This is a genomic window from Edwardsiella hoshinae NBRC 105699 = ATCC 33379, from assembly GCF_000474215.1.
GTDB classification, from domain to species: Bacteria; Pseudomonadota; Gammaproteobacteria; order Enterobacterales; family Enterobacteriaceae; genus Edwardsiella; species Edwardsiella hoshinae.
In genome coordinates this window covers 1-57,671 of record NZ_BAUC01000011.1, presented here as the reverse complement: position 1 = coordinate 57,671, position 57,671 = coordinate 1, and the positions used below count along the sequence as shown (strand labels likewise).

Genomic DNA, 57,671 nt, shown 5'->3' with positions numbered 1-57,671 from the left:
TGGCATGGCGGCCAGGGAAAGCGTGCCGAACTGGTACCCGATCAGGCCGGCCATACCGCTATCAAGGCCATGCCGACCATTCGCCGTACCTCTATGTTCCCGGAGGTCTGGCGCACTAACCCGTTTGTACGGTTGTGGGAACGTCTGTTAGGGCGCACCCCGGCGCCGAAACACAGTTTCCAGAGTCACCAGGAGGCCGAAGCGGATAAGCGCTGGCGTCGGGTCGGGTCGCTACGCCGCTGGGCGTTGCTGCTGCTGACCCTGGGACAGACGACGGTGGCGACCTGGTACATGAAGACCATTCTGCCCTATCAGGGCTGGGCCTTCATCGATCCGATGTCGATTTTCCACGGTAAGCCGTTGATGCAATACACCCTGGAGCTGCTGCCCTATGTGTTGCAGTTCGGGATTCTGATCCTGTTCGCCATCTTGTTCTGTTGGGTGTCGGCCGGTTTCTGGACCGCACTGATGGGCTTCCTGCAACTGCTGATCGGGCGCGATCGTTATAGTATCTCCGCCAGTACCGTTGGCGATGAACCGATCGATCCGGCGCACCGCACTGCGTTGATTATGCCTATTTGTAATGAGGACGTGTCGCGTGTCTTCGCCGGTCTGCGCGCCACCTACGAATCGGTGGCGGCGACCGGGCAATTGGCGCACTTCGACGTATTTATCCTCAGTGATAGCAGCGATCCCGACATTTGTGTCGCCGAGCAGAAGGCGTGGATGGAGCTGTGTCAAGAGGTTGACGGCGCCGGACACATCTTCTACCGCCGCCGCCGTCGTCGCGTGAAGCGTAAATCTGGCAATATCGATGACTTCTGTCGTCGCTGGGGTGGAAACTACAGCTACATGGTGATCCTGGATGCCGACAGCGTGATGAGCGGCGAGTGCCTGACCGGTCTGGTGCGCCTGATGGAGGCGAACCCTACCGCCGGTATCATCCAGACCGCGCCGAAGGCGACGGGGATGGATACGCTGTATGCGCGCATTCAGCAGTTCGCCACCCGCGTGTATGGCCCGCTGTTTACCGCCGGCCTACACTTCTGGCAGCTCGGCGAATCGCACTACTGGGGACATAACGCGATCATTCGCGTGAAGCCGTTTATCGATCACTGCGCCTTGGCGCCGTTGCCGGGCAGCGGCACCTTCGCCGGCTCGATCCTTTCCCATGACTTCGTCGAGGCCGCCTTGATGCGTCGCGCCGGTTGGGGGGTGTGGATCGCCTACGATCTGCCAGGCTCCTATGAGGAGTTGCCGCCTAACCTGTTGGATGAGCTGAAACGCGATCGCCGATGGTGCCAAGGCAACCTGATGAACTTCCGCCTGTTCTTTGTTAAGGGGATGCATCCGGTTCATCGCGCCGTGTTCCTCACCGGGGTGATGTCCTACCTGTCGGCGCCGCTCTGGTTCCTGTTCTTGATGCTCTCGACCGCCTTACAGGTGGTACATACGCTGATGGAGCCGCAATACTTCTTGCAGCCACGTCAGTTGTTTCCAGTCTGGCCGCAATGGCGGCCGGAGTTGGCCATCGCCCTGTTCTCGACCACCTTGGTATTGCTGTTCTTGCCGAAGTTGTTGAGCGTGGTGTTGATCTGGGCCAAGGGGGCGCGCCAGTTTGGTGGCCCGTTACGCCTGTTGATCTCGATGCTGCTGGAGATGCTGTTCTCGGTGCTGCTGGCACCGGTACGGATGATCTTCCATACGGTGTTCGTCGTTAGCGCCTTCCTCGGTTGGTCGATCACTTGGCAATCGCCGCAGCGTGACGATGACGCTACGCCGTGGGGCGAGGCGTTCCGCCGTCATGGCTCACAGATGCTGTTGGGGTTGGTCTGGGCTGGTGGGATGGCGGTATTGGATCTGCGCTTCCTGTGGTGGTTGTCGCCGATCGTAGTGTCATTGATCCTTTCACCGTTCGTCTCGGTGATCACCAGTCGGCGTACGCTGGGGCTGCTGTGTAAGCGCGCCAAGCTGTTCCTGATCCCGGAGGAGTACCAGCCACCGGTCGAGATGGCCGCCACCGAGCGTTATGTGGCGTTGAACCATCAACGTCTGTTGGCGGAGGGCTTCATGCATGCCTTGCTCGACCCGCTATACAACGCGCTGGCCTGTGGCATGGCGACGGCACGCCATCGCAACCATCCGCTGATCGAACGTGAGCGTGAGCGGCGCGTCGCGGAGACGTTGGCCGAATCGCCGCGGACCTTGAGTAAGGCTGCCCGTCTGGCGTTATTGAGCGATCCGGTAGTGATGGCGCGTTTGCATCAGACGTTATGGTCGGACACGCAGCGCTATGCGCAGTGGCATAGCGCCTATCAGGTGTTGCCGGCACCCTATCGTGCGCCGCGCTGAGCGCTGGTGTAACGATAAGTCAAGGCCCCGCCCCGTGCGGGGCTTTTTTCTGGTCGATGGTCATCGCGCTGTCGAGTGCTTTCTTGCCGCCTTTGGTATTCAGGCTCATTAGACGGCGCTGTCGTGTGCAGTCCTGGTGTGCCGGACGTCCTTTCCACGGGCCATTATCGTCGCTGTCGTCGCTGTCGTCGCTGTCGTCGTTGTCGTCGCGCGGGGAGCGAGAGGCGCGCCGGGAGCGAGAACTAAGGCGTTCGGTAACGGATCGTTTGATGCAACAGGTAACGGGTGGTCACGGTCTGCGGCTGTCCGTTCGTCGCGCTGGCGTGGATCTGCTCTTGTTTCTCCATCTGGCTACAGTTGCCGCGCGGATCCCAGCTTAGGCAGGTCATCTGGTCGGTGACCTGTGCCGTCTCGGTGCGGCTGCTCAGATCATGTCCGGCGCGGGTAAATGTGGCGAGGGTGAGGCTATCGTGGCGGATCACCTGGCGCAGTCGGCCATCAGAACGATAGACGTAGAGGCCGTAGCCTGGCGATTTACCCAGCGCCAGATAGAAGCGTACGCGCCCGTCTGGCGTATAGACATAGTAGTAGCGGGTGATGCCGATGAACCCGACGCCGGTTTCGACCCGCGTGGCTCGGGTGATGCGCCCGCGCGCGTCGCTCTTGTAGACACAGACTTGCTGTTCGAGCGACAGCGTCTCACCCAGTTGCAGGGCGACCAGGCTACGGCTGATCCACCCGCCCCAGTCATCGCGTTGCAACAGACTCTGCCAGAGTGGGTTGGGGCCAACCTGTTGTTCGGCACGGACGATCTGCCCCTGGGCATCGAAGCTGATATGCAGATCGCGAATCAATGGCTGCTCCGCCTGGATCACGCGCTGGCGTACCTCACTTACCGGCCCCAACAGATCGCCTTCGAGCAGGATAATGCTGTTCGATTGTGCCAGGGTTACCTCCATGCGCGGCGCTGCGGCCTGAGCAAACGGTACCAACAGTAGCAGACAACAACCGTGGAGAAGACGGGACATGACGGCTCCGAAGCGGTTCACTGTTCCGCGAACAAGGAGAAAGGCCTACCATCAGCCGGCCATCAGCGCGAATCGAGCGCGGAGATGGCCGGCATGATCACGCGGCGCAGATCTCACAGGCGGGGCTGGCGGTCAGCGCCATGCTACGCCATTGCGAGGTCATGGCGTCGTACAGCATCAGCCGTCCGCGCGGTAATTCGCCGAAATGACTCAACAGCTTGATGCACTCCATCGCCTGGGTCGCCCCGATGATCCCTACCAGGGGAGACATGACGCCCGCCTCGACGCAGGTGAGAGCGTTGGCCGCGAATAGGCGACTGAGGCAGCGGTAGCAGGGCTCTCCCGGTTGATAGGTGAAGACGCATAGCTGCCCCTCCATGCGAATTGCGGCACCCGAGATCAGCGGCGTCGCGGTGGCATGGCATAAGCGGTTAAGACGCTCGCGCGTCTCGACGTTATCGGTACAGTCTAGCACCGCATCCGCCAGAGCTATCTGCGCCGCCAGCGCCGTATCATCGAGATTGGCGGCTAGTGCACTCAGTTGTAGATGGGGGTTGATCTCGGCTAACCGTAGGCGGGCAGACTCCACCTTAGCCATGCCGATACGGGCATCGCTATGTAGGATTTGCCGTTGCAGGTTTGACAGCGTTACCGTGTCGAAGTCGAGCAAGGTCAAATGTCCGACCCCGGCCGCCGCCAGGTATTGGCTGGCGGCGCAACCCAGACCGCCCAGACCGACGATCAAGACGCGGCTGGCCTTGAGGCGTTCTTGACCATCGAAGTCGAAGCCACGCAGGACGATCTGACGGTTATAGCGCAGCGTTTCCGCATCGCTCAGCGGCGGCAAGGGAGAGGTGGCTTTCATTTCAGCTCCTCAACAGCGGATTGAACAGTTCAACCTCGACCCACTCGCCGGCGGCGACAGCTCCCCGTTCGCGCTCCAGTACGATAAAGGCGTTAGCGGCGGCGAAGGAGCTGAAAACATGCGAACCTTGATGACCCGTGCTACGTACCGTTAACTCGCCTTGAGCATTACTGCTGACGATGCCGCGCTGAAAGTCGAGTCGCCCTGGCGCTTTCTTTAGATCGTTCAGGGTGCGCGCCCTCAGACGCGTAGGCGCTTGCCAATGGGTATGGCCGGCAAGGCGCGCCAGCAGTGGTTGCACCAATTGATAGAAGGTGACACAGGCAGAGACGGGATTACCCGGCAGCCCGCAGAACCAGGCCTGACGCAGGCGACCGAAAGCGAAGGGTTTGCCCGGTTTCATCGCCAGCCGCCAGAAGTTGATGCTACCGACCTCGTCGAGGATCTGCTTGGTAAAGTCTGCCTCACCGACAGAGACGCCGCCGCTGCTGATCACCAGATCGGCCTGTTGGTCGGCTTGCTGGAAGGCGGCGCGCAAGGCCTGAGGATCGTCTCGTACGATCCCCAGATCGATGATTTCGCACCCCATTTGCGCCAGCATGAGGCTGACGGCAAAGCGGTTAGTATCGTAGATTTGACCGGCGCTCAACGGGGTGCCGATCGGCTGGAGCTCATCACCAGTAGAAAACAGGGCGACGCGTAGCCGGCGCATCACCGGGACGCGGGCGATCCCGAGTGAGGCCAATAGCGGCAGCTCAGCACCACCCAGACGCACACCGCGATCCAACACCACGCTACCCTGACGGATATCCTCGCCCGGCAAACGAATATTTTGCCCTGCCTGCACGGGATGGGTGAAACGAACGCCCTGTGCGTCCACCTGCGCCTGTTCTTGCATGATCACTGCATCGCAACCTGCCGGCACGGCGGCACCGGTCATGATGCGAATGACGCTCTGCGCCGGCCATGTCCCCTGGAACGGCTGGCCGGCGAAGGCCTTACCGGCGATAGGCAGCGGCTGGGTGCTGCGCACTTCGGCCAGGCGTACGGCATAACCATCCATCGCCGAATTGGCGAAAGGCGGCACGTTGAGCGGTGAGACGATCGGCTGTGCGCTGATACGCCCGACGGCGTCGCTTAAGGCGACCTCTTCACTTTCGCTGATCGGTTGGGCGGCGCTTAGCAGTCGCTCCAGCGCCTGTTGCAGGGAAAGCAGATCCGGGGGGGTTGAACAATCCATCGTAATCTCCGAAGTGACCACCCGCGCGCACGCGAGTGATGAAAGAAGCGGTGCCGGCCATTATGGCAGATTATCGCCAGGGGGAGAATGCGACGGCGCGCGTTTGGCGCCGTGAGGCACAGGCGTGGCAATGTACAGGCTGATTTCTGCGATAGGCCGCATCAACCATCAGGCGTGGGGCGTCATCGGTAAAGCCCGTACGGTGCGGTCTGGTGGATAGGCATGAAAAAAGTAGGGAATTACTGACGCACCCTTGCGCACTAACCTGTGCGGCGCAGTACTGGATTAAGCGCCCGCACTCCACTACAGTGAGAGACAAATCACTGCCGTGATCTGTATCATATCCACGGCGGATATAAGGGGTACAGGGGAGAGAAGGAATGTCATCGCTGAGTAAAGAAGCTGCATTGGTACATGAGGCGTTAGTGGCGCGTGGCTTGGAGACGCCGCTGCGCGGTGAGCTGTTGGCTCGCGATACGCGCAAGACACAGATCGAGGCTCACATGACCGAGGTGATGAAGCTGTTGAATCTGGATCTATCGGATGACAGTCTGGCGGAGACGCCGCAGCGCATCGCCAAGATGTATGTGGATGAAATTTTTTCCGGGTTGGACTATGCCAACTTTCCCAAAATCACCATCATCGAGAACAAGATGCATGTAGATGAGATGGTGACGGTGCGTGATATTACACTGACCAGCACCTGCGAGCACCATTTCGTCACCATCGATGGCAAGGCCACAGTCGCCTATATCCCGAAGGATGGCGTGATAGGTCTGTCGAAGATCAACCGCATTGTGCGTTTCTTCGCGCAACGTCCACAGGTGCAGGAGCGGCTGACCCAACAGATCCTGGTGGCGTTGCAGACCTTGCTGGGTACCAAAAACGTCGCTGTTTCCATCGACGCCGTGCATTATTGCGTCAAGGCGCGCGGTGTGCGTGACGCGACCAGTGCCACCACCACCACCTCGCTTGGCGGCCTGTTTAAAACCAGTCAGAATACCCGCCAAGAGTTTTTGCGGGCGGTACGCCATCACGCCTAAATGCGGCTATACGCTGTACACACCGCAAACGCCGGCCATTCGCCGGCGTTTTTGTCTGTAACGAATGAGGAATCGCCATGAGCGACACCGTGAACGCCGCCGGGCGGGCGGCGGCCCCCCGTATCGCCACCCTCGATGCCTTACGTGGCTTGGCGTTGTTGGGGATCTTGCTGATGAACATTGTGGGTTTTGCTTTGCCGAAGGCGGCTTATCTCAATCCGGCCTATCAGGGAATACCCTCAGCCTGGGATCAGGGCGCCTGGTTGCTGAGCAGCTTGTGGGTACAAGGAAAATTCCTCGCCTTGTTCGCTCTGCTATTTGGTGCCGGTTTGGAGATGCTGCTGCCGCGTGGTGCCGCTTGGATCCAGACTCGATTAAGTTGGCTGGTGCTGTTTGGCCTACTGCATAGCCTCTTACTGTGGGATGGCGATATCCTGTTGGCTTATGGACTGATCGGTTTGCTGAGCTGGCGAATGATCCGCGACGCGGGGTCGGTGCGCACGCTCTTTAACAGTGGGGTGACGCTGTACGCCATTGGCTTAGGCATGCTGTTGTTGTTGGCGTTACAAGCCGGGAGTGAACCCCACGGCTTCTGGCAACTCAACGACGCCGAGATCCAGTACGAGACCTACTGGAAACTGAACGGCGGTTGGGCGGCCTGGCGTAACCGTAGTGAACTGCTGGCGAATAATCTGCTGGCGTTGGCGGTGCAATATGGCTGGCAGTTGGCGGGCCTGATGGCACTTGGTGCGGCATTGATGCGCAGCGGCTGGTTGAGGGGGCGCTTCTCCCTGACCCACTATCGTCGTGTCGGCCTGGGATTGCTGTTACTCGGCGTCGCGATTCAGGCTCCGGCTAGCCTGTTACAGTGGCATCTCCAATGGGCATACCGCTGGTGTGGCTACCTGTTACAACTGCCCGGTGAGCTGGCGGCCCCCTTGATGATGTTGGGGTATGTGGCGTTAATCTATGCCTACTGGCCACGCTTAGCGCGCTGGCGCGTGACGCGGGCATTGGAACGAGTAGGGCGCATGGCGTTAAGTAACTATCTACTCCAGACGCTAATCTGTACCACGCTATTCTATCGCGTAGGCTTATTTAATCAGGCTGGGCGCGCCGCGCTGTTGTGGTGGGTACCGGGCGTGTGGGGAGGCTGCTTTCTGTTCTCTTGGTTTTGGTTACGGCGCTTCCGCCAAGGTCCGCTGGAGTGGTTGTGGCGTCATTTGACGCGCCTCTGTGCGTGGGGGTAAGACGCCGTCGCGCGCTAGGGCTCGCGTCCAGGGGCGCGACGCCCGTCTAGGGTTAGGCTCGGATAGTCGAGGTATCAGGGCGTGTCATCGAGTATATTCTCAAAGCTGCAATTATCAATTTCACTATTGCGCTTGACCTATTCGTGCATCACTATTAAAAAAGATGGGTTTAGTTTCATCTATCCATAGGATCTATCTGACGATTTTAATTTTTTAATTAGTCGTTTCATTCATCGATATGATGGGATTCATTCGCTTGTCGGAATAATCATTCTGCCGTGCGTTGCTGCGTGTATCAAATTGATTTTAAAGACTAAAAATAATTTATTTTCGGGGTGAGATTACCCTTGTTGTTATTTTAATAAGAATAGTCCTATTTCTGGTCATTGGCAGGCGCGTGCGCTGCACCGATGCTGGGTACTTTCCGGGGCTCCCGTGCCTTGTGGATAGCGCCAGCGCAGCTGGTGTCCTGGTTGATGGCGTGCGATCTTGGGCGTGTAGGCGGCAGTAGACGTGGCAACAGCAGTAGAAATGGCGTGATGTCGCCAGATGTCATCGCAAGAAAATAGAAAATGCGCCAGGGAGAGACAAGATAAATCGGGATGATTACCGCGGCGGATGCGGCGTTATCCGTCTGAGTCGGTTTTTTGGGGTATCGGTCTAGGTGATGAAAAGAATCGCCCTCTCTGGGGGAAAATATGCGCTGCCTGGCTTGTTAAGCATGCTGTTGCTGCCATTGGCCGAGGGGCTTTCGCCTTTAGCGTCGGTGAATGGCGAGCCGTGCTACCTGCTCTATTTACCGCTAGCCCTGAATGCGGCGTTATTGCTGCTGTTTGCTCAGCGGGCATTACTGACGTTGGCGTTATCGTTACCGCTCTATTCCTGGTTGTTTTCCTCGCTTCCTGTGGGCGATATCCTGATTCAGAGTCTGGCTCTCTTGCTGCCGTTATGGGTATTCCTGGTGCTGAGTCAGCGTTGGCAAGGTGTGCGCTGGCGTTGCGATATTCACCGCATGTCTGCCCGAGGGATCGCGCTTCGTCTGCTGGGGCTCGGCTTGCTTTACCCCTTGCTCAGCGGCGCATTGATGCTGAGTGCCGGCGTCTTGCCTGCCTTGATGCCGGCAGAGCCGCTGCAACTGCCCACGATCTTGCTCTCTCTAGCGGGGATGGTGTTGAGCGGTCTGGTGCTGACGCCGGCTGGGTATATCCTGTTACGCGTGTTATTGAGTCAAGGTTACCGGCGCGCCTTCGTCGAGGAGTGTCGGCGTGCGCTGCATTTGCGCCACGGTCGACGCATTGTTCTGGTATTGCTGCTATCTTACCTGACGCTGATGGGGGCGCTTTGCTTACCGAGCGCGGTTCACGTCAACGTGAGCTACCTGACACCGTTGCTGTTTATTCTGTTTACCTTGGCGGCGTTTCATGTCAGCGATCGCCTGCTGTGGCTGCTCTGGGCATTGAGCATCATGTTGCTGTTGGCCAGCAGTCAGCATTTTATCTGGCATAGCAACCGTCACTATCAGTTGGCTTTTCTGTCTTCGTCCTTGATTGCCTTTAGTATTTCATTGCTTTTCACGCTGTTGGTGATCAAAAAGAATAGGCTGATGCGGCGTTTTCCGCTGCGTTTGCTGGGCAGTGATTTTCCTCCTGCGTTGCCTACGCTTTGCGCCTTGAATCGCCATCTACAACGGCGTCCGCGCGGTACGCTGTGTCTGTTACATCTTGGCAACCTGGAGATCCTCGGCCGTTGCCACGGTATGACGATGCGTACGCTGACTAAGAATCAACTGGCGACCTTGTTGGCACCGTCGCTGTTGCCGGGGGAGCGGGTTTATCAATTGCAGGGGGCGGAACTGTTGGTTTATCTGCAACCCGGTGCCGAGTGGGCACGCATCGATGCGTTGCACGCCTTGCTGTTGCATCAGCCGCTACACTGGCAACGGCAACCTGTAGCGATCCAGTATGGCGTGGCCTATGCTGCCTTCGATGCTCACCGCCACGCGCTGAACGCGCGTATCGGACAGTTGAGCTACCTGGCCGAGCGCTCTTGCCAGGAGCACCGTATTATGCCGCTGCTTGGCTTGGAGAATGAGGTGAGCTTGGCCGTGAACGAGCAAGTTTTCTGGTTGCAAAAGATCACTCGCGCGCTACAGGAGAATACCCTGCTACTGTATGCCCAGCCGATCGTGCATCGTGGCGGCAAATGTTATTATGAGATCCTGACCCGCTTGCAGGACGGCGGGCAATTGATCTTGCCGGGGAAATTCATTCCTTTCATCACCGCCTTCAATCTGTGTGCGCAATTCGATCTGCTGATCATCGAGAATGTCCTGCGCCATATTTGCCGTGCCAAGCTAGACAGTACCTCGACCTGTTTTTCGGTGAATCTGATGCCGTCGACCCTGATGCAACATGGCGTAGCGGCACAGATCATCGCGCTCTTCGAGCGCTATCAAGTACGGCCAGAGGCGGTGATCTTCGAGATCACCGAGCAGCAATATCTACTGGATGAGAATCGGGAGTCGGAGACGGTGCGCGCTTTGCGGGCCTATAACTTCAAGATCGCCATCGATGACTTCGGTACCGGGCTGTCCAACTATCAGCGCTTGAAGCATCTGCATGCGGACGTGGTGAAGATCGACGGCATGTTTGTCAAAGATATCGTCAGTAACTCGCTGGATCGGCTGATCATCAAATCGATCTGTGATATTGCGCGGGAGAAACAGCTACAGGTCGTGGCTGAGTATGTGGAGTCGCGCGAGCAGATGGAGGTGCTATGCAGCCTGGGGGTTCAATACCTACAGGGATTCCTGTTGGGTAAGCCGCGTCCGCTGGCGAGTTAGCGTGTGGCGCCCGGCGTAGCGCCGGGCAGTATTGTTACATGCCGGGGTGAGCTTAAGGCGACGGAGAGCGCTGGACTTGCGGTTTTCCCTTCTCCTTCTCCTTCTCTTTGTCCCGTTTCGCCCGTTCATCGGCGCGTTCCCGCCGCTCCAAGGCTTGCAGCTGCGCGGGTAATACCGCCGGGTAGCTCTGCGCATCGGCCGCGACTTTATGCACCGCCGGGATCGGGATCTGCGGACCGAGGAAACGCGGTTGACGTTGTAGCAGATAGAGGTCGGTCAGTGCCCCGATACGGGCTCCGATCTCGCGTAGACGCACCAGGAGTATGTCTTTAGGGGAGGGAACCGCCAGGCACTGGGCCTGAATACCGAGATGTCTGGCGATAAACAGCGCCCGCTCGCAATGAAAACGCTGGGTGATGATGGTGAAGTCATTCGTATCGAAGACTCGGCGAGTGCGTACGATAGAGTCCAGGGTACGGAAACCGGCGTAATCCAGCACGATATCACCGCTTGGCACGCCGGCGGCGATCAGATCGCGTCGCATGGTGACCGGCTCGTTGTAGCTCTGTAGGGCGTTGTCGCCGCTGAGCAATAGGTAACTGACCTTACCACTGTTATAGGCGTTTAGCGCACCCTGAATACGGTAGCGGTAGTACTGGTTGATGACACCGGGGGCGACATACTTGGCGGTACCGAGCACGACGCCGACCTCGCGGCGCGGCAGATCCTGCACATCGTCATAGATATAGGGGGCGGTAACCCAACTGATCCAGCGGTCAAGCGCCAACGCCGCCAGCAGCAGTATGATGCCGACGCCGACCAGACCATATATCCATCGCTTCCACCTCATGGCGTGCTTCCTGTAGTTCTCACTTTTTCGAGGCTACTGTACACCTTGGCAGGACGCAAGCCATATGGCGCGCCCGGTGGGCGGATGACGCTTATTTGCTCAGCAAGCTGCCGCCGGACCAGTACGGCCCGGCGTTGGACGGTGACACTAGAAGGAAGTGCGTTTGTAGCTACGGTACTGCGGTAGCCAGAAGTTTTGCTCGATGGCCTGGAGCAGCGCCTCATCGGAGGTGAGTACGGCGACGCCGTGTAACTGAGCCGCTTTGGCTACCTGGAAGGCGATGTCGCGCGAAACCTGCTGGATATCCTTGAGATCCGGTAACAGCGCCCCCTGGCCGTCGCGCACCAGTGGCGAGCTGTCCGCCAGAGCCCGGCTCGCCGCCATCAACATGCCATCGGTCACGCGCTGCGCTCCACTGGCCAAGACGCCCAGGCCGATACCGGGGAAGATATAGGCGTTGTTGCATTGGGCGATAGGATAGTGCTGTCCCTGGTAATTGACCGGCTCGAAGGGGCTACCGGTGGCGACCAGTGCGGCACCATCGGTCCAGGTAATAATATCTTCGGGACGCGCCTCAACACGTGATGTCGGGTTAGAGAGCGGCATGATGATCGGGCGTGCGCAGTGGCGGTGCATTTCGCGAATGATCGCTTCGCTGAAGAGCCCCGGCTGGCCGGAGACGCCGATCAATACCGTTGGATGAGCATTGCGCACCACATCCAGCAGGGAGATGCTCTCGTTTTCCGTCTGCCATGTCGCTAGGGTCTGCTGTTTCTGCACCAGGCGACTCTGGAAGTCGAGCAGGTTCGGCAGACGATCGGTCAACAGTCCGAAGCGATCGATCATGAAGATGCGCGCCCGCGCTTCTTCATCGCTTAACCCCTCCGCCACCATCTGGGCGATGATCTGCTCGGCGATGCCGCACCCGGCGGAGCCGGCACCGAGGAAGGTGATGGTCTGATCGCGCAGACGGCTGCCCGCGGCGTGGCTGGCGGCGATCAGACTGCCGAGGGTCACGGCGGCGGTACCTTGGATATCATCATTAAAGCAACACAGTTGGTCGCGGTAGCGGCTGAGCAGCGGCATGGCATTCTTCTGCGCGAAGTCCTCAAATTGGAGGAGAACGTCTGGCCAACGGCGTTTGACCGCTTGAATAAACGCCTCGACAAACGCGTTGTACTCATCGCCGGTGATGCGTGGGTGGCGCCAGCCCATATACAGCGGATCGTTAAGACGCTGGGGGTTGTTGGTTCCGACATCCAGCACTACGGGCAGTGTATAGGCCGGGCTGATGCCGCCACAGGCGGTATACAGCGACAGTTTACCGATGGGGATCCCCATGCCGCCGATCCCCTGGTCGCCCAAGCCGAGAATGCGCTCGCCATCGGTAACGACGATCACCTTGACGTTTTGTTTGGTGGCATTTTGCAGCATGTCATCGATGCGATCGCGGTTCGGGTAGGCGATAAACAGCCCGCGTGCGCGGCGATAGATATCGGAGAAGTGTTCGCAGGCTTCGCCCACCGTTGGCGTGTAGATGATAGGCATCATCTCGCTGAGGTGTGCCCGCAGCAGACGATAGAAGAGGGTTTCGTTGGTGTCTTGGATGTTGCGTAGATAGATGTGTTTGGCGGTGTCGCTTTGGATATCACAGAATTGGCGATAGGCGCGCGCTACCTGCTCCTCGATGGTTTCGATGGCCTCGGGCAGTAGGCCGTTTAAGTTAAAGTTGTTACGTTCTTCTTCGCTAAAGGCGCTGCCCTTATTCAACAAGGGAAACTCAAGCAGGATGGGGCCAGCATAGGGGATATACAGCGGACGTTTACTCTCGTGTTCCAGATCCATAAGTACGCTCTTATGTTAACGGGATTGAATGCTACCGTCTCGATCCTAAAAGAGAGTTAATCACTGTTCAATGTTTGTTATCAAAAGTATTCATAAATTATATGTTTTGTAACAATCGGGTTGGCGAGCAGATAGCCGAGCGTGGATGAACGGCATCCCCATTCAGGGCGATGCCGTGATCGCGATTAGATCGCCTGGTAGCTCAGGCGATCACATCCCAATGCCTGTAGCGTGGCGCGAGTGGCTGCCAGTTGTGAGAGTACGTGGCTTTGGCTTTCAACCAGGGCGGCGCGTTGGATAGCCGAACAGGGCTCACCGGCCATATTCAACAGGATCAATGCCGCCTGTAAGGGGGGCAGACTCGGGTTAAAGGCCGCATTCTCCGCATAGCGCCCGCTATAGACGGCGCGCGCTGTCTCAAGCGCGACGCCGCTGTAGGCTTGGCTATAGGGCGCATGGCTGGCGTTTGCCGCCGCCAAGGCCACGCTCACCAGGGCGTCATCGTCGCCGCTGGCGAGTGTCAGACCGTGATGGATCTGATCGAGCAGCAACGTCTTGATCTGCAAGTCGCGTGGGCCAAAAGCGTCCGGCAGATAATCGCCCAGGGTGGCGGCTTGACGTCCCGGGAGGTGGATCGGCAACTGTGTGCCGCTGTTCAGTTCATTCATAAACTGACGGCAATGGCCGCATGGAGTGCAGTTAACGGTGATTGAGGCCAGCGCGCGTTCACCGCGCAACCAAGCGTGGGTGATGGCGCACTGTTCGGCGTGGATGGTTTGCTGCATCGGGACGCCGGCGAACTCCATATTGGCACCGAAGTAGAGGTTACCGCTGGCCCCGTGGACGATGGCACCCACCTGAAAATGGGAGATCGGCGTCAGGGCACAGGCCGCCGACAAGGGCAACAGCGCAAAACTCAACGCCTGACGATCCAACTGGCAGGCATGGCAAATGGCATCCACCTGAGCGGCGGTGATCATGGCGGCGAAATCGTCTGACGCCATAATGGGGGTGAGTGCCGCTTGGAGTTCGCCAGGCAACTGGCTAAATGCAGCGGCAAAGCGTGCGTGCATGGGAAGGCCTCTTGTGAGTTACGGGAGGCTATTGTAGGTAAGCATTAGAGTTATATTTGTGATAATTATCACTTTTTGAGTGTAATCTTTGTAATTCAAATGGTGAATGAGCGAGTTGTTTCACTATTTTGCTTTGATTTGAGCCGCGTAATCACACGGCGTGCCCCATTTGGGGCACGCCACTGTGAAAATTCTATCAGAAGATCCGTAGTAGGAGCGGGAAGAGAAACGGTGCCAACAGCGAGGTGATGATGCCGCAGATCACCAACGCCAGGGAGCTGAAGGCCCCCTCTTGGTAATCGACTTCGGCACAGCGCGCGGTCCCCAAGGCGTGGGAGGCGGTCCCCATCGCGAGGCCGCGTGATGCCTTGGTGCGGATCTTCATGGCGTTTAGCAGAGTATGGCCGAACACGGCCCCCAAGATCCCAACGAAGATGACACAGACGGCGCTGATGGCCGGAATACCGTGGATCGATTGGGAGACCGCCATGGCGATCGGCGTCGTGACCGATTTCGGTAGCACCGAGGCGGCGATTTCCGGTGTCGCCCCTAACCACAGCGCGATGGCGGTTCCGGTGGTCATTGCTGTGGCGCTGCCGATGAAACAGATGGTGATGATGGACTTCCAGCGCGCCCGGATCTGGTGCAACTGCTCATACAGCGGGAAGGCGAGCGCCACCACGGCCGGTTGCAGCAGGCTGTTCAGCACGCTACTGCCGGCGAAGTAATTGTGATACGGAATATGTAGCAGCAACAGCACGGGGATGATCACCGCCATAGAAACCAACAGCGGGTTGAGCAACGGCATATTCAGGCGTTGAGCTAGGCGACGGGCGCCGAAGAAGACCGCCAGCGTTAACGGCAACGACCACCAGATATTGATCATTGTTTACTCTCCTGCGGGCGGATGACGGGTTGCTTGCCATCGTTAGGACGCTCGCGATGTACCAGATGAGAACAGTAGGCCACGACCACCATGATGATCAGGGTGCTGACCACACAGGAGACGACGATAGGGCCGAACTGACGGCATAACACGTTGTAGTACTGCATCACCCCGACACCGATCGGTACGAACAGCAGTGCCATATAGCGAATAAATAGGCTACAGCCAGGTTTAACCCACTTGGCGGGCATGATCTGTGAGGCCAGCAAGGCGAAGAGGATCAACATGCCGATGATGCTACCAGGAATGGTGATCGGCAGCAGAGTGGACAGAGCATTACCGGCAAACAAACACAGGTAGATCAATACAAAGGCGCGTGCGTATTGCCAGCAAACAGAAAGCGGTTTTGACATCGTAGTGTACCTAAAAACGAAAACGCAATTATCATACAATTAATGGGTAAAATGTGCTACTGATCACACCATGAATTCGCTCTATGGTAGCCATGCCAATTTGGCAGGGTAGGCGGATGGGGGCGAGAGAAGGCCCGCGCGTCGGGGCGGGCCGCAGAGGATTAACGCTTATGATGACCGACGGGTAGGCGAGTCCCCGCTTTCGCTGGCGAAGCGGCGGGAGCGGTGGACGGATCAGGACGGCGCATGATGATAAAGATCTCGTAGATGCAGAACGCCAAACCTAGCCAAATCAGGGAGAAACTAACCATCTTCGCCACGTTGATCGGCTCGCCGAAGAGCAGCACCGCCAACAGAAATTGGAGTGAGGGTTCGACATACTGGGCCAGCCCGACTACCGTCAGCGAGGTACGCTTAATCGCGGCAGCGAACAGCAGTAGCGGGGCATAGGTGACTGGCGCGGTCAGGATATAGAGTAGGTAGTGCGTCGAGCTGATGCCTGTCAGGCCGCTCTCTCCATTCAGTTGCAGCCAGAAGGTGATGCCGATCGCCAGCGGTAGCATCCACAGGGTCTCCAGCGTCAACGAGGTCATAATATCGTAGCGAATATACTTACGCACCAGACCGTAAAAGGCGAAGGTGATGCCCATCACCAGCGCCAGTACCGGCACCCGTCCCAACAGGATGATTTGATAACCGAGACCGATGACCGCCAGCAGCACGGCGAGGCGTTGGAAAGGGGTCAGACGATCGTGCAGAAAGATCACCCCCAGCGCGATGGCGAACAGCGGGTTAGTGAAGTAGCCCAAGCTGGCATCCAGCACCAGGTGATGGGTGAGGGCATAGATGAAGGTGGTCCAGGAGATGCTCATGATGGCGCCGCCGAGGAGACAGCAGTAGAGAGAGCGCTTATCTTGCCAAACGGCGCGCCAGGCGGTGCGCTGTTTGAACAGCAGGCGTAGCAACAGCAGCAAGGGAACCGACCAGAACAGGCGTTGGGCGAGCAGCTCGAACGCATTGGCTTCGTTCAGCAGTTTGTAATACAGCGGTGTGATTCCCCACAGAATAAATGACAGCACCGCCAGTAGCGGTCCATTAGTCAGCCACATAGACTCTCGCCTTGATGAAGGCCTCATGCCGAGGCACCGTTGTCGTCCACGCCAGCGTCGCTGGCGTGGGAGAAGACGCGCATTGGCCGGGGAGGGCGGGATTGACGATGATGGTGGGGAACATGCCCCGCTGTAACCTGCCGCATCCTTTTGGCTTAAGTATATTATCCAACTAATTCACGGGCATAATCAAATAGCGCGCGTAATAGTGTTAGGCGCTGAGGCTGATCTTCGTAACGGTTGTACAACATCTCCAGCGTTTGGAGATAATCTTGGACGCGCTCTGGCGTGAGCATCGCCCGGCGATGTTGTTGCCAGCGTTGCATCTCGGCGTCGTCCAGTGTGGTCGGATAATTACGGGCGCGGTAGCGGAACAGTAATGGCGTGATGCGCTCATCGTTGAAGCGCAGATCCAAGGCGGGGAGATTCTGCGGTAAGGTCGCGCGGATGATCTGCATCGCTTGGCGATCGGCGTCGCTAAAGAAACCGTCGTACAGTTGGCTATCCACATCACTGGCGCGCGGAAAGGGCGGCGCATCGGCAAACAGGGAGACCACCTTATCGCGTACCGCATGATGGCCGCGCAGTAGGGTCAGGTTATCCAGGCAGCGTTGGCGATCGATGCCTAAGCGCTCGGCATTTTCCGCCAGCAGTGTCTTTTCGGGAGCCAACACTGGGCATTTGTTGATGTGCACCAGCTTGATGGGCACCGGCGGGGTGTCGCCCAACGCACTGCGTGGCGTGTACAGTCGCTCGCGTAGGGCTGCGCTATCCAAGGTCAACAGCGGCGTGATGTCGCCCGCCAGATCGCAGACGATCACCGCATTCTTGTTGTCGGGATGCCAGGCTAGCGGCGCCACCAGGCTGGTATTGCCGCGCAGCGCACCAAACATGCCGGAGACATGCACCAGCGGCGTCATCGCGGCGATATCGATCAGTTGCGCCACCCGATTTTTATTGCGCAGTTGGAACAGGTAATCAAACAGCCGTGGCTGCGCCTGCTTGGCGCGCTTGGCCATCTCGATGGTGGCGTAGACGTCGGCCATCGCGTCGTGGGCGTTGCTGTGCTCGATACCGTTGGCCTGAGAGAGATGTTCCAGTTTGAAGCTCGGCAGGCCTTGTTCATTTTCCGGCCAGACGATCCCCTGTGGCCGCAGGGCGTAGCAGCTCCGCAGAACATCCAGCAGATCCCAGCGCGAATTACCATTTTGCCAGCTGTAGGCGTAAGGATCGAAGAAGTTACGATAGAACAGGTTACGGCTGACCTCGTCGTCAAAACGAATATTGTTATAGCCAACGACACAGGTGCCCGGCACGCTAAATAGCTGGTGGATGCGTTCGGCAAACTCCGCTTCACAGATCCCCTGAGCCAGCGCCGTCTGTGGGGTGATCCCGGTGATCATCACCGCCTCGGGTTGGGGAAGGTAGTCATCGGCCGGACGGCAGTAAAACACCTGGGGTTCTTCGATGATGTTGAAGTCGGCATCGGTACGCACCCCGGCGAATTGGGCGGGGCGATCCAACGCCGGATGCTGACCGAAGGTCTCATAATCGTGGAACAAGAAAGAGGGCGCAGCCTGGCTCAAAATAGGATCTCTATAGCAAAAAAATATAGCCTAGTGTAACCGTGCCGCAGGGGAAACCCAATCCTGGAATGAGGTCACTGTGAGGCTGTCCGGGAGAAATAATGAGCAGACTGGGCATTTATTTATGACGTTAATATCCGTTACACTGAATGCTCATCTCGGTTGAGAGTGTGATCCAAGGTCGTTTCTGTGCGTTTAAATAAAAGTATCACCCCGTTTGACTCCTTCATCTATGGGCACTATCGCGCTGTACACGGTGTGCGTATGGCGATCTCTTTCGTATTAACCTTTCTGTTGATCCGCTTGTTAACCGTGCCCGAGGGAGCTTGGGCGTTAATCACCATGGTGGTGGTGATCGGGCCGATCTCTTTTTGGGGTAACGTGACCGTACGGGCGTTGCAGCGTTGTCTGGGGACGGTCTTTGGCGCGGCATCGGGATTGATCGCGCTCTATCTGGAACTTTATTCGATGAGCCTGATGCTGGCTTGGTGTGCCGTCGTCATGTTCGTCTGTGGTGTCGCCGCATTGGGTAAACGCCCCTATATGGGATTGCTGATCGGCATCACCTTGGGCGTGGTCTGTGCCGCGGGCCCCGGCGATATCGATACGGCATTGCTGCGTAGCGCCAACGTGATCATCGGCTCGCTGTTGGCGTTGTTATTCGCCAGCATCTATCCGCAGCGTGCCTTTACCCACTGGCGTCTCAAGATGAGTCATGGCCTGAACTGCATGAGCAATATTTATAGCGCTTATGTGTCACCCAACATGGTCGAGCGGCCGCAGCTTACGGATCGCCAACAGCGCATTCTTTCTGATCTCGGTACGGTGCGTGGCTTACTGGCGCCCAGCGCCCGCGAGACTAAGGTGGATAAGGCGGTGTTCGATGCTATACAAGTGATCACCCGTAATCTGGTCGCCACCTTGGAGATGATGACCGACGCTTACTGGGCTAGTCGGGAGAGTCATTTCATCATGCTGAATGCGACTCGTCTGCGTACGTTCCAGAAGTTGACCATTAGCGCACTGAATGGCTTGTCGGCAATGTTGCTCAGTGGTCGAGTCGAGGAGTTGGAGCGTCTGCCGGAGATGGTGCCGATGGCGGCCGAGTTGAAGGCGTTGATCGAAGAGGCGCAAGCACGTTGCGACGAGGAGGCGCCGATCTACGGTTATCTGTGGCTGAATATGCAGTTGGCGACGCAGCTGGATGAGTTGCGCGATCTGCTGGCGAGCGTGCTACGTCGTTAGGGTGGCGCCATCTTCCGTGTACCGGTGTCTGGGCGGCTGATTTTATCCGCCCGCTGTGCGACAATAGCGGCTTATCTTCCCGCAGCGAGCATCAATGGCACTTTCCAGCGCACTCAAGACGCAAATTTCCCAGTGGTATAAGTCCCTGGCGCAGCAGATTCCCAATTTTGTGACGCGACCGCAGCAACGGCAAATGATTGCCGAGGTGGCGCGTGCCCTCAGCGGGGATGCGGGGCGTCATTTGGTGATCGAGGCGCCGACGGGAGTTGGTAAGACGCTGTCCTATCTCTTACCTGGTATCGCCATCAGCCGAGAGCAACAAAAGCCTCTGGTGGTCAGCACCGCGAACGTGGCGCTGCAAGATCAGATCTATAGCCAGGATCTACCGTTGCTGCGCCGTCTCATCCCTGACTTGACCTTCACCGCCGCCTTTGGCCGCCGGCGTTATGTCTGCCCGCGTAATCTGGCGGCGTTGGCGCAGACTCAGGGAGAGCAGGGGGAGCTGTTGCTTTTCATCGATGACACCATGCCGCCGAGCAGCGAGGCCGAGCGCGAGCAGTGCCGCCAGTTACAGCAGGCATGGGCGCGTCGCCGGTGGGATGGCTTGCGCGATCATCTCCAGGAGAATGTGGCAGAGGGATTGTGGGCGAGGCTAAGTACCGATCGGGCCAGTTGTCTCAATCGTAGCTGTGCTTATTTTCGTGATTGTCCCTTCTTTCTAGCGCGGCGTGAGATCGAAAGTGCCGATGTGGTGGTCGCGAATCATGCCTTGGTGATGGCGGCGTTAGAGAGTGAGTCGGTGTTGCCGCCGCCGAAGGATTTGCTACTGGTGTTGGATGAAGGGCATCATCTGCCGGATGTGGCGCGTGATGCCTGGGAGATGGAGGGCGAGATCAGCGCCCTGTTTGTCCAAGGGCAGATCGAGATGATCGTGCGCCATATTGAACAGTGTCACACACAGTATCAACCGAAGAATCCCCCGCGTTTGCTAAACAGCACGCGCCTGCAAGAGCATTGCACCGAGTTACGCCAACTGAATGCTGACTTCGACCGTGCCGCGCAGGCGTTGTTAGGCGACGAGACGCAGTACCGTTTCGTTCTGGGCCAACTGCCGGAGGCGCTGGCAAGCTTGGCACAGCGCCTGTATAAGTTGTGTGATGGTTTGCGCGGTCTGTGCGAGTTTATGATGAATGACTTGCAGGAGAAGAGTGGGACGCACGACGCAGTGCGAGTACAGCGTGCGTTATTGCAGATGAGCCGCGCCTTTGGTTACCTGGAAGGGTTAACCAAATTGTGGCGCTTGGCGGCGCTGGAACAGGCCTCCAATGCACCGATCTCCAAATGGCTGACACAGGAGGTGACGGAAGGGGTGCACCACCGCCAGCTACACTGTGTCGGGATCCGGGTATGTGATCAGCTGGATCGTCTGTTATGGCGCCGCATTCCTCATGCGGTGGTGACCTCGGCGACCCTACGCTCGCTGAACCGGTTCGATCGTCTCAGTGAACTCTCTGGCCTCAACGCCGAGGCCGGTGATCGTTTCGTGGTGCTGGACTCCCCTTTCGATCATGTCCACCAAGGGCGACTGGTGATCCCACAACTGACACTGGAGCCCTCGTTAGCCAACGAGGGCGAGCACCTGCGCCAGATGGCACACTATTTTCGTCATGCCTGGCAGCAAGGGGCGCATCGTGGCATGTTAGTGCTGTTTGCCAGCCAGCGGGCGATGCAGACTTTCATCGGTTTTTTACCGGATTTGCGTCTCGGTCTGTTGGTCCAGGGTGAGCGGCCACGTTATCGCCTGGTCGAAGAGCATTGCCGACGGGTGCGAGCCGGAACGCAGAGCGCATTGGTGGGGCTGCAATCCTTTGCCGAGGGGTTGGATCTCAAGGGCGAATTGTTGACTCAGGTTCATATCCATAAGGTGGCGTTTCCGCCGGTGGACAGTCCGGTGATCGTGACGGAGGGGGAATGGTTGCAAGCGCGTAAGCGCTATCCGTTCGAGGTCCAGAGTCTACCCGGCGCCTCCTTTACCCTGATCCAACAGGTGGGACGCCTGATCCGCAGCCATGGTTGCCATGGCGAAATCGTTATTTATGATCGACGTCTGCTGAGTAAGCGCTATGGCAGCCGCCTCTTAGCGGCCTTGCCGGTATTCCCGATCGTACAGCCCGCGTTACCGGCGGGGGCGTTGCCTGCCTGGCCACAGTCAGCGGCAGCGCGACGCGCAACACCGCGTTTATCGTCTCGCCGTCATCGCTAGCGGGTTGATAATTATATAATTTCTAAACAGTTAATCGTAATACAATAGTTATTGCCCAGGCTGAGAATATTCTGTATCCTAGCGATTGAATATCATTTTAATTAATTAATAAATCACTATTATTACCGGTACGCAATGATGTGTAACACATTTGTGTTATCGTTAGTTAGTTTAGGTACGGCGTATCGGTAAACCATAGTTTTATTATTGGGTTTACTATTTGTCACGATTTCATCTCGGGAGGTCTCCCAGCGTGGGGGAGAAACGTGTTGCCTCATAAAGCTCATCAATCGAATCAACTGACGACCTCTAGCAGGGTGCTGTCACCGACACCCTTATCACCAGCGGACGAGATCGATTTGTTAGATCTATTGTTGGTACTGTTCAAGGCCAAGTGGGTGATCATCGGGGCGGTATTCGCCTGTGCGCTGTTGGGGCTGGTGGCCAACACGCTATTGCCACAGAAGTGGACCAGTAATGCTGAGTTGGTGCCAGCGCAGGCGCGGGAGCTCTCCACGATGCATAAGGCGCTCAACCAATTGGCGCTGTTGGATATTCATGTGGATGCCTCCCCCGCGTGGTTGATCGCGCATTTTATACAGACGTATGACTCGCAGATCGTGCGGCGCGAGTTTATCGCCCAGTCGGATTACTATCGCCAATTGACGGCGCAGATGCGCGATGCGCAAGAGAAGGCGCGGGTTCTGAGCGCCTTGGCCGAGCAGGCGTTTAGCCTGAGTACGCCCAAGGATAAGGGGATGGAGGATAAAGCCTTCGCTTATTATCGTCTGGGCGTCACGGCGCGCAGCGCGCAGGAGGCGCATGCCTTGCTGCAAGGTTACATCGACTTCGTCGCCAGACGGGTCGAGGATGACTTACGCTACCGCATTCAGGATCAGGTGGATCAGATCCTGACCCAGAAGAAGGCACAGTACCAGTTGAATCTCGAGCGTTGGAAGAATCAGCAGCAGGTGAATATTCGCCGACTGAATTATTCGCTGGCCTTGGCGCAGGCTGCGGGTATCAATAAGCCGATGTACGGCAATGGGGCGACCTTTAAAGATGATGGCGACTTCCCCATTGCGCTTGGAGTGAATGCGTTGCGCCAGAAGCTGGATATCGAGCGTGCGCAGACCGATCCGAGCGACCTGAGCGCTGATCTGAAGAATGCCCAGTTGTATATCGAGCGTCTCAGCCAGGTGCAAGTGGCCGACTTGCAAATCCAGCCGTTCAAGTATCTGATGCTGCCTAGCATGCCGTTGCAGAAAGCGTCGCCGAAGGGGACATTGATCGTGCTGCTGGCGGCGATCGCCGGACTCCTGCTGTCCAGTGCGCTGGTACTGATGCGTCATGCCTTGGCCAGTCGACATGCGTGCTCCGGCGCGTCGGCCGAGGGCAAGTAACCTTCTCCCCGCTGGTCTGCGCGTGCGGCCAGATACCTCTTGTCTGCCCCAAACGCAGCTTGCGCGCGGCGTTTGGGGCAGCGCTGCGAGCTTGGCCGCGAGCTGCGATTAGCGCGTTATTTGTTGCGCCTTTAACCAGGCAATCTCATCTAACCAGCGATCGGGATCGGTGGTTTCCAGGATCAACGGAATACCATCGAAACGCGGGTCGCGCATGATCCAACGGAACGCTGCCGTCCCGATGTTGCCTGCGCCGAGGCACTGATGACGATCGACGCGGCTATTGAAGTCGCTTTTGGCATCATTGAGATGCATGCCGCGCAGATAGCGGAAGCCGACGCAGCGTTCAAACTGGGCGAAGGTCTCCTCACAAGCCTCCTCGTCGCGCAGATCGTAGCCGGCGGCGAAGGCGTGGCAGGTATCGATGCACACCCCGACGCGTGACTTATCATCGACCTGCTCGATGATTTCCGCTAATTGCTCAAAGCGAAATCCCAGATTACTTCCTTGCCCGGCGGTGTTTTCGATCACCGCGCATACCCCTTGGGTTTGACTCAGGGCTAGATTGATCGATTCGGCGATACGCGCCAGACAAGTGCGTTCATCGATTTGCAGCAGGTGGCTACCGGGATGAAAATTAAGTAGCGTCAGGCCGAGGTCGGCACAGCGCTGCATCTCGTCGATAAATGCACTGCGCGACTTTTCCAGCGCCTCGGCGACCGGGTGCCCCAGATTGATCAGGTAGCTGTCGTGCGGCAGGATCTGCTGTGGCAGATAGCCATACTGGGCGCAGGCCGTGCGAAACTTGGCGATGCTCTCTGCCGTCAGCGGGGCCGCTTTCCATTGACGTTGATTTTTGGTGAACAGTGCGAACGCCGTCGCCTCTAGCGCATGGGCGCGCAGGACGGCTTGATCCAGTCCCCCGGCGGCGCTGACATGGGCTCCGATATATTTCATACAGTTATCTCCTGATTCGAGGCGTTATTATGGCATCGAATATGCGTGCCGCGTAGTCTTTTAGTCGCCATAAGACAACACCCTGCTAACCGTGGGTTAACAGGGTGTGGCAAACGTCTGGTCGGGTATTTAGAGGCAGCGTTCGATAAACAGGTTGATGGCGGCTCCGCCGGCGATCAGCCAAGCGAACAGCAGGCTGGCCAGGATGATGGGGCGGATGCCGGCCTGGCGAATGGCACTGATATGGGTGGTCAGGCCGAGCGCGGCCATCGCCATCGCCAATAGGATGGTGTCCAGGGTGATCAGGGCGTGCACCAGTGCCGCGGGCAGCAGGTCGAAGGAGTTAAACCCAGCGACCAGGATGAAGATCACCGCGAACCAGGGAATGGTAATCGGTGCTTTCTTGCCCCCGCTCGCTTGCTGACCACGGCTGAGAACGCTGGAGAGAATCAACAGGAAGGGAGCCAGCATCATGACGCGGATCATCTTGGTGATCACGGCAGCATTGCCTACGTCATCGCTGATGGCGCGCCCGGCAGCCACCACTTGGGCCACTTCATGGACCGTCGAGCCGATATAGATGCCAAAGGTTTCCTGGCTCATCGCGATCCACTGGTAGTGCGCATTGAGCTGATATAACCAAGGGTAGAGGAAGATGGCGATGGTTCCGAAGATGACCACGGTAGAGACGGCGACGGAGACTTTACTGGCGTCAGCCTTGACAACCGGTTCGGTGGCCATCACGGCCGCCGCGCCGCAGATGCTGCTGCCAGCGCCGATCAGCATCACTGTCTGGCTGTCCATCCGGAAAACTTTACGCCCTAACCACATTGCCAGCAGGAAGGTGGAGGTGAGCGTCAGCGCATCGGTGATGATGCCAGTTAGCCCAACATCGGCGATCTGTTGGAAGGTCAGTCGGAAACCATACAGGATGATCCCCAGGCGCAAGAATTTCTGCTTGGCCAGATGTACCCCGACGGAGCAGGGGATGCTGAGTGCCGGATAGACACTGTTACCGATGAGAATCCCGAGGATGATGGCCAGTGTCAGCGCCCCGAACCCCAGTTGCTCTACCCAAGGGAGCGCGCCGGCCCACATGGCGATGGCGGTGATCGCGCCGGTCAAGAACAAGCCGGGCAACAGGCGCAGCAAGGCGTGCGTATAGTGCGGTGCAGGAGAATGCGATTGATGAGTTGTCATTGTTACGTCGAGTTAGCTTCGTTTTTATAAAAGGAGAACAAGCTTAAAGAGGTCGCGGGCAAATTCAAAATAGATAATATGATTATGATTAATAGAGATATCTGTTATGCCATCTCGGTGTAGCGCATCAGCGCTGTGACGTATTGACGCGGCCGAGGGTGATGATGATTAAGAGGACGCAGAGCGGGGAGAGTAATGCCGCCAGAGCGGCGGTAACGGCGTTTCCCTGGGAGAGCAGCCAGGCGCCTTGGTAGAAGAGGCCTGCTAGCACCAGCTGCAAGATGAACGCGAATAGCCCGGTGCGCCAACCGCGCCGTGTCGCGGCGAAGATGGCGATCGCCACGACGACCAGGATAGCGATCAGATAGCCATAACGTGTTTCCATGCGCTCCTCCTCGGCACTCTATTCTTGAGTATAGTGTAAGCGCTGGGCATATGTCGGGAAGGGGTGCGATCTGTTGGCATCAAGTGTCTGCCGGGAAGTGTGTTCCAGGCTGGCGAATCTTTCACCCGCCTGTGCTATAACCAACAAGCGTGTTGAACCAAACATCTATTCCAAACATCAATGCAGGAGGTCCATCATGGATTGTGCCTATCGGGTGATTTTGGTACCGGTCGATTTGGCGGAGCCGCAGTTGACGCAGGAGGCGTTACGCCACGCCCTGTTTTTAGCCAACCAGAGCAACGCCACGCTGTATCTGTTACACGTACACCCCGCGCTGCCCACTGTGTTTTTAAGCGAATACCCTGAGCAGATCGCCGAACTGCGGGAGGCAGCGTTGCAACAGGCGGAGGAGCGCTTAGCGGCTTTGGCTGCCTCGTTGCCGCTAGCGGCACAGCGCGTCGCGGTCAAGGTGAGTTGGGGGTCCATCTACGATGAGATCCTGAAAGAGGCCGAGGGATGCGGTGCGGATCTGATCATCATTGGCTCGCGTCGTCCCAGCATGTCGACCTATCTGCTGGGCTCGAATGCCGCCCGCGTCGTGCGCCACGCCAGTATGTCGGTATTAGTGGTACGTTAACCCTCCATTACACGCACCTTCCTCGTCATGCGAGCGGGGAAGGAGAGCGAGATCAGAGATAAATCACTTTAAGTAGTAAATTACCCCTGATTTATCTATATTAACCGAGCGTAAGAATACACTGGCGCAGAGCATGGCTTTGTCGTCGCTGGCGTGGCGGGAGCTGCGCTCTCTTTAGGCCGGGCGGCGGTCGATTGAAACGGTTTGGATCTGTCTATGCACATTACCTTGCGACAACTGGAAGTTTTTACCGAAGTATTGAAAAGCGGCTCGACGACGCAGGCCTCCATGGTGCTGGCGCTCTCACAATCGGCGGTGAGCGCGGCGCTCTCCGATCTGGAGACACAATTGTCGGTACGGCTGTTCGATCGCGTAGGCAAGCGACTGGTGGTTAACGAACATGGTCGCCTGCTTTATCCCAAGGCGATGTCGTTACTGGAGCAGGCCAGCGAGATCGAGCAACTGTTCAAGGGGGAGAGCGGTGCCTTGCGTATCGCGGCCAGTAGCACCATCGGTAACTATATCCTGCCGCCGATGATGGCCGCCTACCGGCGCGATTTCCCCGTGACGCCGCTGGAGTTACATGTCGGCAACAGTCACGATGTTATCAGCGCAGTGGCCGAGTTTAACGCTGATCTGGGATTGATCGAAGGGCCATGCCATATGCCGGATCTGACGACGCAAAGCTGGTTGGAGGATGAGTTGGTGGTGTTCGCCGCGCCGGATCATCCATTACTGCGCGAACCGGTAACCTTGGCCCGCTTGGCTGAGGCACCGTGGATCTTGCGTGAGACCGGCTCGGGTACCCGTGAGGTGGTGGAGCATTTGCTGCTCTCACACCTGCCACATTTCGATTTGGTCATGGAGCTGGGCAATTCAGAGGCGATCAAGCATGCGGTGCGTTACGGTATCGGCATCAGTTGCCTGTCGCGGCGGGTGATCGAGGAGCAACTGAGCAATGGAACCTTGGTCGAGGTACCCTTGCCGGGGATCAATCTGCATCGCTCTCTGTATCTGATCCATCATCGCCAGAAGCATATCTCGAAGGCGTTAGCGCGTTTTCTCAGTTATTGTCAGGCTTAACGCCAGCGACGGCAGCAGTATAGACTGCTGCCGTAGCGTCTTGTCATTATTGTGTATTTTTCTTGTACGCTCTCCCTGCCGCTCGCTAATAATCCTCCTGCCATCATGAAGCTCTCTTATTATCGTTAGATTGTTACTTCCCGCCGCAGATGGATTTGTTACAATCGCGCCGGGTTTTATGATTTAACGCGAAACAACGATAGGGTTCTAATGGCTCAGACAAAAACTACCGTCTCTGACACGGGACAAGGACCGGCGCTGCGCCGGGAGTTAAAAGCGCGGCATTTGTCGATGATTGCTATCGGCGGGTCCATCGGTACTGGGCTGTTTGTCGCATCGGGCGCGACGGTATCTCAGGCGGGCCCGGGCGGGGCATTGTTGTCCTACATCATCATCGGCATGATGGTGTACTTCCTGATGACCAGCTTAGGTGAGCTGGCGGCCTTTATGCCGGTTTCCGGTTCGTTCTCTACTTATGGCTCTCGCTACGTCGAAGAGGGATTCGGCTTTGCCTTGGGCTGGAACTACTGGTACAACTGGGCCGTAACCATCGCCGTCGATCTGGTGGCCGCGCAATTGGTAATGGGCTACTGGTTCCCCGATCTTCCCGGTTGGATCTGGAGTGCGTTATTCCTGGGGCTGATCTTCCTGCTGAACTATATCTCGGTGAAAGGATTCGGTGAGGCGGAGTATTGGTTCTCGCTGATTAAGGTCAGCACGGTGATCATCTTCATCGCAGTCGGTTTGATGATGATTGTCGGTATTTTCAAGGGCGGCGAGCATGCCGGCTTCCATAACTGGGTGGTGGGTGATGCGCCGTTCGCCGGGGGCTTTGCCTCAATGATCGGGGTCGCGATGATCGTCGGCTTCTCTTTCCAAGGCACCGAGCTTATCGGTATCGCCGCCGGTGAGTCGAAAGATCCGGGTAAAAACATTCCGATGGCGGTGCGTCAGGTGTTCTGGCGTATCCTGTTGTTCTATGTGTTCGCCATCCTGATCATCAGCCTGTTGATCCCCTATACCGATCCCAGCCTGTTGCGTAACGATGTGAAGGATATCTCCGTTAGTCCGTTCACCCTGGTCTTTAAGAACGCCGGTCTGCTGTCGGCGGCGGCGGTGATGAATGCGGTGATCCTGACGGCGGTGTTGTCTGCTGGTAACTCCGGAATGTATGCTTCGACGCGGATGTTGTACACCCTAGCGACGGAAGGCAAGGCACCGCGTATTTTTGCTCGCTTGTCGAAAGGTGGGGTACCGCGTAATGCGCTGTACGCCACTACCGTGGTCGCCGGGCTGTGCTTCTTAACTTCGATGTTTGGTAATCAAGAAGTGTATCTGTGGCTGTTGAACACCTCGGGGATGACCGGATTTATCGCCTGGTTGGGCATCGCCATCAGCCACTACCGTTTCCGCCGCGGCTATGTCAAGGCGGGGCTGGATCTGAATGCCTTGCCCTATAAGTCCGGCTTCTTCCCGCTTGGACCGATCTTCGCTTTCGTACTGTGCCTGATCATTACCCTGGGGCAGAACTATGAGGCGTTCCTGGAAGATCGCATCGACTGGTACGGTGTCACGGCGACCTATATCGGCCTACCGCTGTTCCTGATTATTTGGTTCGGTTACAAGCTGACGCAAGGCACGCATTTCGTGCGCTACAGCGAGATGACCTTCCCGAAGACCAAGATTGACTAAGCGTACGCGCCGAGTGGTAAAGCAACGCCCCGTGAGCCTGATGGCACGGGGCGTTGTGCTATGGGAGCTATATTTAGCTTTCGCGGCTTCAGCGCAGTAACCCTTTCCGTTTTGGAGAGAGCGTGCATGTAATAAAAAAACCCGCCATAGCGGGTTTTTTATTTTGTTTAGGTCTGAATTACTTCACCTGTTGACCCGGCAGTGCGCCGCAATCCGGACTGAGCAGGAAGATATCCTTCCCACCAGGGCCGGCGGCCATCACCATCCCCTCGGAGATACCGAAGCGCATCTTACGCGGCGCCAGGTTGGCGACCATCACCGTCAGACGACCGACCAGCGCTTGCGGATCCGGGTAGGCGCTACGGATGCCGGAGAAGACTTGGCGCATTTCGCCGCCGAGATCCAATTGAAGCTTCAGCAGCTTATCCGACCCGTCGACCAGTTCGGCGCTGACGATCTGGGCGATACGCATATCCACCTTGGCGAAGTCATCAAAAGTGATGGTGTCCTGGATCGGATCGTCAGCCAGCGGGCCGCTGAGGGCGGGTTTAGCCGCGGCGGCCTGTTTCCCCTCTTCGATCATCGCTTCAACTTTTGCCATTTCGATGCGGTTAAACAGAGCCTTGAACGGCTTAACCTGGTGGCCGAGCAGCGGGGTGGCGATGGTATCCCACTGCAACTCGCTATTGAGGAACGCCTCGCTGCGAGCGCTCAACGCCGGTAATACCGGTTTGAGGTAGGTCATTAGGACGCGGAACAGGTTCAGCCCCATGGTACAAATCGCCTGTAGATCGGCATCACGCCCCTCCTGCTTGGCAACCACCCAAGGCGCCTGCTCATCGACATAGCGGTTAGCCAGATCGGCCAGTGCCATGATTTCGCGGATGGCCTTACCCGACTCGCGCGCCTCATAGGCTTGGGCAATCTCCGCCGCGGCGTCGACGAAGGTTTGGTACAACGCTGGATCGGCCAGGGTGTCGGACAGCTGACCGGCGAAACGCTTGTTGATAAAGCCGGCGTTGCGCGAGGCGAGGTTAACCACCTTGTTGACGATGTCGGCGTTGACGCGCTGGACGAAGTCCTCCAGGTTGAGGTCGATATCGTCGATACGGGCGGAGAGCTTGGCGGCGTAGTAGTAACGCAGGCAATCCGGGTCCAGGTGATTCAGATAGGTACGGGCCTGAATAAAGGTGCCGCGTGATTTGGACATTTTAGCCCCGTTCACGGTGACATAGCCGTGGACGAAGATATTGCTCGGCTTACGGAAACCGCTGCCTTCCAGCATCGCCGGCCAGAACAGGCTATGGAAGTAGACGATATCCTTACCGATAAAGTGATACAGCTCGGCGTCGCTCTCTTTATTCCAGTAGGCGTCGAAGCTCAGGTCGCCACGCTTGTCGCACAGGTTCTTGAACGAGCCCATGTAGCCTATCGGCGCATCCAGCCAGACGTAGAAGTATTTACCCGGCGCGTCGGGGATCTCAAAGCCGAAGTAGGGGGCGTCACGGGTGATGTCCCATTGTTGTAGACCGGACTCGAACCACTCCTGCATCTTGTTGGCCACCTGCTCTTGCAGAGCACCGGAGCGGGTCCAGGCCTGCAACATGGCGCCGAAGGCCGGTAGGTCGAAGAAGAAGTGTTCGGATTCGCGCAGGATCGGCGTCGCACCGGAGACCACGGATTTGGGGTTGATCAGTTCAGTCGGGCTGTAGGTGGCGCCGCACACTTCGCAGTTATCGCCGTATTGATCGGCCGATTGACACTTCGGACAGGTTCCCTTGACGAAGCGATCCGGCAGGAACATGCCTTTTTCCGGGTCATAGAGCTGAGAGATGGTGCGGTTCTTAATGAAGCCGTTCTCTTTCAGTCGGCTGTAGATCAGGCTTGCCAGTTGGCGGTTCTCTTCGCTGTGCGTCGAGTGATAGTTGTCGTAGCTGATCTGGAAGTCGGCGAAATCATGCTGATGTTCGCGACTGACGTCGGCGATCATCTGCTCCGGCGCGATCCCCATCTGCTGGGCCTTCAGCATGATCGGCGTCCCATGCGCATCATCGGCGCAGATGAAATGCACCTGGTTGCCGCGCATTCGCTGGTAACGTACCCACACGTCCGCCTGGATGTGCTCAAGCATGTGGCCGAGGTGAATGGAGCCGTTAGCGTAAGGGAGCGCACAGGTCACCAGAATCTTGCGTGAACCTGTTGTATCAGTGACTGAAGCCATAGTGGATTTCGTATCTCTCGGTTAAATATAGAAGGTAACCGCTGATGTTACCCGATTGCGCCGCGAGTCGCTAGGCCACGGTCGGTGATTCTGGCGTAGGCCTGGATGAGGCTAGCGCTAGGAGTAAGGTAGACAAAATTCGCAGCCGTAACCCTGCGCGATCGGCAGTCAGTTCTGGTAGACTGGCGGCGTTGTTTATAATAACGAATAAAGGAGTCGGGATGAGCAATAAATCCCATGAGCAGTCCATGCCTGAGGCGCTGAGCAAGCAGGTCGGCGCGATCCTCGATGGTTTTACCCACCCTACCTTGAACCACCCGTTAAGCGCGCTCAAGGCGTTGCACCATTGTGCCTTGTTAGACGGTGCGTTACACATCGAGTTGATGATGCCCTTCGCCTGGCAGAGTGGGTTTGACGCTTTGCAGGCGGCCGTCACACCGGCGTTGTTGCAGCTGGCAGGCGTGCGCAGCGTCGTCTGGCGTCTGGCGCACAATATCGCCACGCTGAAACGGGCCAACGATCAGCCCGGCGTGAAAGGGGTGCGTAATATTCTCGCCGTCAGCTCCGGCAAGGGCGGGGTAGGTAAATCGAGTACCGCCGTCAACTTAGCGTTGGCGCTGGCTGCTGAGGGGGCACGGGTCGGCATTCTGGATGCCGATGTCTATGGTCCCTCCATCCCGACGATGCTGGGCACCGCCCATGAACGCCCGACCTCGCCGGACGGCCAGCATATGGCGCCGATCATGGCACACGGTCTGGCGACCAACTCCATCGGTTATCTGGTAACAGACGATAACGCCATGGTGTGGCGCGGCCCGATGGCCAGCAAGGCGCTGCTGCAATTGTTGCAGGATACCCTCTGGCCGGATCTGGATTATCTGGTATTGGATATGCCGCCGGGCACCGGTGACATCCAATTGACGCTGGCGCAGAGTATCCCGGTGACCGGCGCGGTGGTGGTGACAACGCCGCAAGACATCGCCCTGCTGGATGCGATGAAAGGCATCGTGATGTTCGAGAAGGTTCACGTCCCGGTATTGGGGATCGTGGAGAACATGAGCATGCATATCTGTAGCCAGTGCGGCTTCCATGAGCCGATCTTCGGCACCGGTGGGGCACAGAAGCTGGCGGAGAAGTACCATACCCGCCTGCTGGGGCAGTTGCCGCTGCATATTTCGCTGCGAGAGGATCTGGATCGCGGCGAACCGACGGTCAGCAGCCGACCGGAAAGCGAGTTCAGTGCTATCTATCGCCGTCTGGCCGCCGATGTAGCCGCCCAGTTGTACTGGGGGGGCGAGGCTATCCCGACCGAGATCGCCTTCCGCGCCCTCTAATCGGGAAAATGTGGCATGAGGACGGGACCCATACGGGGGCCCGTCCTTTTTTCCTGGTACAGCGGCGCGATTGGGCTGGCGTCGGCCGGGCAGACTCCCTATAATTGCCGCGTCTCAGGCACCGGTCATCCCGATCCTTTCGTGCCTTGCCCCGTCGAACCTATACATACCAGGTCTTATACACATGACTGACAACACCCACCAGTGCGTCATTATTGGCATCACAGGCGCATCCGCCTCAGGAAAAAGTCTGATTGCCAGTACCCTTTACCGTGAGCTGCGCGAGCAGGTCGGTGAGGCGCATATCGGTGTCATCCCGGAAGATAGCTACTATAAAGACCAGAGTCACCTGACCATGGAGGAGCGCGTCAAGACCAATTATGACCATCCGAGCGCCATGGATCATAACCTGCTGTTCCAGCATCTACAGATGCTCAAAGCCGGCCAGGCCATCGAATTGCCGCAATACAGTTATGTCGAACACACACGCGTTAAAGAGACTATTCACCTGGAGCCGAAGAAGGTGATCATTTTGGAGGGGATCCTGTTACTGACCGATGCCCGTCTGCGTAACGAACTGAACTTCTCCATCTTCGTCGATACCCCGCTGGATATCTGCCTGATGCGTCGCATGAAGCGTGACGTGAATGAGCGAGGGCGCTCCATGGAGTCGGTAATGGCCCAGTACCAGAAGACCGTACGCCCAATGTTCCTCCAGTTTATCGAACCCTCTAAGCAGTATGCGGACATCATCGTACCGCGTGGCGGTAAGAACCGTATCGCCATTGATATCCTCAAGGCGAAGATCAGTCAGTTCTTCGAATAAGGCCGGATGACGGCGTACTCGCGCGGCCCGGTGCCGTCAGCGGGCGCCGTCCTGCGCTGAGAGTGATTCCAGTTTCCCTTCCCGCAGGCGGGCATCGCGCGAAATCAGCAATACGGAGGCGATGATCAGCAGTGATCCCAGCCAATCCATGATGCCGAAGGTGATCCCCAGCAGCAACAACGAGAGTAGCGCGCTACACAGCGGCTCGGCACAGCTCAGTATGCCGGCCTTGGCGCCGCCGATGATCTGCGCCCCTTTCAGATAGAGGCTGAAGGTAAGCGCCGTCCCGATGATGATCAGGTAAAACGCCGCCAACAGGGTGGCGCTATCCATGCGCACTTGGGCGGTTTCACCGGCAAAGAAAGGCATCAGCATCAGGCCGCCTAACAGCATGCTCCAGCCGACGATCGGCAGGGTACCGAAACGGGCGATCAGACCAGCCGGGTAGGTGGTATAGAAGGCGGAGGCGAAGGCCGAGGCGATCCCCCAAAACAGGGCGGCGCGCGAGATGGAGAGGGAGGTGGGATCGCCGTGGGTAACCAACAGGAAGGTGCCGGCCAACGAGGTGGCGATGGCCAGCGTCACCGCTAAGCTAGGGCGTTGCCGCCGGGCGAAGGCGAACCAGGCCACGATGATGGTTGGCGAGAGAAATTGCAGTACGGTAGCCGTGGCGGCGTTGGCGCGTTCGATGGTCATCAGGAAGGTTAGCTGCACCATGATGGCGCCCAGCAGCGTAAACCACAGCAGGCTGAGTATATCCCGGCGCCGCGCTAGCGGGGCGAACAGCTTGTCGCCGTTGAGAAAGGAGACCAGCAACAAGATCCCGCCGGAGAAAGTGAGGCGGAACATGGTCAGCCATTGGGCCGATAAGCCGGTTTTTTGCAGGATATATTGCGCACAGACGCCAGAGCTCCCCCAGAGCGCGGCGGCGACCAATACATACCCCATTCCTTGCCGTAAATTGCCCATCGCGCTCTCCCTGTACGCACACTGGTTACGTCACGATGTTAATGGTTTATTCTGACGGCGGCAAAGCCTACGGCGTTTTTTTTCTGTGCGCCGTACCGCCGGAGAAAATAGCGTCAATGTTACTGAATCATTTCGGAAAAAATCGGTAATCGGGTAAGATGAACCGATGGGCAGCCGTGCTGCATAGCGATGAGACGGAGAGGAGCGATTATGAGACTGTGTGACCGCGATATTGAAGCATGGCTGGATGAGGGGCGCCTGAGCATCACACCGCGCCCGCCGCAAGAGCGCATCAGCGGTGCGACGGTCGATGTCCGTCTGGGAAACCGCTTTCGTGTCTTCCAGGGGCATACCGCGCCCTATATCGATCTGAGCGGCCCCAAGCAAGAGGTCGCCGAGGCGCTAGAGCGGGTGATGAGCGATGAGATCTTGCTGGGCGAGGATGAGGCATTCTTCCTGCATCCCGGTGAACTGGCGTTGGCGGTGACCTATGAGTCGGTGACGCTACCGGATGATCTGGTCGGCTGGTTAGATGGCCGCTCCTCGCTGGCGCGTTTAGGACTGATGGTGCATGTGACGGCCCACCGCATCGATCCCGGCTGGCAGGGTTGCATTGTCCTGGAGTTCTTCAACTCCGGCAAGCTGCCGTTGGCGTTGCGTCCCGGGATGCCGATTGGCGCATTGAGCTTTGAACCGCTCTCCGGCCCGGCGGCACGGCCCTATAATCGGCGCGAAGATGCCAAGTACAAAGGGCAGCAGGGTGCGGTAGCCAGCCGGATCGATAAGGACTGAGCCGCAGGGCTGTAACGGACGAGTCAGACTGAGGATGGCATGAGACGACTTCTTACCACGTTGATGATCCTGCTGGTGGTGGTGACGGCGGGGCTCAGTGCGTTGCTGCTGTTGATCGACCCCAACGATTTCCGCGCCTATATGGTTAAGCAGGTGCAACAGCGTACCGGCTACACCCTGACACTGGATGGCGATTTACGCTGGCGTGTCTGGCCGCAGTTGAGCATCCTCAGCGATCATATGTCGCTACGCGCCGACGGGGCGTTACAGCCGGTGATCAGCGCGGATAACATGCGTCTGGATGTGCGCCTCTGGCCGCTGCTCTCCCATCAATTGGACGTGCGTCAGGTGATGCTGAAAGGGGCGGTGATCCGCCTTACTCCCGATAGCGAACCGCAACAGGTCATTAGTGCGCCCAGCTCACCGGTGGCGCGCGGCGAGGCCATCAGCGACATGGCTTGGCGTTTGAACATCCAGAAGGTCAAGGTGGAGGATAGTCTGGTCATCTGGCAGCCTGCCGACAGTGAGCCGATTAACCTGCGTGATATCCAGCTATACCTCGATCAAAACGCTCAACGTCAAGTGCAACTGAGTTTTTCCAGCCGCATTAACCGCGATCAGCGCGATCTCCTGGTCAATCTGGAGGCTAATGTCGATTTGCGCCATTACCCGCAACAGTATCGGGCGCAGATCAGCCATTTCGACTATCACTATAGTGGCGCCGGTTTGCCGGCGGCGGGGATCGCTGGGCAGGGGAGTACCATTCTGAGTTACCAAGCGGCGCCAGCAACGGTCACACTGAGCGGACTGACGCTGAGCGCTAATGAGAGCCAACTGCACGGCGAAATCCAGGGGACGCTGGGAGCCAATCCTGACTACCGGGTGACGTTGCGCGCCGATAAGCTCAATTGGGATATGTTGAGTGGCTGGCAGGGGGGGAGCACAACATCCGGTCAAGATGAGGCGGTGACGCCACCGCCATCGCCGGTGGTATCGCAGGTTTCGGCCCCGATGCAGAATGATAACCTGGCTTTCCTGCGTGACTTCAGCGCGGCGTTGAGCATTCAGGCTAACCAGCTGACTTATCATGGTCTGACGATTGACGGTTTCGATTTGCAGGCCAGTAACCGGCGGGGCCAAGGAGAGCTGACGCGCCTAAATGGGCACATCGGTAAGGGGAGCTTCGCCGTTAGCGGTACGTTGCAGAGCCAGGCCGACCAAGCGCCGCGCGTGACATTACAACCGCGTCTGCAACAGATCGCTCTACAGCCTGTGCTGAAGGCGTTCGCCTTGCCGGAATTTATCTCCGGCCGTTTGTCGCTGGAGGCTAGCCTGCGCGGTAGCGGTTTGGCCCCCGCCTCGCTGCTGCGCCAGTGGCAGGGGGACGGCATGCTCACCCTCGACGATGCACGCCTAGAGGGGTTAAATATCGCGCAACTGGTGCAGCAGGCGGTGACGCGCAGCCAACGCGGCGTGCAGGCTGACGAGCGGCTAGATACCTTCACCACCTTCCATTCCCTGCGCGCCGAGGCGGCGCTCCGCGATGGCCGATTGACGTTGAACCGCTTGAGCGGACAATCAGCGCTGTTGGATCTGAACGGCAACGGTAGCGTCGATCTGGCGAATCAGCGCTGCGATATCAACTTGGGGGTACGCGTATTGCAAGGCTGGAGCGGGCACAACGAGCTGGTGACGCTGTTGCAACAGGTACGCATTCCGCTGCATATCTACGGCGATTGGCAGCAACTCAATTACCAACTGAATGTCGAGCAGGCATTGCGTGGTTCGCTGGAGCAAGAGGCGCGCGATGCGCTGAAAAATTGGTTGAAACGGCGTTAGTCTTGCCGCTGAAAGACACGTGTGTCTGCGCCTCCCCGTGCCTCATGGTGCGGGGAGTATTCAGTATAAAAATATATCCTGGCTCACACTCTCCCCGCCGCTGCTCATTTCACTTCGGAAAAACTTGACCGATATCAGTAAAATAATCTTACCGTTTGGGCACAGTGCTGGAGTTTCACGCTATCAAAGGGAATGGATGACCAATAAAGACAGAAAGAATGTCAGCTTACCAGGCGTAACGCCTGCGTATACCTACTGAGGAACACTATGCTTGAGTTATTGATTGGGATTGTGGTCGCCGTTGGTGTCGGCCGTTATATTATCAAAGGCTACTCCGCGACCGGAGTGCTGATGACCGGTGGCTTACTGTTGCTGATCATCAGCGCGCTGATGGGGCACGATGTCTTGCCGGCCGGTGACAAGTCAACGGGCTGGCGCGCGACCGACATCGTCGAATATGTCAAGGTATTGCTGATGAGCCGCGGCGGTAACCTTGGCATGATGATCATGATGCTGTGTGGTTTTGCCGCCTATATGACCCATATAGGGGCCAATGATGTCGTGGTCAAACTGGCCTCACGGCCACTGCGTTATATTAACTCTCCTTATATTTTGATGATCGCGGCTTACTTTGTCGCTTGCCTGATGTCGTTAGCGGTCTCCTCTGCCACCGGGCTCGGGGTACTGCTGATGGCGACGCTGTTCCCGGTGATGGTCAACGTCGGCATCAGCCGTGGCGCGGCGGCGGCGATCTGCGCCTCACCGGCAGCGATTATTCTGGCACCGACCTCCGGTGACGTGATTCTGGCAGCCAAGGCTTCTGAGATGCCGTTGATCGACTTCGCCTTCAAGACTACATTGCCGATCTCGCTGATCGCCATCGTTTGTATGGCCATCGCCCACTACTTCTGGCAACGCTATCTGGATAGCAAAGAACAGGTACAGCACGAGATGCTGGATGTGAGTGAGATCACGACTAAATCCCCCGCGTTTTACGCCATTTTGCCGTTTACTCCGATCATTGGGGTGTTGGTATTCGACGGTAAGTGGGGGCCACATCTGCACATTATCAGTGTGCTGGTGATTTGTATCCTGTTGGGCGCTATCCTCGAGTTTTTGCGCAGTTTCGATGCCAAAAAGGTGTATGGCGGGCTGGAGGTTGCCTACCGTGGCATGGCGGACGCCTTCGCCAACGTGGTGATGCTGTTGGTGGCTGCCGGCGTCTTCGCCCAAGGGTTAAGCACCGTCGGCTTTATCAGCAGCCTGATCGAGCTGGCACAATCCTTCGGCACCGGCGGCATCATCATGATGCTGGTACTGGTGGTGATCACCATGCTGGCGGCGATGACCACTGGCTCCGGCAACGCGCCGTTCTACGCCTTTGTCGAACTGATTCCGAAGCTGTCCGGCCAGATGGGCATCAACCCGGCCTACTTGACCATTCCGATGTTGCAAGCCTCCAATTTGGGTCGTACCTTATCACCGGTCTCCGGCGTGGTGGTCGCGGTCTCCGGGATGGCGAAGATCTCGCCCTTCGAGGTGGTGAAGCGTACCTCGGTGCCGGTGCTGGTCGGCCTGGTGGTAGTGATCGTCGCCACCGAGTTTATGGTGCCGCTACACCGCTAAGCGCATATGCGATGGGAAAGGGCAGGCCAATGGCCTGCCTTTTTTGTTTCATAGTATGAGCGTCAGTAGGAGGGGCTGCGGACGCCGATACCAGCGCATATTTAAGAGAGAATATTCAGTTTTCCTATATTTCATCTGATATATTAAGCCATTAATCTATTGTCTGTTGAGCGGTAAGCAGAAAAATCATGTGGTATGAAGATTAATTGAGCAGGCTTTTGGAGTCAAAAAACAATCGATTCTGGAAAATTTAGTAAGATTTAGCTTTTCATCTTGCCTCGCACAGGCGAGAAGGATAAAAATCTGGCACTGTACTTTTGGCTAGGTTGGCGTGTGGGGCGTTGTGTTAACCCTACTGGATAATGAGGGAGCGAACAGTCACTAACATGACGTTATGATAAACATTATTATGTGGCGCGACTCAGGTATGAGCCAGGTAAGCGGGATGATGGGTGAGCGGTCAGTGCATTGGTAGCTGTAGAGCCAAGGGCGGTAGCGTATCTAAAATAAAAGCATAATAATATTGTGTTATTTGAGTGGTTCAGTTTTAGATTTAATGAAAGATATATTAACATAGCTTAATTTACCATTAATTATGTTGTTTAGCGTTAAATAATATATTGTTTGTTGGTGTATTGTGTGACTATAGATGCATACCATTTAAAAGAACTGGTTATATGAGGGTAAATATATATAATATGGATTGACATGATAATGTTATTGATTGTTTTTTCACTTTAAGTGAAATTTACTACCTATCACATTTTTATGGAATTTAATGTTGGATATAAGGTTTGTGTAATGACAAAAAAACGTATACTGACTGTTTTTGGAACTCGTCCAGAAGCTATTAAGATGGCACCTCTCGTTCATGCATTAAATATTGATGGGCGTTTTGATGCAAGAGTTTGTGTTACAGCGCAGCATCGTGAGATGCTTGATCAGGTTTTAGAGGTTTTTAATATTACACCAGATTATGATTTAAATATTATGAAATCTGGCCAGACTCTTAATGATGTTACAGCTTCAATTGTTCTTAATTTAAAACCTATACTCCAAGATTTTAAACCTGATGTTATGCTTGTCCATGGTGATACAGCAACAACATTTGCAGCAAGTCTTGCTGCATATTATGAGAAAATAGCAATCGGACATGTCGAGGCAGGTTTACGGACTGGAAATATTTATTCACCATGGCCAGAGGAAGGTAATAGGAAATTAACAACTGCTTTAGCTAAGTACCATTTTGCTCCTACAGAAATATCTAAAAAAAATCTTTTGAATGAGGGTGTTTCTAGCTCCGCAATAACAGTTACTGGGAACACAGTAATTGATGCATTATTAATAATAAAAAACAAAATAGAAAAAAATAATAATCTAAAGAAAGAGTTAGATTCAAAGTTTTCATTTCTTGAATCAGATAAGAAAATGATATTAGTAACAGGCCATCGTAGAGAAAATTTCGGTGACGGTTTCGAGAATATTTGTCAGGCATTAGCTCTAACAGCACAAAAAAACCCTAACATACAAATAGTCTATCCTGTTCATTTAAATCCAAATGTACGTGAGCCGGTCAGCCGAATTCTTACTGGATATGATAATATTTATCTTATTGACCCACAGCAGTATCTCCCATTCGTTTATTTAATGAGTCGGTCAAATATAATTTTGACAGACTCTGGTGGCATACAAGAAGAGGCTCCTTCATTTGGTAAACCTATTCTTGTTATGCGAGATACAACAGAGCGTCCAGAGGCAGTCGCTGCAGGCACTGTGAGATTAGTCGGTACAGAGGTATCTTCTATTACTCGTAATATTGATGAATTACTTACTAGTAAGTCAGCATATGATGCAATGAGTTTCTCTCATAATCCTTATGGTGATGGAAAATCTTGCGCTCGAATTATTAATAAACTATTACATGAAGAAGGATGTTAAAAATGTCTTTTAAGACTATTTCAGTTATTGGCCTTGGTTATATAGGCTTGCCGACTGCAGCGATGTTTGCATCAAAAAAGAAAAAAGTAATTGGTGTCGATGTCAATAAGCATGCTATAGAGACAATTAATCAAGGTAAAATACATATTGTAGAGCCTGAATTAGATGTGGTTGTTCAAACAGCTGTCGAGGAAGGTTATCTGAAAGCTGTTATAAAACCAGAGCCTGCAGATGCATTTTTGATTGCAGTTCCAACGCCATTTCTTCCCTGCAGTAAAAATGAAATTCCTGCGCCAGATCTTTCTTTTATAGCAGAGGCTACTAAAGCGATTTCCCCAATTTTAAAGAAGGGCGATCTTGTTATCTTAGAGTCAACATCGCCTGTTGGTACAACAGAGCAAATGGCTATATGGATGAAAGAGTTGCGTCCAGATCTTTCTTTCCCTCAAGATGCTGGAGATAAATCAGATATCAATATTGCCTATTGTCCAGAGCGAGTTTTACCTGGTAAGGTTGTCCAGGAACTTGTAACAAATGACCGCGTTATTGGTGGTATGTCTGAGCGTTGTTCCTTACGTGCAGTAGAACTCTATAAAACTTTTGTAGAGGGTGATTGCGTAATTACTAATACTCGTACTGCTGAGATGGCTAAATTAACAGAGAATAGTTTTCGCGATGTTCAAATAGCATTTGCTAATGAACTTTCTATGATCTGTTCAGAGTTAGATATCAATGTATGGGAACTAATATCTCTCTCTAATCGCCATCCCCGTGTGAATATCCTACAGCCAGGACCCGGTGTTGGCGGTCATTGCATTGCTGTAGATCCTTGGTTCATCGTATCTAAAACACCTAATGAAGCCAAAATTATCCATACAGCTCGAATGGTTAATGATAGTAAGCCTGACTGGGTGATAAGTAAAGTTAAACAGGCTTTAGCTGATTTTTTACTTGTGAATAAAAATAAAAAGATAGATGAAGTGACTATCGCTTGTTATGGATTAGCGTTTAAAGCTGATATTGATGATTTGCGTGAAAGCCCCGCTATGCAAGTTACAAAAGCGATTTCTGAATTTCATCCGGGTAGAGTCATTGCTGTTGAACCAAATATTCATACTGTACCACCTAAGTTAAATAATATAGAATTGGTAGACCTTAACTTTGCAATGCAACATGCTGATATTCATTTGCTATTAGTTGATCATAAAGAGTTTAAAGGTAAGAGTGTGAATAACGGCATCGTTATTGATACGAAAGGTATTTGGGTGTAGAAGAGGAGGTTTGGCACATTATGTGCCATTCCCTATTATGAAACAATTGATTTATTATACATTAATTATTATTCCTATAATATATGGATTGATCCATTTTTTAGAATATTCTAGTTTTTTAAGTCGGGTGGCAGGGATAGTCACGGGAAGTAAAGTTATAAGTTATACATTACAACAGAGTACGTTTGTTTTGACGCGATTTGGTTTTGTTGCAATGATGCCAATGATTGGATTGATTGTCGACTATCAAGTAACAAAATATCAATATTTATTTATGGTTCACTCGTCTCTTCTGGTAGCTACATTACTTTGTTTATTATCCTATTTTTGTAGGAAGTATATAATTTCTTATTTTATCAATGTGATAGATTTATATTCCAATAATGGCTCGCTAATCAAATCTATTTTAGTTGGGTTTATTAAAAGAGAAAAAACATACTGTGAAGTTTATAGTATGTATAAGTATATCAGAGGAGAGAAAGAAGCTAGAAAATTGATTTTAATATCAAGCGTTGTATTTGGGACTTATGCAATTGGTGTTTATCTTTCTTTTTTTGCAGCGTTGAACTTCTATGAACATAGGTCATCAATTGGACAGCTTTCAGGTCTAATAAATGCCTTTGCTACTGTATTGTTAACATTTTATATTGAACCAAAAATATCAATTTCAATTGATAGGAATGATTCTGATGCGGAAAAAAAAGTACTATGTTTATTGATAGGGCGACTATTGGGAGTTGGATTGTTGGCTCAGATAATAGTTGCACTCATGTGGTTCATATGATTGATAAACTACAAGGATTTAATCTTTGATGATTTTTGCTCTGATGCTTCCACTATTATTGGTAAATTTTATATCTATATATATAGATTATAAAATAAAAAGTCCGTTTTTTTCATTCTCTTCTGCTACATTATTGGTTTTTACATTGCCTAATATAGGTTATTCTTTATTAGGTAAAGAATATTCGACTGACACTATATTAATAGTTACTCTGTGTGGAACATTGTTTTTATTGTCTTATTCAATTTCAAGACTGGCCTTTACATATCTTATAAATAAAAGAATATCTCAGATTAATATAAATAATTCGGATAATGATATATCAATACAAATAAAAATATCTACAGTATGCCTGGTTATTTTTCTGCTTATATCTATGTATGGATTCAATTTTAGTATTAAGTCAATGATGATTTCTTCATGGTCTGAATGGCGAGAGCAAGCAAGTTATATTGATTTGCTTGGAGGGTTTTTATTTTTTATAAGTTCATCATTGACGCTGATGATCATAAAATATGATAGAAAAAAATATATACCCTTGATAGTGATTATAACACTCTATGTTGTTTTTGTGTTGAAGACAAGAAACTATTTAGTTACATTATTTGGGCCTGCTATAATATATTATATTCTTCATAAGAAAATAAATTGTAGATTTGTTTTGACTGGCTTGTTGTTAATTGGCGTTTTTTTTATGCTATACTCAGCAGCAAGAGATATTCGACATATAGGTTCTATAGAGAAAATTAGTCACTCTAATGTTGAGTTTGAATTTGACCGTGGTGAATTTGAACTAGTAAAAACATTGTACTTTTTTGTTGGAAAGGGAGGAGTTGACGATGAAACTCCATTTCCAACTATTCTTCGGCTTAGTTTATTACCTATACCGTCAGTAATATTGCCATTTGAAAAACCTAAAGAATTATCGCATATACTCTGGAATGAAAAAACGGGTGTTATGGGAGTGTCTGGCTCTCTACATGTAACAGCTATTGGTGATAGTATATTAAATCAAAAATATGTAGGGTGGCTATTTTTCTCACTGTTATACGCAATGTTATTTACATGTCTTGATTTACTTTTGCGAAAATTCAGGTTTGGATTTATTTTGTTTGGTGTTTTTTCAGTAGTTGGCTTTTATATAGCTAGAGGTGCAGTATATAACGGCTTCATTATTCTTCTCATTACAGGCTTCATTTTTACTTTATTTTCATTAATTTTTAGGATGAAAATCATTAGGAGATAAGTTGAATATTTTAGTTTTAATGAGTGGTTATCCATCAGAAAATAATCTGTATAATTGTTCTTGGGCACATACAAGAAATAAATATTATATTAAAAACAATATTAATGTTGATGTTTTAGTCTTTGGTAATGAAGAAGACTATGTGTTTGAGGGGGTAAGTGTAATAAATCGAGCAAAAGCTATATCTCGGTTGAATAAAAAATATTACTTTAAGGTGGTTAGCCATTCCCCTAATATTAGGAACCATATTCCATTTTTGAGTAAATACTGTTTGAATGTACAGAAGATACTTTTTATGCATGGTTCTGAATCAATGTGGATAAATTTTGATTATCCCAAGCCATATGATTTTATGAAGGGGAGTTTTTGGAAAAGATGGGTTAGAAATATTTATGACTTATTTAAGTTTAAGGTGATGAGGAACTTCTTAGAGAAAAATAAAAATATTGATATTGTTTTTGTTAGTGATTGGATGAGAGCAATGTTTGAAAAAAACGTAATCTCATTAAAAAAACTAAAAGTTAACTTTCATATCATCAATAATCCATTGAACTATGTATTTTTTGAGCGAGGTTTTTCTGGAAAAACGGAAAAGGTTGCTGATTTTATTACAATCAGAAGTTTTGACTTGTCAAAATATGCAATTGATTTAGTACTGAAAATGGCAAGAAATAACCCGGCTAATACTTTTCATTTATACGGGAAAGGTGACTATTTTAATTATTATGACCTTCCTAAAAATGTAACTGTAATTAATTCTTATCTTAGACAAGATGATATTCCTGATGTTTTGAATAAATATCGGGCAGCTATTATGCCTACGCGATGTGATGCGCAAGGTGTTATGGTTTGTGAAATGGCAACATTTGGTATACCTGTAATCACTAGTGATATAACTGTTAATTTAGAAATGTTTTCAGATTTTGATAATGTTTTCTTATTAGATAACTCTAAAGAATGGGATGTTATTAATACAAAGGTTTTATTGGACAACTTTCCTTCTTTTATGAGAAATACGTCTAGGTTTTCTAATAGTAAAACTTTAGATAAAGAAATTGAGTTATTAACTAAGTAAAACCATGTCAATAATTATTATTATTTTCATAGCATTTCATGTAAGATATTTTATTTGAATGGTTCAATATGGAAGCGTTTTTATTTAAACTCTCTCTATGAAGAGAATTGCTTAAATTATTCATCTAAAGTTAATGTGTATTTATGAATATATTTTTATTGTATTATCATACTTTGAAGTATTTGAAGATTTCTCAGGTAGTTGGTAGGATTAAAAAAAAATTTAAGAGGGTTAAATTATGCAAAGACGAAATTTCTCTAAGAGAGAGCTCAGGGAGGTTAATAAGATATGAGATAAATAAACCTGGTTATCTAGGGAGTAGGTGTTTTTTTTTCCTCAATGTAAGACACGAAATAGCATCATGGAATGATGAGTGTTTAGATAAACTCTGGTTATATAACTTACATTACTTTAATGATTTAAATTCTACTGGTTCGTTATTAAAAACAAGTCAGCTTAATTCTTTAATAGAATCTTGGATACAAGAAAATCCACCCTTTTATGGTAATGGCTGGGAGCCCTATCCAATATCATTAAGAGTAGTTAATTGGATTAAGTATTTTTTACACTTAAAAACATACCCCTATTATTATTTAGAGAGCCTTTATCAACAAGCTAATGCATTGGAACAGCAATTGGAATATCATTTGTTAGGTAATCATTTATTTTCCAATGCCAAGGCTTTATTATTTGCTGGTTTGTTTTTTGATGGGGAACGAGCAAATTTTTGGATAAAAAAAGGATTATCTATCCTTGATAAGGAAATTACAGAGCAAATACTTCCTGATGGTGGCTATTTTGAATTGAGTCCAATGTATCATAACATTATTCTTTCCGATCTTCTTGATTTGTATAATTTATCAAGTGTGTATCCATATGACTTTATGGTAAAGCGGAGAAGAAAATGGCTAAACATAATTAATAGTATGATTCAATGGGGTAAGCATATGAGTCATCCTGATGGGGAGATTTCATTTTTTAATGATTCGGCTATGAAAGTCGCACCGTCTATGGATGATATTTACGCATATGCTAAAGCTCTTGGGATTAACATCTCTGATGTGGGGATGGTACCAACAACTCAATTTACATATAAGCATCTTTACGATTCCGGATATGTTTCTGTAGTGAGTCAAAATGTTAAGGCTATTTTAGATTTGGCAAAGGTTGGCCCAGATTATATTCCTGGTCATGCGCATGCTGATACTCTTTCATTTGAAATGAGTTTTTTTGGGTTGCGAGTGTTTGTAAATAGTGGAACTAGTGTTTATGGTTTGGGGCAAGAAAGGCTTAGACAAAGAAAAACACAAAGTCATAATACTGTGGAGGTGGATGGTAAAGATTCATCTGAAGTCTGGGGAGGGTTTAGAGTAGCTCGTCGTGCCTATCCAAGTAACCCAATTATTAGTTATGATGATTGTTTAACTATTTCATGTGGTCATGATGGATATAAAAGGCTTCCTGGTCGAGTAGATCATTTGAGAGAGTGGAGTTTTTTTGATAATAAAATAATAATTACTGATAATCTAGTCGGTCAGTTTTCTTATGCGACTGCTTATTATCATCTTCATCCAGACGTTCATGTAGAGCAGTTAGAGAATGTGGTGCAGTTGACGTTATCATCAGGTCAAAAAATTCAGGTTGAATCTAATATTAAAATAGAGATACAGTCAAGCACATGGCATCCTGAGTTTGGTATAAGCATATCAAATAAAAAATTAGTAATAAAAACTGAAGGTTCCATTATCAATTTAATAGTGAGGTACTAGTTTTGCATATTCTGTTTTTAACTGATAACTTTCCTCCAGAAGGAAACGCACCGGCTACTAGGACATATGAGCATGCCATTAGATGGATAAGAAGTGGTCACCAAGTAACTATTATTACTTGTGTTCCAAATTTTCCAGAGGGAAAAATTTTTGATGGTTATAAAAATTGCTGGTATCAGAGTGAGGTTATTGATGGAATTAATGTGATAAGAGTAAAAACATATATTACTGCAAATGAAGGCTTTACTAAGCGCATTATGGATTATATGTCATTTATGGTGACTGGTTTCATTGCTGGGCTTTTTCAAAAGAAACCTGATGTTATTGTCGCAACATCCCCGCAGTTTTTTTGTGCTTGTGCCGGATGGGCATTGTCAGCCATCCGTAGAAAACCATTTGTTTTTGAACTTCGTGATATTTGGCCTGCATCTATAACTGCTGTTGGAGCAATGAAGGATGGTTTTGCAATTCGTTTTCTAGAGAAAGTAGAACTTTTTTTATATCGTAGAGCTAGTGCTATTATTTCTGTTACACATGCTTTTAAAAGAGAGTTAATAGCACGAGGAGTTGATGGGGATAAAATAGATGTTATTTTAAATGGTGTTGATCTTGACAAATATGAACCTCAAGCAAAGAAAGATATTCATTTTTTGAAAGAGTATGCTTTAGAGAGGAAGTTTGTTGCTGGTTATATTGGTACTCATGGAATGGCTCAAGGCTTAGAATGTATTATTGATGTTGCGGAAATTCTACAGGAGTATGATGATATACGTATTGTATTTGCGGGAGGGGGGGCAGAAAGAAAAAAAATTGTCGAACTCGTTGAAAAAAGAAAATTAAAAAATATAGTTTTAATTGAACGTCAGCCTAAAGAGATGATGCCAAAACTGTGGTCGTTGTGTGATGTGTCATTAGTCCCATTAGTTAATAATGATTTGTTTAAAACTGTTATCCCATCAAAGATATTTGAATGTATGGCTATGGGAATACCAACTATAATGAGTGTCCCTGAGGGTGAGGCAACTTCAATTATACGTGATACAAACTCTGGGATTGTTGTTGAAAGTGAGAATCCTAAGCAGATTGCTGAAGCCATATTAAAACTATATTCAAATGAAGATCTTTATCAGGATGTTAGAGTTTGTGGCATAAATGCTGCTTCGAATTATAGTCGAGAGCATTTGGCTGCAGATATGATACGTACTTTTAAACGTGTCTGTAGCTAGTAATTAATTGTTATAGTTTGTTGGCATGATTGATTTCTATATTTCATATATGCGTGACAATTGTTTGATAAAATTTCAGCCCGAAGCATCAACAATTGAATTAAAATGTGCTATTTTATTCAATAAGTATTTAATATGGCATTTACCCCGATTATATATTAATTGTATATGTATTGAGGCTATTATATGACCACACTTAAAGCCGTAATCCCCGTCGCCGGGCTGGGGATGAAGATGTTGCCGGCCACCAAGGCCATCCCGAAAGAGATGTTGCCGATCGTCGATAATCCGCTGATTCAGAAAGTGGTACACGAGTGTGTCCAGGCGGGGGTAAAAGAGATTATCCTGGTAACCCACTCCTCTAAGAATGCCATCGAGAACCACTTCGACACCTCCTTCGAGTTGGAGGCGTTGCTCGAGGCGCGCGTCAAGCGCCAACTGCTGGATGAGGTGCGCTCTATCTGCCCGCCGGGGGTGACCATCAACAGTGTACGCCAGCATAAGCCGCTGGGATTGGGGCATGCTATCCTCTGCGCTCGTCCTCTGGTGGGGGAGCATCCCTTTATTGTGGCGTTGCCGGATATCTGGTTAGATACCAGCACCTTCGATCCCGCTACCCAGAACCTGGCGGCGATGGTCAAGCGTTTCGAGGAGAGTGGTCGTAGCCAGGTCTTGGTGCAGCCGATGCCGTTAGAGGTGCTGCCGGAATACTCGGTGATCAACTGTGCTGATGAGGTGTTGGAGCCGGGGCAGCGTGCCCGTATGACCTCGATAGTGGAGAAGCCGGAAGATGCGGAAAAATACCAGTCCGATCTGTCGGCGGTCGGACGTTATGTGCTCTCCGCGGCTATTTGGCCGATCCTGGCGGCGACCGGTTTCGGCGCCTGGGAGCGTATTCAGCTCTCCGATGCCATCGCTACCCTGTTGCAACACCGCCCGGTAGAGGCCTACCGTCAGGTTGGGCAATCTTATGACTGCGGCGAGAAGCTGGGCTATGCCGAGGCCTTTGTCGCCGGTGGTCTCAGCCATTCACAGCAGGGAGAAGCTTTTCGCGCCTGGTTACGTGACCTTCAACAACGCATCGATTAATTTAGGATACTTGTAATATGGCGATTTTGGTGACTGGCGGGGCCGGTTATATTGGCTCTCATACGGTACTGGCGCTGCTCTCGCGTGGCGATGAGGTGGTGGTGCTGGATAACTTTGTTAATGCCTCACCGCAGGCCTTGGCGCGCGTCGCGCAGATCTGTGGGCGTCAGCCCCAGCTTTATCGCGGCGATGTGCGTGATCGGGCGTTGCTTCAGCACATTTTTGCTCAGCATCGCATCAGCGATGTGATCCACTTTGCCGGCCTGAAGGCGGTCGGTGAATCGGTGGTGCAGCCATTAGCGTATTATGACAATAATGTCGGCGGTACTCTGGTGTTGCTCGACGAGATGCGCCATGCCGGAGTTCCGGGGTTTATCTTTAGCTCCTCGGCGACGGTGTATGGCGATCCAGAATCGGTGCCATTACGGGAGACGAGCCGCATCGGCGGCACCACCAATCCTTATGGCACCTCCAAGTTGATGGTCGAGCAGATCCTCCAGGATCTGGCCGCGGCGGCGCCAGAGATGCGCATTACCGCGCTGCGTTATTTTAATCCCGTTGGCGCCCATCCCTCTGGCTTAATCGGTGAAGATCCTAACGGCATTCCCAATAATCTCATCCCCTATGTCGCCCAGGTGGCAGTGGGGAAACTGAGTTGCCTATCGGTATTCGGCAACGACTATCCGACTCACGATGGTACTGGGGTGCGTGACTATATCCATGTGATGGATCTGGCAACTGGTCATCTGGCGGCGCTGGACCATCGCGATGAGGGAAGTAACTATAAAGTGTATAATCTCGGCACGGGCATTGGTTACTCGGTGCTGGATATCGTGGCGGCGTTTGAGCGTAGCGCCGGGGTGACCATTCCTTATCGTGTCGTGCCGCGTCGCGCTGGTGATATCGCCGAGTGTTGGTCCGATCCTGCCTTGGCGGCGCAAGAGTTGGGGTGGCGTGCGCAGTATGGCCTGGAGGCGATGATGGCCGATACCTGGCGTTGGCAACAGCAGAACCCCAATGGATACAAGGGTTGAGTTTTCAATTAAAAATATAAAGGCATATGATGAAAATTGCGATTAGCGGTACGGGCTATGTTGGCCTGTCCAACGGGATTTTGTTGGCGCAGCATCATGAGGTGGTGGCGCTGGATATCGTGCCGGAGAAGGTTGAGATGCTCAACCGGCATGAGTCACCCATCGTGGATAAGGAAATCCAGGAGTACCTCACGACGCGTTCCTTAAATTTCCGCGCCACCCTGGATAAGGATGAAGCGTACCGTGGCGCTGACTTCGTGATCATCGCAACGCCAACGGATTACGATCCGAAGACCAACTACTTCAATACCAGTAGCGTCGAAGCGGTGGTGCGTGACGTGCTGGCGGTGAACCCAGCGGCGGTGATGATCATCAAGTCAACCATCCCGGTCGGTTTCACCCAGCAACTGCGCGAACGTCTCGGCATTGACAACCTGATCTTCTCGCCGGAGTTTTTGCGTGAGGGGCGGGCGCTGTATGACAACCTGCATCCGTCGCGTATCGTGGTCGGCGAACGCTCCGAGCGCGCCGAGCGTTTTGCCGCCTTGCTACAGGAGGGGGCGATTAAGCAGAATATCCCGACCCTGTTCACCGACTCTACCGAGGCGGAGGCGATTAAACTATTCGCTAACACCTACCTGGCGATGCGTGTGGCCTACTTCAACGAGCTGGACAGCTACGCCGAGTCCTTGGGGCTGAATAGCCGCCAAATCATCGAAGGGGTGAGCCTCGATCCGCGCATCGGTAATCATTACAACAACCCCTCCTTCGGTTATGGTGGCTACTGCCTGCCGAAGGACACCAAGCAGCTGCTGGCTAACTACTCGTCGGTACCGAACAACCTGATCCAGGCGATCGTCGAGGCCAACCGTACGCGTAAAGATTTTATTGCCGACTCGATCATCGCGCGTAATCCGCAGGTGGTGGGGGTCTATCGCCTGATCATGAAGAGCGGCTCGGATAACTTCCGCGCCTCCTCGATTCAGGGGATCATGAAGCGTATCAAGGCCAAGGGCATCAAGGTGGTGATCTTTGAACCGGTGATGAAGGAGGAGAGCTTCTTCCATTCCGAGGTGATCCGCGATCTGGAGCAGTTCAAGGCGATGTCGGATGTGATCATCTCTAACCGTATGGCGCCGGAGCTGGATGATGTCGCCGACAAGGTCTACACCCGCGATATTTTCGGTAATGACTAACCCTTACCGACAAATTTTGTAAGACAATACCGGCTGTCGAGGTTAGCATAGCGCCATTGAAATCGGCTAACTCACCTCCGCCTGCCGCGCACGCCTTAGGGCGTGCGCGCTATTGTGGTTCCAAGCTCGTCAGGTGGACTTTTGATGGGATAATTTATGCGTATTTTAGTGACCGGCTGCGCCGGCTTTATCGGTGCCAATCTGTGTGGTCGTCTGCTGGCGGCGGGACATCAGGTCGAAGGTATCGACAACCTGAATGACTATTACGATGTATCGCTGAAGCAGGCACGTTTAGCGCCGCTTCAGGCTAATGCCGCCTTCACCTACCATCCTATCGACATCGCCGACAGTGTGGCGATGGCGGCGTTGTTCGGCGCGACCCATTTCGACCGTGTGGTGCATCTGGCGGCGCAGGCCGGGGTCCGTTACTCCCTGACCAATCCCTTGAGCTATGCTCAGAGCAACCTGTTGGGGCACGTTAACGTGCTGGAAGGGTGCCGACACGGTAAGGTCGGTCATCTGGTCTACGCCTCCTCCAGCTCGGTGTATGGCCTGAACAACAAGGTGCCGTTCTCGACCGGCGATCGCGTCGACCATCCCGTTTCGCTGTATGCCGCCACCAAGAAGTCTAACGAACTGATGGCGCACTCTTACTCCCACCTGTACGGCCTGCCGACCACTGGCCTGCGTTTCTTTACCGTCTATGGGCCGTGGGGCCGTCCTGATATGGCGTTGTTCAAATTCACCAAGAACATGCTGGCGGGTCAACCGATCGACATCTACAACCATGGCGATATGCAGCGTGACTTCACCTACATCGACGATATCGTCGAAGGCGTATTGCGCATCATGGAGGTGATTCCGCAAGCCAATCACGATTGGCGCGTGGAGCAGGACTCACCGGCGGCCAGTTCCGCCCCTTACCGTATTTATAACATCGGCCACGGTAGCCCGGTACGGCTGATGGATTACATCACCGCGCTGGAAGAGGCGCTAGGCATCGAGGCGCTGAAGAACTTTATGCCGATGCAACCGGGGGATGTCTACCAGACCTATGCCGACACCGAGGATCTGTTCGCGGTGACCGGTTATCGCCCTCAGGTTGGGGTAAAGGCCGGAGTGCAGGCTTTTGTCGACTGGTATCGTAATTATTATCAGCAGTAATTCGCTATTCTTTTATGATTGATTCACAGCCCCGGCCTTGATGCCGGGGCTGTGCTTTTTGCTGACTGGCTTCGCCGCGAGAGTCAATCCGTGCCATCACCCGCCGAACGATGGCAGCAATCGATATCCCTGAACTGCAAACCTGAGTTAACATAATACCTACATTTATGCTGTGTGTTTGACACAGTCGGTATTGGTTACACAGGAGTTTGTCATGTCCAAACAACAAATCGGCGTCGTGGGAATGGCGGTCATGGGGCGGAATCTGGCGCTGAACATCGAAAGTCGCGGTTATAGCGTCTCTATCTTCAACCGTTCACCCGAGAAAACCGATGAGGTGATGGCGCAGAATCCGGGACGGAAACTGGTGCCTTACCATTCGATTCCCGAATTTGTCGCCTCGTTAGAGACGCCGCGTCGCATTCTGCTGATGGTGAAGGCGGGCGAGGGGACGGACAAGACCATCGCCTCGTTGACCCCCTATCTGGAACCGGGAGACATCCTGATCGATGGCGGCAACACTTTCTTCCAGGATACTATCCGCCGTAATCGCGAGCTGTCGGCGCAGGGCTTTAATTTTATCGGTACCGGTGTCTCCGGTGGTGAGGAGGGCGCGCTGAAGGGGCCATCCATCATGCCCGGCGGACAGAAGGAGGCCTACGAGCTGGTAGCGCCGATCCTGCGTAACATCGCCGCCGTCGCCGAAGATGGCGAGGCCTGTGTGAGCTACATCGGGCCGGACGGCGCCGGGCACTATGTGAAGATGGTGCATAACGGTATCGAATACGGCGACATGCAATTGATCGCCGAAGCCTATGCTCTGTTGAAGCATGCCGTCGGCATGAGTAACGACGAGCTGGCCGCGACCTTCGCCGAGTGGAACCGTGGTGAGCTGAGCAGTTATCTGATTGAGATCACCGCCGATATCTTCGCCAAGAAAGACGACGCGGGGAACTATCTGGTCGATGTGATCTTGGACGAGGCGGCCAATAAGGGGACGGGCAAGTGGACCAGCCAGAGTGCGTTGGATCTGGGCATTCCGCTGACCCTGATCACCGAATCGGTTTTTGCCCGCTATCTTTCTTCGCTGAAGACGCAGCGCCTCGCCGCCGCCCAGGTACTGACAGGCCCGCAGGTGCAGGTATTGCCGGCCGCAGAGCGCGCCGCCTTTGCTGAGAAGGTTCGTCGTGCCCTGTACTTGGGTAAGATCGTCTCTTACGCTCAGGGCTTCCAGCAGTTGAAGGCCGCTTCCGATGAGTACGATTGGTCGCTGAACTTCGGTGAGATCGCGCGTATTTTCCGTGCCGGTTGCATCATTCGTGCCCAGTTCCTACAGAAAATCACCGATGCCTATGCTGCTAATCCGGCATTGGCTAACCTGCTGTTGGCGCCGTATTTCAAGACGATCGCCGATGAATACCAACAGGCGTTGCGCGATGTCGTCGCCTACGCCGTACAGCAGGGAATACCGGTGCCGACCCTCTCTGCCGCCATCACGTATTACGACAGCTATCGCTCGGCGGTGCTGCCGGCTAACCTGATCCAGGCGCAGCGCGACTACTTCGGGGCCCACACCTACCGGCGTACCGATCGGCAAGGGGTGTTCCATACCGAATGGCTGGTGGACTAAGTCCATCGCAGTGCTTCTATCGATCCGGGCGCAGAGGCCCGGATTTTTTTATCTTGATTCGGCATTGAACCCACTCATCGTGCACAGTAACGCCATAGTTTGTTGCATAAAAACTCGGCAGTCATACGGTTTTATTGTGATAATGGGCTGTTCTTGTCACCCTGTCGATGGTACAAACAGCAATAGAGCGCTGTATGCCAGCCGATGGGCTGCCAGGTTTGATTTTTTAACTTAAGCAAAGGTGTGTTGATATGGAAAATGCAAACAAGCCGACGTTCCAGAACGTGTTGGAATTCGTGCGTACCTTCCGCCGCAAGAACAAGCTCCAGCGTGAGATCGCGGACATCGAAAAGAAAATCCGCGACAACCAGAAGCGTGTGCTGCTGTTGGACAACCTGAGCGAGTACATCAAGCCGGGCATGAGTGTTGAAGCGATTCAGGCGATCATCGCCGACATGCGCGGCAACTACGAGGATCGCGTCGATGAGTACATCATCAAGAACGCCGATCTCTCCAAAGAGCGGCGCGAGCTATCTAAAAAGCTGAAAGCACTGGGCGAAGGCGAGCACAAAGACGAGAAGTAAGCATTCGCAGAAATTGGCTGAGCAGAGAGGCGAGATCGATGATCCCGCCTTTTTTAACTCAGCTTTTGGCTTAGCGAGTCGGCGATAAAGACAAAAAAACCGCTTAAGTTTCCTTAAGCGGTTTTTTCTAAATTTGGCTCCTCTGACTGGACTCGAACCAGTGACATACGGATTAACAGTCCGCCGTTCTACCGACTGAACTACAGAGGAATCGTATTGATGGCGGGCATCATAGCGAAGGTCAGTGGAGCTGTAAAGCGGTAAATAGCGGGATGTTATCGTTCGGCCAGAATAACGGCAATTCGATGATTTTCAGTCCATTACTTCCGAGAATCGGTGGCGGGCTCGGTCGGTGGAGGCGCGAGGAGCCAGGGCTATCCTTCATCCGGCGCTAGCGAGCCACAACACAACCTATCAAAAAGCAAAAAGCCTGCTTAAGTTTCCTTAAGCAGGCTTCGCTAAATTTGGCTCCTCTGACTGGACTCGAACCAGTGACATACGGATTAACAGTCCGCCGTTCTACCGACTGAACTACAGAGGAATCGTGTTGACGGCGGGCATCATAGCGAAGGTCAGTGGAGCTGTAAAGCGGTAAATCATCGGAGGCGATCGTTCGGCTAGAATAACAACAATACGCTGATTTTCAGTTCATTTTCATAGGAAATCAGCGCAGAGTGATGGCGCATTGGGGGGCAAGAGGTACCATCCGCTGCCGACAAACCGCAGTACAACCGATCAGAAAGCAAAAAGCCCGCCTAAGTTTCCCTAAGCGGGCTTCGCTAAATTTGGCTCCTCTGACTGGACTTTACTCATTTATAAACAGTTTGGGATAACCGCCGAACCGTCGCGACTTTTTAGCCATTTATGATCCCGCTTGAGCGAGCTTGGCAATAGGTTCCAAACGATTCTTATATGATATTGATCAGATGTCTTATAGTTTGCGCTTGCCCAAATGATGAACTGCGTTAGTCTGTCGCGTATCATCTGTACAAAGGATAATAAAATGAATGTTATACAGCAGCAGGCAGTCGTACTTCTTGAAAATGTGGCTCGCTGGGCTGAGGTCACTCGTCAAGCGAAATTTCGCTATCAGGCCGAGCTGGCACCAGATTTCAGTCTGATGGACTGGCTAAAGAATGATGAACTAGCACTTTCACGTTATCTATGTTTTTTATTATCCCCTAATGAAAGTCATGGCCAGTCAATATTGTTTCTAAAAGGGTTTACCAATCTCATTGAAAAGAGGGGGCACAATAGTCCTATCGTTGATATGGATTGCCTTTGTAAGGCCTGAGTAGATTATGAAGTCATTATCGAAAACGGCAGAAAAATAGATGTTTTATTGACAACATCAGAAGGTGTTATCGCTATAGAAAATAAGCCATGGGCTGAGGATCAAGAGAACCAATTAAGAGACTATGCACAATGGCTAAATAAACTGGGGAGACCATGGAAATTAATATACTTATGCAATCATGAACCCGGAGAATGGACTCTTCCGAATAATACGCCAGACTCTCTGAAAAAACACATTCTGACAATATATTGGCATGATGTCATCGGATGGTTAGGTGATTGTTTATTGTACGTCCGTGCAGGCACAGTCAGAGTGTTTGTTGAGTCACTAATTAAATATATAAATCAATCAATTAATGGAGAGTTTGCCGTGGACACCAATGATGAATTATCTGAAATCATCCAAAAAGATAGTTATACTATAGAGTCTGCATTTCTGATTTATAACCAGATAGAAAGTTTGCGTAAAAAGTTATATGAAAGGTTGATTTCAGATCTGAATAAAAAACTGATTCCATATGATTTAAAAATTAAATTTACTGATGTAGATACATCTAGTCGATGGGCTGGGTTTTATATACCTTTAAGCTCTAGTGATACTTATTGTCTTTGCTGGGAGTTTGACCGAACTAACTTTAATGGGTTGTACTTTGGCATATCAGGAGTAAGTGAAAAAGAAGGCCAAACGGCTGACATTTCAGCAGCCATGTCAGAACTTTTTCCTCATATGCAATATAAATCAAATGAATATTGGTCATGGTGGAGTTGGGACCTCGATCCACAAGGGAAAAATAGGATCCCTCGAAACTGGGGAAATGATGGCGCGTTCTGGGCAAAGCTCGGTGAACGAGATGAAGATAGTGTCTTTGCTGCACTGTATGAAGTGATAATGACTATTCACGAAAAAATGGACATGAAGCTATTTATATAATGAGGAATAATTGATAAGCCTCCACAGCCCCTAGGGAAATGCGAGTAACTCCTGTGAGCCATTATTGCATCGGGGATGTGGGGGGGATTTCCCATCGTGGCAATCACTTATATCAATAAGGTATTGGTCTGCTAAATAATGTGAGATGGTGAGCGAGCTGAGATTGTAAGTACCCCGTATAATCGTGCCATTCACATTTAGAGAACATCCGGCATAATCAATCTGCCAACGAAGGAGATAGCTATGCGTAAAGTCCGTTTTACTGAGCATCAGATCATCGCTGTGATTAAGTCGGTTGAAGCCGGACGAACCGTTAAAGATGTCTGCCGGGAGGCCGGTATCTCTGAAGCCACCTACTACAACTGGAAGTCCAGGTTTTGCATTTTTTGCTTTAATATCAGTCAGTGACATGACCTTCCCCTCGTTTGTTGGTAAAAACGAAATCGAACCGGGCATATCAATATTTTTACCATAAAAATGATATGGCTTCGCGTGGTTTTTAGTGGACGAGAGTGAACGACTGAAGAGGGATAACCAATTGATAGAAAAGCAGAAAGCAGACGCCAGTGAACGTCTGCTTCCCC

45 protein-coding genes, 2 tRNA genes and 1 pseudogene (1 of these 48 running past the window's edge) are annotated in these 57,671 nt (G+C 52.8%); 31 read left to right on the top strand and 17 right to left on the bottom strand.

Features of this window, described 5'->3' with window-relative positions; translation table 11 throughout:
• A protein-coding gene (gene mdoH / locus EHO01S_RS04880) for a glucans biosynthesis glucosyltransferase MdoH (RefSeq protein ID WP_024522906.1) crosses the window boundary here: on the top strand, positions 1 to 2,352 show its 3' portion. It extends 204 nt beyond the left edge of the window; only the last 2,352 of its 2,556 coding nucleotides appear in the window; the start codon falls outside the window, past its left edge; its stop codon occupies positions 2,350 to 2,352.
• A 242-nt stretch (positions 2,353 to 2,594) separates the two neighbouring features.
• Here mdoH and EHO01S_RS19265 read toward each other — a convergent pair whose 3' ends face one another.
• From EHO01S_RS19265 to moeA, 3 genes are all read right to left on the bottom strand, one after another.
• Positions 2,595 to 3,380 (bottom strand): hypothetical protein, encoded by a 786-nt coding sequence (locus EHO01S_RS19265; protein WP_232238211.1) that lies wholly within the window; start codon positions 3,378 to 3,380, stop codon positions 2,595 to 2,597.
• A 97-nt stretch (positions 3,381 to 3,477) separates the two neighbouring features.
• The gene (gene moeB / locus EHO01S_RS04865) at positions 3,478 to 4,245 is read right to left on the bottom strand and encodes a molybdopterin-synthase adenylyltransferase MoeB (protein ID WP_024522904.1); all 768 of its coding nucleotides are present in this window, start codon (positions 4,243 to 4,245) and stop codon (positions 3,478 to 3,480) included.
• A 1-nt stretch (position 4,246) separates the two neighbouring features.
• Positions 4,247 to 5,485, bottom strand: coding sequence for a molybdopterin molybdotransferase MoeA (gene moeA, locus EHO01S_RS04860; protein WP_024522903.1), 1,239 nt, complete (start codon positions 5,483 to 5,485; stop codon positions 4,247 to 4,249).
• A 380-nt stretch (positions 5,486 to 5,865) separates the two neighbouring features.
• Here moeA and folE point away from each other — a divergent pair, with 380 nt between their 5' ends.
• From folE to EHO01S_RS04845, 3 genes are all read left to right on the top strand, one after another.
• On the top strand, positions 5,866 to 6,528 hold the full coding sequence (gene folE, locus EHO01S_RS04855; protein WP_024522902.1) for a GTP cyclohydrolase I FolE: 663 nt from the start codon (positions 5,866 to 5,868) through the stop codon (positions 6,526 to 6,528).
• Positions 6,529 to 6,605: 77 nt separating this feature from the next.
• Entirely contained in the window at positions 6,606 to 7,778 is a 1,173-nt protein-coding gene (yeiB, locus tag EHO01S_RS04850) for a DUF418 domain-containing protein YeiB (RefSeq protein WP_024522901.1), read from the top strand.
• Positions 7,779 to 8,445: 667 nt separating this feature from the next.
• The gene (locus tag EHO01S_RS04845) at positions 8,446 to 10,620 is read left to right on the top strand and encodes an EAL domain-containing protein (protein ID WP_024522900.1); all 2,175 of its coding nucleotides are present in this window, start codon (positions 8,446 to 8,448) and stop codon (positions 10,618 to 10,620) included.
• Between the two features lie 52 nt (positions 10,621 to 10,672).
• Here the strand turns inward: EHO01S_RS04845 and sanA are convergent, their stop codons facing one another.
• From sanA to sbcB, 7 genes are all read right to left on the bottom strand, one after another.
• Entirely contained in the window at positions 10,673 to 11,470 is a 798-nt protein-coding gene (gene sanA, locus EHO01S_RS04840; RefSeq protein ID WP_024522899.1) for an outer membrane permeability protein SanA, read from the bottom strand.
• A 147-nt stretch (positions 11,471 to 11,617) separates the two neighbouring features.
• Entirely contained in the window at positions 11,618 to 13,315 is a 1,698-nt protein-coding gene (locus EHO01S_RS04835) for an NAD-dependent malic enzyme (protein WP_024522898.1), read from the bottom strand.
• Between the two features lie 185 nt (positions 13,316 to 13,500).
• Entirely contained in the window at positions 13,501 to 14,388 is an 888-nt protein-coding gene (cdd, locus tag EHO01S_RS04830) for a cytidine deaminase (protein ID WP_024522897.1), read from the bottom strand.
• Between the two features lie 196 nt (positions 14,389 to 14,584).
• Positions 14,585 to 15,274 (bottom strand): CidB/LrgB family autolysis modulator, encoded by a 690-nt coding sequence (locus tag EHO01S_RS04825; protein WP_024522896.1) that lies wholly within the window; start codon positions 15,272 to 15,274, stop codon positions 14,585 to 14,587.
• Positions 15,271 to 15,687: a CidA/LrgA family protein gene (locus EHO01S_RS04820; RefSeq protein WP_024522895.1), complete on the bottom strand. Its 417-nt coding sequence runs from the start codon at positions 15,685 to 15,687 to the stop codon at positions 15,271 to 15,273. The genes EHO01S_RS04825 and EHO01S_RS04820 overlap by 4 nt, the downstream gene beginning before the upstream one ends.
• A gap of 161 nt (positions 15,688 to 15,848) precedes the next feature.
• Positions 15,849 to 16,796, bottom strand: a complete 948-nt coding sequence (rarD, locus tag EHO01S_RS04815) for an EamA family transporter RarD (RefSeq protein WP_024522894.1) — start codon at positions 16,794 to 16,796, stop codon at positions 15,849 to 15,851.
• Positions 16,797 to 16,960: 164 nt separating this feature from the next.
• Complete coding sequence (sbcB, locus tag EHO01S_RS04810) at positions 16,961 to 18,382, bottom strand: exodeoxyribonuclease I (protein WP_035370227.1); 1,422 nt, start codon at positions 18,380 to 18,382, stop codon at positions 16,961 to 16,963.
• A gap of 189 nt (positions 18,383 to 18,571) precedes the next feature.
• Between sbcB and EHO01S_RS04805 the strand changes: the two genes are divergently transcribed.
• The 3 genes from EHO01S_RS04805 (at position 18,572) to wzz(fepE) (ending at position 23,293) form a co-directional block, all read left to right on the top strand.
• A complete protein-coding gene (locus tag EHO01S_RS04805; protein ID WP_024522892.1) occupies positions 18,572 to 19,627 on the top strand; it encodes an FUSC family protein in 1,056 nt (351 codons plus the stop codon).
• 94 nt (positions 19,628 to 19,721) lie between these two features.
• A complete protein-coding gene (gene dinG / locus EHO01S_RS04800; protein WP_024522891.1) occupies positions 19,722 to 21,890 on the top strand; it encodes an ATP-dependent DNA helicase DinG in 2,169 nt (722 codons plus the stop codon).
• Positions 21,891 to 22,159: 269 nt separating this feature from the next.
• The gene (wzz(fepE), locus tag EHO01S_RS04795; RefSeq protein ID WP_024522890.1) at positions 22,160 to 23,293 is read left to right on the top strand and encodes an LPS O-antigen length regulator Wzz(fepE); all 1,134 of its coding nucleotides are present in this window, start codon (positions 22,160 to 22,162) and stop codon (positions 23,291 to 23,293) included.
• 108 nt (positions 23,294 to 23,401) lie between these two features.
• Here the strand turns inward: wzz(fepE) and nfo are convergent, their stop codons facing one another.
• The 3 genes from nfo to EHO01S_RS04780 all read right to left on the bottom strand — a co-directional run bounded on the left by nfo (position 23,402) and on the right by EHO01S_RS04780 (position 25,835).
• Entirely contained in the window at positions 23,402 to 24,250 is an 849-nt protein-coding gene (gene nfo, locus EHO01S_RS04790) for a deoxyribonuclease IV (protein ID WP_024522889.1), read from the bottom strand.
• A 129-nt stretch (positions 24,251 to 24,379) separates the two neighbouring features.
• Positions 24,380 to 25,450, bottom strand: coding sequence for a YeiH family protein (locus EHO01S_RS04785; RefSeq protein ID WP_024522888.1), 1,071 nt, complete (start codon positions 25,448 to 25,450; stop codon positions 24,380 to 24,382).
• Positions 25,451 to 25,577: 127 nt separating this feature from the next.
• Positions 25,578 to 25,835 carry a DUF2545 family protein gene (locus tag EHO01S_RS04780; protein ID WP_024522887.1) on the bottom strand — a complete coding sequence of 86 codons (258 nt, stop codon included), beginning with the start codon at positions 25,833 to 25,835 and terminating at the stop codon, positions 25,578 to 25,580.
• 196 nt (positions 25,836 to 26,031) lie between these two features.
• Between EHO01S_RS04780 and EHO01S_RS04775 the strand changes: the two genes are divergently transcribed.
• From EHO01S_RS04775 to EHO01S_RS04765, 3 genes are all read left to right on the top strand, one after another.
• The gene (locus tag EHO01S_RS04775) at positions 26,032 to 26,472 is read left to right on the top strand and encodes a universal stress protein (RefSeq protein ID WP_024522886.1); all 441 of its coding nucleotides are present in this window, start codon (positions 26,032 to 26,034) and stop codon (positions 26,470 to 26,472) included.
• Positions 26,473 to 26,688: 216 nt separating this feature from the next.
• Complete coding sequence (yieE, locus tag EHO01S_RS04770) at positions 26,689 to 27,555, top strand: DNA-binding transcriptional regulator YeiE (RefSeq protein WP_024522885.1); 867 nt, start codon at positions 26,689 to 26,691, stop codon at positions 27,553 to 27,555.
• A gap of 210 nt (positions 27,556 to 27,765) precedes the next feature.
• A complete protein-coding gene (locus tag EHO01S_RS04765) occupies positions 27,766 to 29,247 on the top strand; it encodes an amino acid permease (RefSeq protein ID WP_024522884.1) in 1,482 nt (493 codons plus the stop codon).
• A gap of 178 nt (positions 29,248 to 29,425) precedes the next feature.
• Here EHO01S_RS04765 and metG read toward each other — a convergent pair whose 3' ends face one another.
• Positions 29,426 to 31,468 (bottom strand): methionine--tRNA ligase, encoded by a 2,043-nt coding sequence (gene metG / locus EHO01S_RS04760; protein ID WP_024522883.1) that lies wholly within the window; start codon positions 31,466 to 31,468, stop codon positions 29,426 to 29,428.
• A gap of 221 nt (positions 31,469 to 31,689) precedes the next feature.
• Between metG and apbC the strand changes: the two genes are divergently transcribed.
• Positions 31,690 to 32,802, top strand: a complete 1,113-nt coding sequence (gene apbC, locus EHO01S_RS04755) for an iron-sulfur cluster carrier protein ApbC (protein WP_024522882.1) — start codon at positions 31,690 to 31,692, stop codon at positions 32,800 to 32,802.
• A 184-nt stretch (positions 32,803 to 32,986) separates the two neighbouring features.
• Positions 32,987 to 33,628 (top strand): uridine kinase, encoded by a 642-nt coding sequence (gene udk, locus EHO01S_RS04750; RefSeq protein WP_005284102.1) that lies wholly within the window; start codon positions 32,987 to 32,989, stop codon positions 33,626 to 33,628.
• A gap of 36 nt (positions 33,629 to 33,664) precedes the next feature.
• Here udk and EHO01S_RS04745 read toward each other — a convergent pair whose 3' ends face one another.
• Complete coding sequence (locus EHO01S_RS04745; RefSeq protein WP_024522881.1) at positions 33,665 to 34,597, bottom strand: EamA family transporter; 933 nt, start codon at positions 34,595 to 34,597, stop codon at positions 33,665 to 33,667.
• A gap of 210 nt (positions 34,598 to 34,807) precedes the next feature.
• Here EHO01S_RS04745 and dcd point away from each other — a divergent pair, with 210 nt between their 5' ends.
• From dcd to EHO01S_RS04680, 16 genes are all read left to right on the top strand, one after another.
• Positions 34,808 to 35,389: a dCTP deaminase gene (gene dcd, locus EHO01S_RS04740; protein ID WP_024522880.1), complete on the top strand. Its 582-nt coding sequence runs from the start codon at positions 34,808 to 34,810 to the stop codon at positions 35,387 to 35,389.
• A gap of 39 nt (positions 35,390 to 35,428) precedes the next feature.
• Positions 35,429 to 37,228: an outer membrane assembly protein AsmA gene (gene asmA / locus EHO01S_RS04735; RefSeq protein ID WP_024522879.1), complete on the top strand. Its 1,800-nt coding sequence runs from the start codon at positions 35,429 to 35,431 to the stop codon at positions 37,226 to 37,228.
• Between the two features lie 267 nt (positions 37,229 to 37,495).
• On the top strand, positions 37,496 to 38,854 hold the full coding sequence (gene dcuC / locus EHO01S_RS04730; protein ID WP_024522878.1) for an anaerobic C4-dicarboxylate transporter DcuC: 1,359 nt from the start codon (positions 37,496 to 37,498) through the stop codon (positions 38,852 to 38,854).
• A gap of 801 nt (positions 38,855 to 39,655) precedes the next feature.
• On the top strand, positions 39,656 to 40,792 hold the full coding sequence (wecB, locus tag EHO01S_RS18180) for a non-hydrolyzing UDP-N-acetylglucosamine 2-epimerase (protein WP_071990996.1): 1,137 nt from the start codon (positions 39,656 to 39,658) through the stop codon (positions 40,790 to 40,792).
• 2 nt (positions 40,793 to 40,794) lie between these two features.
• Entirely contained in the window at positions 40,795 to 42,063 is a 1,269-nt protein-coding gene (wecC, locus tag EHO01S_RS04725) for a UDP-N-acetyl-D-mannosamine dehydrogenase (RefSeq protein WP_024522877.1), read from the top strand.
• Between the two features lie 10 nt (positions 42,064 to 42,073).
• A complete protein-coding gene (locus EHO01S_RS18175; RefSeq protein WP_148707555.1) occupies positions 42,074 to 42,847 on the top strand; it encodes a lipid II flippase family protein in 774 nt (257 codons plus the stop codon).
• A gap of 28 nt (positions 42,848 to 42,875) precedes the next feature.
• A complete protein-coding gene (locus EHO01S_RS18170; RefSeq protein WP_071990994.1) occupies positions 42,876 to 44,093 on the top strand; it encodes an O-antigen polymerase in 1,218 nt (405 codons plus the stop codon).
• Between the two features lies 1 nt (position 44,094).
• The gene (locus EHO01S_RS04720) at positions 44,095 to 45,168 is read left to right on the top strand and encodes a glycosyltransferase (RefSeq protein WP_024522876.1); all 1,074 of its coding nucleotides are present in this window, start codon (positions 44,095 to 44,097) and stop codon (positions 45,166 to 45,168) included.
• A 143-nt stretch (positions 45,169 to 45,311) separates the two neighbouring features.
• The gene (locus EHO01S_RS18165; RefSeq protein ID WP_071990993.1) at positions 45,312 to 46,937 is read left to right on the top strand and encodes a heparinase II/III family protein; all 1,626 of its coding nucleotides are present in this window, start codon (positions 45,312 to 45,314) and stop codon (positions 46,935 to 46,937) included.
• Positions 46,938 to 46,939: 2 nt separating this feature from the next.
• Positions 46,940 to 48,163, top strand: a complete 1,224-nt coding sequence (locus EHO01S_RS04710; protein ID WP_024522875.1) for a glycosyltransferase family 4 protein — start codon at positions 46,940 to 46,942, stop codon at positions 48,161 to 48,163.
• 186 nt (positions 48,164 to 48,349) lie between these two features.
• The gene (locus EHO01S_RS04705; RefSeq protein WP_024522874.1) at positions 48,350 to 49,252 is read left to right on the top strand and encodes a sugar phosphate nucleotidyltransferase; all 903 of its coding nucleotides are present in this window, start codon (positions 48,350 to 48,352) and stop codon (positions 49,250 to 49,252) included.
• A 17-nt stretch (positions 49,253 to 49,269) separates the two neighbouring features.
• A complete protein-coding gene (gene galE / locus EHO01S_RS04700; protein WP_024522873.1) occupies positions 49,270 to 50,286 on the top strand; it encodes a UDP-glucose 4-epimerase GalE in 1,017 nt (338 codons plus the stop codon).
• A 29-nt stretch (positions 50,287 to 50,315) separates the two neighbouring features.
• Positions 50,316 to 51,482, top strand: coding sequence for a UDP-glucose 6-dehydrogenase (gene ugd, locus EHO01S_RS04695; protein ID WP_024522872.1), 1,167 nt, complete (start codon positions 50,316 to 50,318; stop codon positions 51,480 to 51,482).
• A 156-nt stretch (positions 51,483 to 51,638) separates the two neighbouring features.
• Entirely contained in the window at positions 51,639 to 52,646 is a 1,008-nt protein-coding gene (locus EHO01S_RS04690) for an NAD-dependent epimerase (protein ID WP_024522871.1), read from the top strand.
• Positions 52,647 to 52,860: 214 nt separating this feature from the next.
• Complete coding sequence (gene gnd, locus EHO01S_RS04685; RefSeq protein ID WP_024522870.1) at positions 52,861 to 54,276, top strand: NADP-dependent phosphogluconate dehydrogenase; 1,416 nt, start codon at positions 52,861 to 52,863, stop codon at positions 54,274 to 54,276.
• A gap of 251 nt (positions 54,277 to 54,527) precedes the next feature.
• Positions 54,528 to 54,860 carry a DUF496 family protein gene (locus tag EHO01S_RS04680; RefSeq protein WP_005292779.1) on the top strand — a complete coding sequence of 111 codons (333 nt, stop codon included), beginning with the start codon at positions 54,528 to 54,530 and terminating at the stop codon, positions 54,858 to 54,860.
• 134 nt (positions 54,861 to 54,994) lie between these two features.
• On the opposite strand, the gene EHO01S_RS04675 is transcribed toward EHO01S_RS04680, so the two are convergent.
• Positions 54,995 to 55,070, bottom strand: a tRNA-Asn gene (locus EHO01S_RS04675).
• A gap of 255 nt (positions 55,071 to 55,325) precedes the next feature.
• A tRNA-Asn gene (locus tag EHO01S_RS04670) sits at positions 55,326 to 55,401 on the bottom strand.
• Between the two features lie 462 nt (positions 55,402 to 55,863).
• Here EHO01S_RS04670 and EHO01S_RS19455 point away from each other — a divergent pair.
• The 3 genes and pseudogenes from EHO01S_RS19455 to EHO01S_RS18155 form a co-directional block, all read left to right on the top strand.
• Positions 55,864 to 56,154: a hypothetical protein gene (locus EHO01S_RS19455; protein ID WP_408639976.1), complete on the top strand. Its 291-nt coding sequence runs from the start codon at positions 55,864 to 55,866 to the stop codon at positions 56,152 to 56,154.
• Between the two features lie 15 nt (positions 56,155 to 56,169).
• The gene (locus EHO01S_RS17425; protein ID WP_439644177.1) at positions 56,170 to 57,087 is read left to right on the top strand and encodes a PD-(D/E)XK nuclease family protein; all 918 of its coding nucleotides are present in this window, start codon (positions 56,170 to 56,172) and stop codon (positions 57,085 to 57,087) included.
• Positions 57,088 to 57,330: 243 nt separating this feature from the next.
• A pseudogene (locus tag EHO01S_RS18155) lies at positions 57,331 to 57,465 on the top strand (transposase); the annotation flags it as partial.
• Between the last annotated feature and the right edge of the window lie 206 nt (positions 57,466 to 57,671).

What these genes read in the sequence shown, in the direction of transcription:
- ugd (WP_024522872.1), top strand. Translation starts at nt 50,316, where the DNA reads ATGAAAATTGCGATTAGCGGTACGGGCTATGTTGGCCTGTCCAACGGG.
- EHO01S_RS04775 (WP_024522886.1), top strand. Translation starts at nt 26,032, where the DNA reads ATGGATTGTGCCTATCGGGTGATTTTGGTACCGGTCGATTTGGCGGAG.
- yeiB (WP_024522901.1), top strand. Translation starts at nt 6,606, where the DNA reads ATGAGCGACACCGTGAACGCCGCCGGGCGGGCGGCGGCCCCCCGTATC.
- gnd (WP_024522870.1), top strand. Translation starts at nt 52,861, where the DNA reads ATGTCCAAACAACAAATCGGCGTCGTGGGAATGGCGGTCATGGGGCGG.
- EHO01S_RS04835 (WP_024522898.1), bottom strand. Translation starts at nt 13,315, where the DNA reads ATGGATCTGGAACACGAGAGTAAACGTCCGCTGTATATCCCCTATGCT.
- EHO01S_RS19265 (WP_232238211.1), bottom strand. Translation starts at nt 3,380, where the DNA reads ATGTCCCGTCTTCTCCACGGTTGTTGTCTGCTACTGTTGGTACCGTTT.
- asmA (WP_024522879.1), top strand. Translation starts at nt 35,429, where the DNA reads ATGAGACGACTTCTTACCACGTTGATGATCCTGCTGGTGGTGGTGACG.
- dinG (WP_024522891.1), top strand. Translation starts at nt 19,722, where the DNA reads ATGGCACTTTCCAGCGCACTCAAGACGCAAATTTCCCAGTGGTATAAG.
- EHO01S_RS04785 (WP_024522888.1), bottom strand. Translation starts at nt 25,450, where the DNA reads ATGACAACTCATCAATCGCATTCTCCTGCACCGCACTATACGCACGCC.
- apbC (WP_024522882.1), top strand. Translation starts at nt 31,690, where the DNA reads ATGAGCAATAAATCCCATGAGCAGTCCATGCCTGAGGCGCTGAGCAAG.
- cdd (WP_024522897.1), bottom strand. Translation starts at nt 14,388, where the DNA reads ATGCACGCACGCTTTGCCGCTGCATTTAGCCAGTTGCCTGGCGAACTC.
- EHO01S_RS04680 (WP_005292779.1), top strand. Translation starts at nt 54,528, where the DNA reads ATGGAAAATGCAAACAAGCCGACGTTCCAGAACGTGTTGGAATTCGTG.
- folE (WP_024522902.1), top strand. Translation starts at nt 5,866, where the DNA reads ATGTCATCGCTGAGTAAAGAAGCTGCATTGGTACATGAGGCGTTAGTG.
- EHO01S_RS04690 (WP_024522871.1), top strand. Translation starts at nt 51,639, where the DNA reads ATGCGTATTTTAGTGACCGGCTGCGCCGGCTTTATCGGTGCCAATCTG.
- sanA (WP_024522899.1), bottom strand. Translation starts at nt 11,470, where the DNA reads ATGAGGTGGAAGCGATGGATATATGGTCTGGTCGGCGTCGGCATCATA.
- EHO01S_RS04825 (WP_024522896.1), bottom strand. Translation starts at nt 15,274, where the DNA reads ATGATCAATATCTGGTGGTCGTTGCCGTTAACGCTGGCGGTCTTCTTC.
- dcuC (WP_024522878.1), top strand. Translation starts at nt 37,496, where the DNA reads ATGCTTGAGTTATTGATTGGGATTGTGGTCGCCGTTGGTGTCGGCCGT.
- moeA (WP_024522903.1), bottom strand. Translation starts at nt 5,485, where the DNA reads ATGGATTGTTCAACCCCCCCGGATCTGCTTTCCCTGCAACAGGCGCTG.
- EHO01S_RS04705 (WP_024522874.1), top strand. Translation starts at nt 48,350, where the DNA reads ATGACCACACTTAAAGCCGTAATCCCCGTCGCCGGGCTGGGGATGAAG.
- EHO01S_RS18170 (WP_071990994.1), top strand. Translation starts at nt 42,876, where the DNA reads ATGATTTTTGCTCTGATGCTTCCACTATTATTGGTAAATTTTATATCT.
- udk (WP_005284102.1), top strand. Translation starts at nt 32,987, where the DNA reads ATGACTGACAACACCCACCAGTGCGTCATTATTGGCATCACAGGCGCA.
- EHO01S_RS04780 (WP_024522887.1), bottom strand. Translation starts at nt 25,835, where the DNA reads ATGGAAACACGTTATGGCTATCTGATCGCTATCCTGGTCGTCGTGGCG.
- EHO01S_RS04845 (WP_024522900.1), top strand. Translation starts at nt 8,446, where the DNA reads ATGAAAAGAATCGCCCTCTCTGGGGGAAAATATGCGCTGCCTGGCTTG.
- wecC (WP_024522877.1), top strand. Translation starts at nt 40,795, where the DNA reads ATGTCTTTTAAGACTATTTCAGTTATTGGCCTTGGTTATATAGGCTTG.
- rarD (WP_024522894.1), bottom strand. Translation starts at nt 16,796, where the DNA reads ATGTGGCTGACTAATGGACCGCTACTGGCGGTGCTGTCATTTATTCTG.
- EHO01S_RS19455 (WP_408639976.1), top strand. Translation starts at nt 55,864, where the DNA reads ATGAATGTTATACAGCAGCAGGCAGTCGTACTTCTTGAAAATGTGGCT.
- nfo (WP_024522889.1), bottom strand. Translation starts at nt 24,250, where the DNA reads ATGAAATATATCGGAGCCCATGTCAGCGCCGCCGGGGGACTGGATCAA.
- metG (WP_024522883.1), bottom strand. Translation starts at nt 31,468, where the DNA reads ATGGCTTCAGTCACTGATACAACAGGTTCACGCAAGATTCTGGTGACC.
- EHO01S_RS04820 (WP_024522895.1), bottom strand. Translation starts at nt 15,687, where the DNA reads ATGTCAAAACCGCTTTCTGTTTGCTGGCAATACGCACGCGCCTTTGTA.
- EHO01S_RS04765 (WP_024522884.1), top strand. Translation starts at nt 27,766, where the DNA reads ATGGCTCAGACAAAAACTACCGTCTCTGACACGGGACAAGGACCGGCG.
- wecB (WP_071990996.1), top strand. Translation starts at nt 39,656, where the DNA reads ATGACAAAAAAACGTATACTGACTGTTTTTGGAACTCGTCCAGAAGCT.
- moeB (WP_024522904.1), bottom strand. Translation starts at nt 4,245, where the DNA reads ATGAAAGCCACCTCTCCCTTGCCGCCGCTGAGCGATGCGGAAACGCTG.
- EHO01S_RS18165 (WP_071990993.1), top strand. Translation starts at nt 45,312, where the DNA reads ATGAATATATTTTTATTGTATTATCATACTTTGAAGTATTTGAAGATT.
- EHO01S_RS04745 (WP_024522881.1), bottom strand. Translation starts at nt 34,597, where the DNA reads ATGGGCAATTTACGGCAAGGAATGGGGTATGTATTGGTCGCCGCCGCG.
- dcd (WP_024522880.1), top strand. Translation starts at nt 34,808, where the DNA reads ATGAGACTGTGTGACCGCGATATTGAAGCATGGCTGGATGAGGGGCGC.
- galE (WP_024522873.1), top strand. Translation starts at nt 49,270, where the DNA reads ATGGCGATTTTGGTGACTGGCGGGGCCGGTTATATTGGCTCTCATACG.
- yieE (WP_024522885.1), top strand. Translation starts at nt 26,689, where the DNA reads ATGCACATTACCTTGCGACAACTGGAAGTTTTTACCGAAGTATTGAAA.